66 protein-coding genes and 1 pseudogene (2 of these 67 only partly in view) are annotated in these 56,804 nt (G+C 43.7%); 43 read left to right on the forward strand and 24 right to left on the reverse strand.

Features of this window, described 5'->3' with window-relative positions:
- A protein-coding gene (locus AB1K91_RS00855; protein ID WP_413087443.1) for a ClbS/DfsB family four-helix bundle protein crosses the window boundary here: on the forward strand, positions 1–20 show its 3' portion. It extends 502 nt beyond the left edge of the window; the window shows 20 of its 522 coding nt (coding positions 503–522); its start codon lies off the left edge, out of view; its stop codon occupies positions 18–20.
- A gap of 224 nt (positions 21–244) precedes the next feature.
- Here the strand turns inward: AB1K91_RS00855 and AB1K91_RS00860 are convergent, their stop codons facing one another.
- Both AB1K91_RS00860 and AB1K91_RS00865 read right to left on the reverse strand, forming a co-directional pair.
- The gene (locus tag AB1K91_RS00860; protein ID WP_413087444.1) at positions 245–1,252 is read right to left on the reverse strand and encodes a FecCD family ABC transporter permease; all 1,008 of its coding nucleotides are present in this window, start codon (positions 1,250–1,252) and stop codon (positions 245–247) included.
- On the reverse strand, positions 1,249–2,250 hold the full coding sequence (locus AB1K91_RS00865) for a FecCD family ABC transporter permease (RefSeq protein ID WP_413087445.1): 1,002 nt from the start codon (positions 2,248–2,250) through the stop codon (positions 1,249–1,251). The genes AB1K91_RS00860 and AB1K91_RS00865 overlap by 4 nt, the downstream gene beginning before the upstream one ends.
- Positions 2,251–2,366: 116 nt before the next feature.
- On the opposite strand from AB1K91_RS00865, the gene AB1K91_RS00870 reads away from it, so the two are divergent.
- Complete coding sequence (locus tag AB1K91_RS00870; RefSeq protein ID WP_413087446.1) at positions 2,367–3,326, forward strand: iron-hydroxamate ABC transporter substrate-binding protein; 960 nt, start codon at positions 2,367–2,369, stop codon at positions 3,324–3,326.
- A 185-nt stretch (positions 3,327–3,511) separates the two neighbouring features.
- The gene (locus tag AB1K91_RS00875; RefSeq protein ID WP_413087447.1) at positions 3,512–4,093 is read left to right on the forward strand and encodes a YjgB family protein; all 582 of its coding nucleotides are present in this window, start codon (positions 3,512–3,514) and stop codon (positions 4,091–4,093) included.
- A 15-nt stretch (positions 4,094–4,108) separates the two neighbouring features.
- Here AB1K91_RS00875 and AB1K91_RS00880 read toward each other — a convergent pair whose 3' ends face one another.
- Positions 4,109–4,441 (reverse strand): hypothetical protein, encoded by a 333-nt coding sequence (locus AB1K91_RS00880; protein ID WP_413087448.1) that lies wholly within the window; start codon positions 4,439–4,441, stop codon positions 4,109–4,111.
- An 80-nt stretch (positions 4,442–4,521) separates the two neighbouring features.
- Here AB1K91_RS00880 and AB1K91_RS00885 point away from each other — a divergent pair, with 80 nt between their 5' ends.
- The gene (locus tag AB1K91_RS00885) at positions 4,522–5,268 is read left to right on the forward strand and encodes an SDR family oxidoreductase (protein ID WP_413087449.1); all 747 of its coding nucleotides are present in this window, start codon (positions 4,522–4,524) and stop codon (positions 5,266–5,268) included.
- Positions 5,269–5,361: 93 nt separating this feature from the next.
- Here AB1K91_RS00885 and AB1K91_RS00890 read toward each other — a convergent pair whose 3' ends face one another.
- Positions 5,362–5,985, reverse strand: a complete 624-nt coding sequence (locus AB1K91_RS00890) for a DedA family protein (protein ID WP_413087450.1) — start codon at positions 5,983–5,985, stop codon at positions 5,362–5,364.
- 17 nt (positions 5,986–6,002) lie between these two features.
- Positions 6,003–6,614, reverse strand: coding sequence for a helix-turn-helix domain-containing protein (locus tag AB1K91_RS00895; RefSeq protein ID WP_413087451.1), 612 nt, complete (start codon positions 6,612–6,614; stop codon positions 6,003–6,005).
- Positions 6,615–6,730: 116 nt separating this feature from the next.
- Between AB1K91_RS00895 and AB1K91_RS00900 the strand changes: the two genes are divergently transcribed.
- Positions 6,731–7,216 (forward strand): YoaK family protein, encoded by a 486-nt coding sequence (locus AB1K91_RS00900; RefSeq protein ID WP_413087452.1) that lies wholly within the window; start codon positions 6,731–6,733, stop codon positions 7,214–7,216.
- A gap of 269 nt (positions 7,217–7,485) precedes the next feature.
- Here AB1K91_RS00900 and AB1K91_RS00905 read toward each other — a convergent pair whose 3' ends face one another.
- The 3 genes from AB1K91_RS00905 to AB1K91_RS00915 form a co-directional block, all read right to left on the reverse strand.
- Complete coding sequence (locus AB1K91_RS00905; RefSeq protein ID WP_489686327.1) at positions 7,486–8,277, reverse strand: LCP family glycopolymer transferase; 792 nt, start codon at positions 8,275–8,277, stop codon at positions 7,486–7,488.
- Between the two features lie 484 nt (positions 8,278–8,761).
- Entirely contained in the window at positions 8,762–9,466 is a 705-nt protein-coding gene (locus tag AB1K91_RS00910) for a YqeB family protein (RefSeq protein WP_413087454.1), read from the reverse strand.
- 1 nt (position 9,467) lies between these two features.
- The gene (locus AB1K91_RS00915; protein ID WP_413087455.1) at positions 9,468–10,046 is read right to left on the reverse strand and encodes a TetR/AcrR family transcriptional regulator; all 579 of its coding nucleotides are present in this window, start codon (positions 10,044–10,046) and stop codon (positions 9,468–9,470) included.
- A gap of 125 nt (positions 10,047–10,171) precedes the next feature.
- Between AB1K91_RS00915 and AB1K91_RS00920 the strand changes: the two genes are divergently transcribed.
- The 14 genes from AB1K91_RS00920 to AB1K91_RS00985 all read left to right on the forward strand — a co-directional run bounded on the left by AB1K91_RS00920 (position 10,172) and on the right by AB1K91_RS00985 (position 22,914).
- Entirely contained in the window at positions 10,172–10,729 is a 558-nt protein-coding gene (locus tag AB1K91_RS00920) for a DEAD/DEAH box helicase family protein (protein WP_413087456.1), read from the forward strand.
- Between the two features lie 327 nt (positions 10,730–11,056).
- Positions 11,057–12,559, forward strand: coding sequence for a BglG family transcription antiterminator (locus AB1K91_RS00925; RefSeq protein ID WP_413087457.1), 1,503 nt, complete (start codon positions 11,057–11,059; stop codon positions 12,557–12,559).
- 29 nt (positions 12,560–12,588) lie between these two features.
- Entirely contained in the window at positions 12,589–13,059 is a 471-nt protein-coding gene (locus AB1K91_RS00930; protein ID WP_413087776.1) for a PTS sugar transporter subunit IIA, read from the forward strand.
- Positions 13,060–13,070: 11 nt separating this feature from the next.
- Positions 13,071–13,388 (forward strand): PTS fructose transporter subunit IIB, encoded by a 318-nt coding sequence (locus AB1K91_RS00935; RefSeq protein ID WP_413087458.1) that lies wholly within the window; start codon positions 13,071–13,073, stop codon positions 13,386–13,388.
- Between the two features lie 12 nt (positions 13,389–13,400).
- Complete coding sequence (locus AB1K91_RS00940; protein ID WP_413087459.1) at positions 13,401–14,489, forward strand: PTS fructose transporter subunit IIC; 1,089 nt, start codon at positions 13,401–13,403, stop codon at positions 14,487–14,489.
- Positions 14,490–14,508: 19 nt separating this feature from the next.
- A complete protein-coding gene (locus tag AB1K91_RS00945) occupies positions 14,509–15,363 on the forward strand; it encodes a class II fructose-bisphosphate aldolase (RefSeq protein WP_413087460.1) in 855 nt (284 codons plus the stop codon).
- Between the two features lie 20 nt (positions 15,364–15,383).
- A complete protein-coding gene (locus tag AB1K91_RS00950; RefSeq protein WP_413087461.1) occupies positions 15,384–16,283 on the forward strand; it encodes a ketose-bisphosphate aldolase in 900 nt (299 codons plus the stop codon).
- A gap of 245 nt (positions 16,284–16,528) precedes the next feature.
- Entirely contained in the window at positions 16,529–16,828 is a 300-nt protein-coding gene (locus AB1K91_RS00955) for a hypothetical protein (protein WP_413087462.1), read from the forward strand.
- Positions 16,825–17,604, forward strand: a complete 780-nt coding sequence (locus tag AB1K91_RS00960) for a hypothetical protein (protein ID WP_413087463.1) — start codon at positions 16,825–16,827, stop codon at positions 17,602–17,604. Before AB1K91_RS00955 ends, AB1K91_RS00960 begins: the two co-directional genes overlap by 4 nt.
- Positions 17,605–17,606: 2 nt before the next feature.
- Positions 17,607–18,002, forward strand: coding sequence for a thiol-disulfide oxidoreductase DCC family protein (locus AB1K91_RS00965; protein ID WP_413087464.1), 396 nt, complete (start codon positions 17,607–17,609; stop codon positions 18,000–18,002).
- Positions 18,003–18,114: 112 nt separating this feature from the next.
- Positions 18,115–19,524, forward strand: coding sequence for a right-handed parallel beta-helix repeat-containing protein (locus AB1K91_RS00970; RefSeq protein ID WP_413087465.1), 1,410 nt, complete (start codon positions 18,115–18,117; stop codon positions 19,522–19,524).
- Between the two features lie 202 nt (positions 19,525–19,726).
- On the forward strand, positions 19,727–21,991 hold the full coding sequence (locus AB1K91_RS00975) for an endonuclease (RefSeq protein ID WP_489686328.1): 2,265 nt from the start codon (positions 19,727–19,729) through the stop codon (positions 21,989–21,991).
- 276 nt (positions 21,992–22,267) lie between these two features.
- Positions 22,268–22,645, forward strand: coding sequence for a KGG domain-containing protein (locus tag AB1K91_RS00980; protein ID WP_413087466.1), 378 nt, complete (start codon positions 22,268–22,270; stop codon positions 22,643–22,645).
- A gap of 158 nt (positions 22,646–22,803) precedes the next feature.
- On the forward strand, positions 22,804–22,914 hold the full coding sequence (locus AB1K91_RS00985) for a YjcZ family sporulation protein (RefSeq protein WP_413087467.1): 111 nt from the start codon (positions 22,804–22,806) through the stop codon (positions 22,912–22,914).
- A gap of 22 nt (positions 22,915–22,936) precedes the next feature.
- Here the strand turns inward: AB1K91_RS00985 and AB1K91_RS00990 are convergent, their stop codons facing one another.
- Together AB1K91_RS00990 and AB1K91_RS00995 are read right to left on the reverse strand one after the other, a co-directional pair.
- Positions 22,937–23,395 (reverse strand): YrvL family regulatory protein, encoded by a 459-nt coding sequence (locus AB1K91_RS00990; protein WP_413087778.1) that lies wholly within the window; start codon positions 23,393–23,395, stop codon positions 22,937–22,939.
- A gap of 79 nt (positions 23,396–23,474) precedes the next feature.
- Entirely contained in the window at positions 23,475–23,783 is a 309-nt protein-coding gene (locus AB1K91_RS00995; RefSeq protein ID WP_413087468.1) for a GNAT family N-acetyltransferase, read from the reverse strand.
- A gap of 221 nt (positions 23,784–24,004) precedes the next feature.
- On the opposite strand from AB1K91_RS00995, the gene AB1K91_RS01000 reads away from it, so the two are divergent.
- The 10 genes from AB1K91_RS01000 (at position 24,005) to AB1K91_RS01045 (ending at position 30,509) form a co-directional block, all read left to right on the forward strand.
- Positions 24,005–24,631 (forward strand): LysE family translocator, encoded by a 627-nt coding sequence (locus AB1K91_RS01000; RefSeq protein ID WP_413087469.1) that lies wholly within the window; start codon positions 24,005–24,007, stop codon positions 24,629–24,631.
- Between the two features lie 69 nt (positions 24,632–24,700).
- A complete protein-coding gene (locus AB1K91_RS01005; protein ID WP_413087470.1) occupies positions 24,701–25,786 on the forward strand; it encodes a DNA alkylation repair protein in 1,086 nt (361 codons plus the stop codon).
- Between the two features lie 12 nt (positions 25,787–25,798).
- Positions 25,799–26,383: an LOG family protein gene (locus AB1K91_RS01010; protein ID WP_413087471.1), complete on the forward strand. Its 585-nt coding sequence runs from the start codon at positions 25,799–25,801 to the stop codon at positions 26,381–26,383.
- 123 nt (positions 26,384–26,506) lie between these two features.
- Entirely contained in the window at positions 26,507–27,394 is an 888-nt protein-coding gene (locus tag AB1K91_RS01015; protein WP_413087472.1) for a helix-turn-helix domain-containing protein, read from the forward strand.
- Position 27,395: 1 nt separating this feature from the next.
- Complete coding sequence (locus AB1K91_RS01020) at positions 27,396–27,965, forward strand: hypothetical protein (RefSeq protein ID WP_413087473.1); 570 nt, start codon at positions 27,396–27,398, stop codon at positions 27,963–27,965.
- 98 nt (positions 27,966–28,063) lie between these two features.
- A complete protein-coding gene (locus tag AB1K91_RS01025) occupies positions 28,064–28,417 on the forward strand; it encodes a VOC family protein (protein ID WP_413087474.1) in 354 nt (117 codons plus the stop codon).
- A complete protein-coding gene (locus tag AB1K91_RS01030; protein ID WP_413087475.1) occupies positions 28,414–28,992 on the forward strand; it encodes an AAA family ATPase in 579 nt (192 codons plus the stop codon). Before AB1K91_RS01025 ends, AB1K91_RS01030 begins: the two co-directional genes overlap by 4 nt.
- A 70-nt stretch (positions 28,993–29,062) precedes the next feature.
- Positions 29,063–29,551: a YbaK/EbsC family protein gene (locus AB1K91_RS01035; protein WP_413087476.1), complete on the forward strand. Its 489-nt coding sequence runs from the start codon at positions 29,063–29,065 to the stop codon at positions 29,549–29,551.
- 96 nt (positions 29,552–29,647) lie between these two features.
- Positions 29,648–30,175, forward strand: a complete 528-nt coding sequence (gene lepB / locus AB1K91_RS01040; RefSeq protein WP_413087477.1) for a signal peptidase I — start codon at positions 29,648–29,650, stop codon at positions 30,173–30,175.
- A 1-nt stretch (position 30,176) separates the two neighbouring features.
- Positions 30,177–30,509 (forward strand): CHY zinc finger protein, encoded by a 333-nt coding sequence (locus tag AB1K91_RS01045; protein WP_413087478.1) that lies wholly within the window; start codon positions 30,177–30,179, stop codon positions 30,507–30,509.
- On the opposite strand, the gene AB1K91_RS01050 is transcribed toward AB1K91_RS01045, so the two are convergent.
- The 3 genes from AB1K91_RS01050 to AB1K91_RS01060 are packed head-to-tail and all read right to left on the reverse strand — an operon-like array spanning position 30,474 to position 32,189.
- A complete protein-coding gene (locus tag AB1K91_RS01050; protein WP_413087479.1) occupies positions 30,474–30,764 on the reverse strand; it encodes a DUF2975 domain-containing protein in 291 nt (96 codons plus the stop codon). The two genes, AB1K91_RS01045 and AB1K91_RS01050, sit on opposite strands and share 36 nt — an antisense overlap.
- Before the next feature lie 28 nt (positions 30,765–30,792).
- Complete coding sequence (locus AB1K91_RS01055) at positions 30,793–30,963, reverse strand: hypothetical protein (protein WP_413087480.1); 171 nt, start codon at positions 30,961–30,963, stop codon at positions 30,793–30,795.
- A gap of 59 nt (positions 30,964–31,022) precedes the next feature.
- Positions 31,023–32,189 (reverse strand): cation:proton antiporter, encoded by a 1,167-nt coding sequence (locus tag AB1K91_RS01060; RefSeq protein WP_413087481.1) that lies wholly within the window; start codon positions 32,187–32,189, stop codon positions 31,023–31,025.
- A 255-nt stretch (positions 32,190–32,444) separates the two neighbouring features.
- Here AB1K91_RS01060 and AB1K91_RS01065 point away from each other — a divergent pair, with 255 nt between their 5' ends.
- Positions 32,445–32,699 carry a hypothetical protein gene (locus AB1K91_RS01065; protein ID WP_413087482.1) on the forward strand — a complete coding sequence of 85 codons (255 nt, stop codon included), beginning with the start codon at positions 32,445–32,447 and terminating at the stop codon, positions 32,697–32,699.
- A gap of 158 nt (positions 32,700–32,857) precedes the next feature.
- A complete protein-coding gene (locus tag AB1K91_RS01070; protein ID WP_413087483.1) occupies positions 32,858–33,409 on the forward strand; it encodes a GNAT family N-acetyltransferase in 552 nt (183 codons plus the stop codon).
- Between the two features lie 34 nt (positions 33,410–33,443).
- Here AB1K91_RS01070 and AB1K91_RS01075 read toward each other — a convergent pair whose 3' ends face one another.
- From AB1K91_RS01075 to AB1K91_RS01085, 3 genes are all read right to left on the reverse strand, one after another.
- The gene (locus tag AB1K91_RS01075) at positions 33,444–34,673 is read right to left on the reverse strand and encodes an L-lactate MFS transporter (protein WP_413087484.1); all 1,230 of its coding nucleotides are present in this window, start codon (positions 34,671–34,673) and stop codon (positions 33,444–33,446) included.
- Between the two features lie 110 nt (positions 34,674–34,783).
- Positions 34,784–35,509, reverse strand: a complete 726-nt coding sequence (locus AB1K91_RS01080; protein WP_413087485.1) for a LytR/AlgR family response regulator transcription factor — start codon at positions 35,507–35,509, stop codon at positions 34,784–34,786.
- Positions 35,510–35,511: 2 nt separating this feature from the next.
- Positions 35,512–37,176, reverse strand: a complete 1,665-nt coding sequence (locus AB1K91_RS01085; protein ID WP_413087486.1) for a LytS/YhcK type 5TM receptor domain-containing protein — start codon at positions 37,174–37,176, stop codon at positions 35,512–35,514.
- A 315-nt stretch (positions 37,177–37,491) separates the two neighbouring features.
- Here AB1K91_RS01085 and kduI point away from each other — a divergent pair, with 315 nt between their 5' ends.
- From kduI to AB1K91_RS01105, 4 genes are all read left to right on the forward strand, one after another.
- On the forward strand, positions 37,492–38,322 hold the full coding sequence (gene kduI, locus AB1K91_RS01090; RefSeq protein ID WP_413087780.1) for a 5-dehydro-4-deoxy-D-glucuronate isomerase: 831 nt from the start codon (positions 37,492–37,494) through the stop codon (positions 38,320–38,322).
- A 12-nt stretch (positions 38,323–38,334) separates the two neighbouring features.
- Positions 38,335–39,111 (forward strand): 2-dehydro-3-deoxy-D-gluconate 5-dehydrogenase KduD, encoded by a 777-nt coding sequence (kduD, locus tag AB1K91_RS01095; protein ID WP_413087487.1) that lies wholly within the window; start codon positions 38,335–38,337, stop codon positions 39,109–39,111.
- Between the two features lie 215 nt (positions 39,112–39,326).
- The gene (gene kdgT, locus AB1K91_RS01100; protein ID WP_413087488.1) at positions 39,327–40,337 is read left to right on the forward strand and encodes a 2-keto-3-deoxygluconate transporter; all 1,011 of its coding nucleotides are present in this window, start codon (positions 39,327–39,329) and stop codon (positions 40,335–40,337) included.
- A gap of 57 nt (positions 40,338–40,394) precedes the next feature.
- On the forward strand, positions 40,395–41,345 hold the full coding sequence (locus AB1K91_RS01105; protein ID WP_413087489.1) for a sugar kinase: 951 nt from the start codon (positions 40,395–40,397) through the stop codon (positions 41,343–41,345).
- Positions 41,346–41,380: 35 nt separating this feature from the next.
- Here AB1K91_RS01105 and AB1K91_RS01110 read toward each other — a convergent pair whose 3' ends face one another.
- Positions 41,381–42,142 carry an IclR family transcriptional regulator gene (locus AB1K91_RS01110; RefSeq protein ID WP_413087490.1) on the reverse strand — a complete coding sequence of 254 codons (762 nt, stop codon included), beginning with the start codon at positions 42,140–42,142 and terminating at the stop codon, positions 41,381–41,383.
- Between the two features lie 96 nt (positions 42,143–42,238).
- On the opposite strand from AB1K91_RS01110, the gene AB1K91_RS01115 reads away from it, so the two are divergent.
- The 3 genes and pseudogenes from AB1K91_RS01115 to AB1K91_RS01125 form a co-directional block, all read left to right on the forward strand.
- Entirely contained in the window at positions 42,239–42,898 is a 660-nt protein-coding gene (locus AB1K91_RS01115) for a bifunctional 4-hydroxy-2-oxoglutarate aldolase/2-dehydro-3-deoxy-phosphogluconate aldolase (protein WP_413087491.1), read from the forward strand.
- 56 nt (positions 42,899–42,954) lie between these two features.
- Entirely contained in the window at positions 42,955–43,176 is a 222-nt protein-coding gene (locus AB1K91_RS01120) for a hypothetical protein (protein ID WP_413087492.1), read from the forward strand.
- A 204-nt stretch (positions 43,177–43,380) separates the two neighbouring features.
- A pseudogene (locus AB1K91_RS01125) lies at positions 43,381–43,788 on the forward strand (GNAT family N-acetyltransferase); the annotation flags it as partial.
- Between the two features lie 214 nt (positions 43,789–44,002).
- Here AB1K91_RS01125 and AB1K91_RS01130 read toward each other — a convergent pair.
- The 3 genes from AB1K91_RS01130 to AB1K91_RS01140 all read right to left on the reverse strand — a co-directional run bounded on the left by AB1K91_RS01130 (position 44,003) and on the right by AB1K91_RS01140 (position 47,002).
- Positions 44,003–45,046 carry a hypothetical protein gene (locus AB1K91_RS01130; protein WP_413087493.1) on the reverse strand — a complete coding sequence of 348 codons (1,044 nt, stop codon included), beginning with the start codon at positions 45,044–45,046 and terminating at the stop codon, positions 44,003–44,005.
- Between the two features lie 275 nt (positions 45,047–45,321).
- Positions 45,322–45,765 (reverse strand): MarR family winged helix-turn-helix transcriptional regulator, encoded by a 444-nt coding sequence (locus tag AB1K91_RS01135; protein WP_413087494.1) that lies wholly within the window; start codon positions 45,763–45,765, stop codon positions 45,322–45,324.
- Between the two features lie 28 nt (positions 45,766–45,793).
- Entirely contained in the window at positions 45,794–47,002 is a 1,209-nt protein-coding gene (locus AB1K91_RS01140) for an MFS transporter (protein ID WP_413087495.1), read from the reverse strand.
- 117 nt (positions 47,003–47,119) lie between these two features.
- On the opposite strand from AB1K91_RS01140, the gene AB1K91_RS01145 reads away from it, so the two are divergent.
- The 3 genes from AB1K91_RS01145 (at position 47,120) to AB1K91_RS01155 (ending at position 49,434) form a co-directional block, all read left to right on the forward strand.
- Positions 47,120–47,542 carry an NUDIX hydrolase gene (locus tag AB1K91_RS01145; RefSeq protein ID WP_413087496.1) on the forward strand — a complete coding sequence of 141 codons (423 nt, stop codon included), beginning with the start codon at positions 47,120–47,122 and terminating at the stop codon, positions 47,540–47,542.
- Positions 47,543–47,959: 417 nt separating this feature from the next.
- Positions 47,960–48,409, forward strand: a complete 450-nt coding sequence (locus AB1K91_RS01150; protein WP_413087497.1) for a flavodoxin — start codon at positions 47,960–47,962, stop codon at positions 48,407–48,409.
- The gene (locus AB1K91_RS01155) at positions 48,397–49,434 is read left to right on the forward strand and encodes a ribonucleotide-diphosphate reductase subunit beta (RefSeq protein WP_413087498.1); all 1,038 of its coding nucleotides are present in this window, start codon (positions 48,397–48,399) and stop codon (positions 49,432–49,434) included. Before AB1K91_RS01150 ends, AB1K91_RS01155 begins: the two co-directional genes overlap by 13 nt.
- A gap of 33 nt (positions 49,435–49,467) precedes the next feature.
- On the opposite strand, the gene licT is transcribed toward AB1K91_RS01155, so the two are convergent.
- From licT to cudC, 3 genes are all read right to left on the reverse strand, one after another.
- On the reverse strand, positions 49,468–50,313 hold the full coding sequence (gene licT, locus AB1K91_RS01160) for a BglG family transcription antiterminator LicT (protein ID WP_413087499.1): 846 nt from the start codon (positions 50,311–50,313) through the stop codon (positions 49,468–49,470).
- A gap of 280 nt (positions 50,314–50,593) precedes the next feature.
- Entirely contained in the window at positions 50,594–51,463 is an 870-nt protein-coding gene (locus AB1K91_RS01165) for a glycine betaine ABC transporter substrate-binding protein (protein WP_413087500.1), read from the reverse strand.
- Between the two features lie 189 nt (positions 51,464–51,652).
- Entirely contained in the window at positions 51,653–52,204 is a 552-nt protein-coding gene (gene cudC / locus AB1K91_RS01170) for a choline uptake/conversion transcriptional regulator CudC (RefSeq protein ID WP_413087501.1), read from the reverse strand.
- A gap of 273 nt (positions 52,205–52,477) precedes the next feature.
- Here cudC and betB point away from each other — a divergent pair, with 273 nt between their 5' ends.
- The gene (gene betB / locus AB1K91_RS01175) at positions 52,478–53,950 is read left to right on the forward strand and encodes a betaine-aldehyde dehydrogenase (protein WP_413087502.1); all 1,473 of its coding nucleotides are present in this window, start codon (positions 52,478–52,480) and stop codon (positions 53,948–53,950) included.
- A gap of 181 nt (positions 53,951–54,131) precedes the next feature.
- Complete coding sequence (betA, locus tag AB1K91_RS01180) at positions 54,132–55,814, forward strand: choline dehydrogenase (protein ID WP_093726167.1); 1,683 nt, start codon at positions 54,132–54,134, stop codon at positions 55,812–55,814.
- Positions 55,815–55,988: 174 nt separating this feature from the next.
- Here the strand turns inward: betA and AB1K91_RS01185 are convergent, their stop codons facing one another.
- Positions 55,989–56,804, reverse strand: partial view of a DUF5068 domain-containing protein gene (locus AB1K91_RS01185; RefSeq protein ID WP_413087503.1) — the 3' portion only. 528 nt of this gene lie beyond the right edge of the window; only the last 816 of its 1,344 coding nucleotides appear in the window; its start codon lies beyond the right edge, outside the window — the gene reads right to left on this strand; the stop codon is at positions 55,989–55,991.

Here is a 56,804-nt window from a genome sequence, read left to right on the forward strand (position 1 = left end):
CGGAGCAAAAGGAAGTTTAATCTTTCAAATCCGCTTATAAGGAAATGAATATCTACATCCGTAAAGCAATCTGTAATAGAAAGAAAGGGAGATTGATGGGTTATGAAAGAAACTAAAGGGAAATATGTTCCGATCACTTTTTTGCGGCTTCAAGCGGAGCTGTACTAGGTTTACTTTCTTATGTGAAAGACTGGCTTTAATCAAGAAAAACAGCAAGCAAATGAACCTCTGTGTGAGCAGAGGTTCATTCTTTGATCAACAAATAGATAAAATATGGGGCACCTATCGCTGAAACAACCAATCCAATCGGAATCTCTGAAGGAGCCAGGATTGTCCGAGATAATGTATCAGCTACAAGCATGATCAGTGCACCGATAAGTGCACAAATCGGAAGCAGATACTTGTGATTCGGACCGACGATACGACGGGCCAGGTGAGGTGCAACAAGCCCAAGAAATGTGATGGCTCCTCCAGCTGCTACGCACGCTCCAGCCAGTGCGACAGCAAGGAGCAGCAGGATCGTCCGCTCTCTTTGGACAGGAGCCCCGACGCCGACGGCGAGTTGATCACCAAGCGTCAACACGTTCAATGCTTTTGCTTTGAAAATAGCAAATGGAACGAGCAAAATGATCCATGGTAAGAGTGCCAGTACATAATTCCAGCTTGTCTGCCAGATGCTGCCGTTGAGCCAGATGGTCGCCTGCGTGAAATCTTTCGGGTCCATCATGAGCTGGAAAACGATGATCAGCCCGCCGAAAGCAGCGTTGATACCGATACCTACAAGAATGAGCCGTACTGGCGTGACGCCTTTTCTCCAAGCTAATGCATAGATGAGACTGGCAGCCAGGAATGCACCAGCAAAGGCAAATAAGGGCATGATGAATACCTGGATGCTGCCTGTGCCTGCCAGCTTGTCCTGCAGGAAGAAAATATAAAGGACGACAGCAAAGCCAGCCCCGGCATTGATCCCGAGTATACCGGGATCAGCCAGCCCGTTTTGGGAGACGCCCTGCAGGATGGCACCGGCAATAGCCATCCCGATCCCGATTAGTAGGGCAATCACCATGCGCGGCAGACGGAAATCGAATAATATCACGTCATATGAGCCATCCCCTGTACCAAGAAAGGTCTTTATGACATCCGCTGGTCCAATGGGGATTGTCCCTGTATTCAAGCTGATGAAAAATATAATCAGAATGGCAGCAATGATTCCGACTGCTACCAGGCTTGTCTTTTTCGCAGAGTGTATCATATGTTCTTACCCTCCCGGCGAGCTAGATAAATGAAGAATGGTACGCCGATCAAAGCCGTGAGGGCGCCAACTGGTGTCTCGAAGGGCGGATTGATCATTCGGGAAGCAATATCGGCAAAGTTCAATAAAATGCCGCCGAGTACAGCCGAACACGGAATGATCCAGCGATAATCAGGTCCGACGAGGAACCGTGTGATATGCGGGATAACCAACCCGACAAAGCCGATCGTGCCGCCGACCGAGACAGCAGCACCAGTTAAGATGAGCACGACCAAGACACCGGCTGCTTTTACCAGACCGGTCTTCAAACCAAGACCTGTGGCAACATCTTCTCCCAAACTGAGTGTCGTAACTGATCCGCTGATGGAAAATGCCAGAATCAGACCGATTGCAGCTGCTGGAAATAGCAGCTTCACCGTATCCCACTGCACATTCGCAACACCGCCTGCATACCAGAAGCTTAGGTCTCGGGCTACATCGAAATGTAATGCCAGTGAATTGGAAAAAGCTCCAAGCAAAGCAGTGACAGCGGTACCCGCCAAAGCCAGCTTCACAGGCGTCAATCCAGTACGCGCCAACAGACCGATTCCGAAAACAAGGCCAAGGCCTAGTCCAGATCCGGCAAAGGCGAATAGAAGCAGATTCACATTGGAAATGCCAGGCAGGAAAACAAGCGCGATTGCAATCATGAAGGTCGCACCAGAGGTGACACCCATGATTTGCGGAGAAGCCAGCGGGTTACGTGTCATGCCTTGCATTATTGCACCGGATGCTGCTAGCATGGCCCCGATAAGAATTGCCGCCACTGCACGGGGCAGACGGAGCCGGTGAATGATTTGGTGAGATGTATTGGAAGCATCGTAATGGAAGATACTATTCCATACCGTGCCGAGTGAAATATCCGATACCCCGAATATGATGGATAGGCCTATGGAAAATAAAAGCAGGACGGTGCCTGCGATTAGTATGATTATGCCAATGAGTCTGCGTGCTTGCATCGTCAACCCGCTTTCTAAGCTCTATATATGTCAATATGATGATGATGCTTGTAATTGATAATGAGAATTGTTATCATCTATTGAGAGATTATAACATAAACCAAGAGGTGAGTCCCTTGTTCAAAAGAAAGAGCATGTTTTTACTCCTGGCAGTCTTCGCCAGTATTGTATTCATTATAACAGGTTGCGGCAATAACGATTCAAGTGAAAATAGCTCCTCTGATAAGGAAAGTAATGAGACACGTACAGTGACGGATGCAATGGGCCATGAAGTAGAGATTCCTGCTAATCCGAAAAACGTGCTTGCTTCCTATCTGGAGGATAACCTTGTAGCCCTTGATATTACACCAGTGGCACAATGGTCCGTTAATAATGGTGATCCTCAAGGATATTTACAAGATAGCCTAAAAGATGTACCGACGATCGACTCTACACTTCCGTTCGAAGCAGTAGCAAGCTTCAAGCCTGATTTGATCATCATGGATTCTGCTTCCATGGTGGAAGGCGATAAATACGAGCAGTATAACAAGATTGCTCCGACTTACGTAATGGGTACGGAAGAAAACGGTGACTGGCGCAAAGAACTGCAAACTGTCGGCAAAATCTTCGGTAAAGAAGATGAAGCACAAAAAGTACTTGATGATTATGATGCAAAAGCTGCAGAAGCAAAAGAACAAATTCAGGATGCAATTGGTGATGAATCCGCAGCAGCTATCTGGCTTGTCGGCGGACAGCTTTACATCGTCAGTGAAAACCTATCCAGCGGTGCAGTGCTTTATGGCGATTTAGGCATCACTGTTCCAGAAGGTGTCAAAGAAATCTCCGAAAGCGCAACAGCAAACTGGAACCCGGTTTCCCTTGAACAATTGGCTGAAATGGACGTCGACCATCTCTTCTTGATCAATAGTGACGAAGGCGATGGCTCTGAAATCCTTGACGATCCATTACTGGCAAACGTACCAGCAATCAAGAATGGCAATGTGTATAAATATGATAAAAACACAAGCTGGCTGTACACTGGACCAATCGCGAACGAACAAATCGTCGACGATGCAGTTGAAAGCTTAGTGAAGTAAGGACAAACTTCTCTCCTGTGAAAATGGGGAGAAGTTTTTTGTATGTCTATAGTTTGATGTCGAATAAATAGTGCATTTGCTAAACTCCGCAACCGTAAATGTCCAATCCAATATCGTCTACCTCCTCATGTTTAACAGTCACTCTATCGCGGAAAAGATAACTATACCAAAAGGAGGTATGCTTTATGATCAGACGGAATCCAGCACGAAAGGCAGCGATAAGCGTCGCTTGCGCAGGTGCTGTTCTAGGGGCTGGAAGCTTCGTGAATACGGGTGCGGTATCCGTAAACGCTGAAGCTGGTGAAGCAATCCATTCTTCCGAAACGAATGAAGCAGCTCTTGAAACACTACAGACCATTTATACACAGGCATATGAAGGGTCTTCCGTTGGATTGGCAGGTAATTTCACAATAGGTGAATCAACACGGACAGATGTTGTGGATAGGCTTGGAAAGCCTTTCTTATCCGATACTTTTGACACGTACCATGCAGAGATGGGGAATCCTGGGTTCAGTTTTGCATACAGTGAGGATGGCATATTAAGTGAAATTCGCTATCTTGGAACTAATGTGGAACGGCAGACGAATCTAGGCAGTATTACACCTGCTATACTAGAGGAGGAGCTTGGCAAGGCAGATGCCATTACTTCCATTTCGCAGACTGACCAGCATAAGTATCTATATGAAACTGGTGACTTTGAGCTGGAATTCATTGTGAATGATGAGACACTTCAAGTCGACCATGTAAATCTAGTACCAAATAGTTAAGTAAAGCAGGAGTACTCACTCCTGCTTTTTTGCTGCCCGGACCAGATATTCTGTTGGCAGGATGAGCGTTCCGATCAGTGTTGTTGCGAGAAGGAAAGTACTCGGGTGTGCATTCAAGAAGATATCCAGTGCGGTACAGATTGCCGCTGCCAAGAGGAAGAAATCATATGCAGAGAATCCGTGTTCTTTGCTGCTGGTCCAGCCGATGACATAAAGAGGGACAATGAGAGAAGTCCACATATCACTTTGGGTGAACTCGATCCCGTGGATAGCTTTATAAAGAAGCCGGCTATAAATAGGGAGTGCCAGTACGAGACTGCCAATTGTAAACAAGAGATGTTTTTTCAATAGAAGTCTCCTTTCTTACAGGATTTCCTTTAGTGTACACGAAATATGTAAAGCAATGGTAAAAAAAGGAGGGCTATTGTATGGCTAAGATAGCTATCGTTACAGGTGTTTCCTACCCACGTTCCATTGGGACAGCGGTGTGCCGCAGACTGGCTGAACAAGGTTTGGATATCTTTTTTACATATTGGCAGGCAGGCGAAACGTGGCCTGATCAGTTCAGGGATGAACTTGCAGAAAAAGGGGTTAGATGCGTTGGAATGGAAGCGGATCTGGAGGAATCAGATGCAGCCGAAGCCATTTTGCAGAAAGTACAACTGCAGCTAGGTGTGCCGGCTATTTTGATTAACTGTGCTGCTTTTTCCGAGAACGGTGATTATGAGGAATTCGATGCTTTTCAATTAGATCGCCATTATGCTGTCAATATGAGGAGTGTCTTTTTGCTTTGTACGGGATTTGCGAAAACGTTCAAACAGCTAAAACCTGACAGCAGGGGAAGTATCGTCAATTTGACTTCGGGTCAGAGCCGAGGACCAATGCCTGACGAATTGGCATACATCGCGACCAAAGGTGCCATTACCGCATTCACTCAATCATTGGCAGCTGACTTGGCATCGATTGGAATCAATGTGAATGCAGTCAATCCAGGGCCGACAGACAGTACATGGATGACGGATGAGACTAGGCGGCATCTGCTGCCAAAATTTCCGATGAATAGGATCGGCGAACCAGATGATGCAGCGAGGTTGATTTGCTTTTTAGTCGGAGAAGACGGTTATTGGGTGACGGGACAGGAGCTTCACTCGGAAGGCGGATTCATACGAAGATGACATTACTGGGAAAAACAGCAGGGATGCTCTCAGGGAATTCGAAGAGGCATCCATCTTTTGCTTCTCCGCTTGATAATAATAGATATGCTGATTTCAACTTAATTCCTCTGATTCTTTCTTTCGGCGCTGGCTTAATTTCCAAATTACAAATCCACTGCCAGCAGCAATAAATGCTAACATGCCATATTTATAATAATCGAGGTAAATTTCTATTCGAGTCCATGAAGCTCCGACCCATACCCCTAACATAACGACGATGGAATTCCAGATTAAAGTTCCAACAGCAGAGAAGAGAAGAAATATTCCAAAATGCATTCTGGCCATACCAGCCGGAATGGAAATCAAACTCCTTACTAGCGGGATAAAGCGGCAGAGAAAAACAGCCCATACATCGTACTTCTCGAACCAAGCTGCTGCTTGATGCAAATGAGCAGGATTAAGCCTCAGCCATTTGCGATTTTTTTCTATCCAATTCGAAAGCTTCTCTATATCAAATAGCGTGCCGATCCAATACAATATTGAGGTGCCAATTAACGCTCCGAGTGTAGCCGATAGTATTACTAAAATTGGATTCAAACTGGTGGAAGCCGCTAAAAATCCGCCAAACAGCAAGGTGACTTCAGATGGAAGCGGTGGTATCACAATCTCTATCATCATCAAAAGGGTAATGGCAGGGTAACCATAGGTTACCATCAATTCATTCATCCATGATTCCAAGCAGGCAACTCCCTTTGCTATTTATTTGCACTCATCATAGCGGTTTGGACAGCAAGTGTATCGTCTAGATAACCAAACGGAAAGATATAATCAGGCAGCACATCTATTGGGTTGATAAAATATAGTAAAGCTGCACCGAAAAGTACTAATTCTTTTTTAGTTCCAATGCCGGAACTGAATTTATAAAACATTTGCTTTAGGTCATTTACCAGTTTACCGGCGCTTCCGACGGATTTAATCTTATCATTGAATTTATCTTCGATGATCTGTTTTCCGCCGTCGGTAAGGGCGATTTCCTCATAATCAGCCAGCTGATTCAACATTCTTTCTGTTGTAAAGGATGGATCGGCTTGTTTACACAGAGCTTCCAAATGCCGTTCTGTCTTGAATGTTTTATTTTCTTCAAGAAAACCGGCAGCACGCATCAGATCCTCCTGTGATACATCCAGCACTTCACTGAACTTTTTTAAATGATTAACGGTCACTTTTCGTTTACCATTCAGTATCTTGGATATGATAGCTGCATCAATTGCAGTCTGCCTGCTCAATTCGCGGATGGATATTTTTTTTTCCTTAAGTAACATACGCAGAAGATTCTCTATACTAGAAATATCTTTATTCACGTCCATGAAGGCATCTCCTCTTTCCGGGATCTTATTTTATTACCCTACAAGGATGTTGACAATTTGTCAATAGATGGGGTAGAAAGGTATAGGGCAGAACAAAAAAGAAAGAAGGAATTAAGATGCATATTAAACGGGACCATATCATCATCCTGCTATTATGTGCTCTATCGGGTGTAATAGATGTACTAGGTTATATTGGTTTATCCCATGTGTTTACTGCCAACATGACAGGAAACATTGTATTGCTAGGTATTGGCATTGGTGATGCAAGGCAGGTAGTTTTAAGTAATGCTGCCATCGCGTTAGCTGGGTTTGTCATAGGGATTGCCGCTACTGTGCTTGTCCAAAAAAAGAACGGTACTTCAAGAAGTATTTTATTCTGGGAATTCATTTTGTTTTTATTTGTTGCAGCAATGATACTGCTGATGCCGATTAGCGAAGGCCTCTCATCAGTTATTCTCCTGCTGTTAAGTACAGCCATGGGCATGCAAACGATAGCCGGAAGGAATCTTAAGATAGCTGGCCTTTCCTCTACAGTACTGACGAGTACACTTGCTGCTTTTGTAGAGGGACTTATTGGGAAAAACCAGAAAACTATCGCTTGATACATGCCTTAGAGGAGGTGCCATTCTCCTTTACTTATTAGGTGCAGCAGCAGGCAGCTTTAGCGAAAGAATCATCGGCTTAAATACGATTTGGCTAGGTGTGGTGCTGCTGGCGGTTATACTTTTGATTCAAAGGAAACCAACTCATAATTAAGCAAGAGGCGGGGACATAAACTTAGCCAAACGCATTGAAAAAATATCTCCGTCACCGGTTTTGGGTGACGGAGATATTTTTTTTGTCGGTCTGGGTTTTGTCCCAGCCTCTTCTTTTAGTTGCTTATGCTGTCATGTATAGCAGTTATCTCATCCTCGGGTACTATCAAGTAATAGATTCCATCAATTTTTGTACCCTCACCTCTCATTTCATGCTCCTGAACAGAGTTGCGAACATTGCGATAATCTACAAGCAGATGACGCATGGATGCGAGGTTTATATTAGTTTGTACGTTTTTGCCGAGAACGTCCAGCAGGTCATCTATTTTGCTGACAGATTTGATGTTGGCCCCTTTATTGATAACGGCTTCAATTACTTGTCGCTGTCTGGCATTTCTTCCAAAATCCCCATCAGGGTCTAAATGGCGCATTCTGGTGTATCCTAATGCTTGCTGCCCATCCAAGTCAATCTGACCTTTTTTGAAATGGTAGTCTTTCTTATAGAAACCTTCATCGTACCAATCCAGGTCGTTTTCCACGGTCACGCCACCTACAGCATCGACCAGATCAGCTAAACCTTGCATATTAATCTCTACGAAATAATCGATATCAACGTCCAGCAAGTTTTCTACAGTTTCCACTGACATGTCAACCCCGCCAAAAGCATAAGCGTGATTTATCTTATCAACTGTACCGTGTCCAATGATCTCTGTCCGTGTATCGCGCGGAATACTAACCAGATCCATAGACTCGGAAGCCGGATCCAGTGACATAAGCAGTAAAGCATCTGACCGGCCAGAGTCAAATTCCCTTTCATCGATACCTAGTAAAAGGATATTGATTCTTTCTTTGTTCTTGATCTTCTTTGATGTTACACCCTCGTCGATTGCTGCGGAGTCTTTCTGAATGCCATCAACTGTTTGTTTTACACCCTTGCGGTTAGAAAGAGGAAGGAACCAGCTCCAATTACTACGACCAGGAGGATGAGTATTATATACCTGCCTATGCGTCGCTTCTTACGTTCTGTGTTTCGTTTTTTTTCCATTTTCGTACCTCCTGACCATTACAAGGTACGCTGTTGTTGACGATTTGTCAACAACATGTATAAATGAGACCGAATGGGAGATACTAAATTTATCCCACTAAATAACCGCTCATTACTTTTCAGCAACAAACCTGCCCGAGAAATCGAAGGGGGGAATGTCTGCGATGAAGGAATGTCCGACAAATCCGAAACAGCCGAAGGACAATTTGCCTCTTATACTTGCTATCCTCACCGTTATACCTACTGCTTGCAATCAACTACTCGATGCCACAGATAAATTGTTAAGGATATTGCAACTATTTTAAAAAGAAGAGCTGCAGGATGTGACCTGCAGCTCTTCTTTTTCCTTACACATGGGCTTCCATTGAATCTTTCAGCAGCGAATGGTTAAGGCGGATATATTGATCCTTTTTACGGTCTTTGATTGCCACGCCTATTTTTGCTAAATCCAATTGTACCTGTTTGGCTATCTTTTCTTGCTCGTTCTCCAAACAACTTTTTCGTGTCCGCAATAAAGCATGTACAGCTGCTGGTATTTGCAGGTCATTTTCATCCCAGCGGCAATAAGCTGCCAGGTAGGGGTCGGATTCAGACCATGGATATCCCAGTGAGAGAAACGCATCTGCCATCTTTTTTTTATTTCCATCGTATTCTTCTTTGAACATCTCGTTCTCTTGAAGTCCTACCAGCACAAGCGATTTGCCATCTAAGAAGATGGATTGTATCTCCCCTTTGCGGAATTGATCCTTAGTATCTTTTATCATGAGGGTAACTGAGTCTTTGTTGACAAGAATTTGTAAGGTTTCATGGAAAATGAACTGAGATAAAATTATTCCAGCGACAATACCTGCGATACATAAGATGATAGAGGGTGTCGTTCCGGAATAAGAAGCGATTTTTTCGATAATCCCTTCATAAGGAAGCCAAGGGAGATTCAGTATCCACCTGGCTAAAACAGGTAAATACCAGCCAGCGACAGCCCCAAGGAGAGGCAGTACAAAGTTTATTATGTATTTTTCATTTTTCGTTAATCCTAATTGGATATCTTTCATATCAGTCATCCTCCATCACATAGGAAACCGCCTGGCACCAAACAGCAGTACTTTCCACTTCGATACCCATCAGGAGGTAGCTGCTAATATTGTCCAGGACCAATCCAAGTATTTGAGCTTTTGCGGTTATCTCTCCTTTTTTTATGACTTCAAGCTGCTGTCCAAGGAGGAGCAATCTTTTAAAGCCATCAAGGAATTCTGTCAGTATTTGCTTGATTTTTTCATCATAGTCACGGTTCTGTCCGGAATAACTGATGAAATGGTTAATGATTTTCAGAGCCTCCGGGTTTTCTTCATACTCTTGCAACATCTTCAGCCCATTATCTGTAAGCAAGCGAGCGAAATTATCTTTAGTGTACGTATCCATAGGGAAATACTGCTCAAAGCGGTAATCTTTAAACAACAGCTCAAACAGATGATCGAGCAGACCTTCTTTAGAAGAGAAATAATGATATATCGCTGGTTTTGAAATGCCAGCGCGATTTGCGATCATGGATAAGCTAGTCTTCTCCAGCCCGTATTCTGCTATAAGAGAAAGTGCTGCATCGATGATGAGCTGATATGAATTTCCTTTAGCCATTTTTTCATCCTTAAAAGTTTTATATTTATTATTTTACTTACCGGTCGGTAATATGGCAATGCCATAACAGAAATTTACAAAAAAACCATTTAGTTTGCTACAATGAATGAAAAGAGGGGGATACCATGAACGTCATTTTATTGTTCGGACCGCAGGCTGTCGGGAAGATGACAGTCGGACAGGAACTGGAGAAACAGTTAGGGTATCGATTGCTGCATAATCATATGACAATTGATTTGCTAGTACCCTTCTTTGGTTTCAGTGAGGAAATGTGGCGTTTATCCACACTTTTCAGAGAAGAGATATTCCAGTCGGTAGCGAAGACAAATCTTCCTGGTTTCATTTTTACATTCGTATGGGATTTTTCCAGTCACGAAGACTGGGAAACAGTTGATAGAATGTGTGCCATATTCGAAGGGCAGCAAATACCAATCCTTTTCGTTGAACTCCAAGCAGATGTCGATATCAGGTTAAAACGGAATGTAACCGAAAACCGTTTGAAGCACAAACCGACGAAACGGAATATCGCTTTTTCGGAAGCGAATCTTCTCCGGACGATGGAGACGGGGCGTCTTCAATCGAGGGATGGGGAGATAAAAGAGAAGAATTATTTACGGATTAAGACAGATGAACTAGCTGCTCCTGAAACAGCCGAGCGGATTATCAGGCATTTCAACTTATAGAGGGGTTTCAGGCATGATTCCTGCTGGATGGATGGAAAAATGAACGCTGTTGTCTTTTTGACGAATTATTCACCTGCTCAACCTCGTAAATATTTAGAGACTAATTCTTTAGTCTCTTTTTTCTTATGAAGGAATCAGTAAAGAAAAATTGTATAAATCTCCACAGAATAACTTTCGTGTTTGGTTGAAATACTGCTGTTTTTCTTAGTATTTACTTCATTCCCACACTAATACGGACATAAAAACCAAACGATATTTGTAATTGTGTATGCGCTTTCACGTTGCTAAGATTAGAGCATAGCAAGGAAGAAATGAGGTGGGGATCTCTTGCATGATCGTGAGGAAAAAATCATTGAAATTCTTCGAAGGGAGAGACGGTATGTAACAGCTTCTGAGTTGGCGACGAAACTGTCGGTATCCCCAAAAACAATTTACAGGGATATTCACGATATATCAAAAAAGAATTCTTCCGAGTTTAGAATTAGAAAAAAAGAGAACTCTGGCTACTGCCTTGTTGCTGTAAGGGAAAGTAAGTGGAACGGAGGTGAACAATTTGAACATCTAGAGGAAAGACGGCTGAATCTATTGCTATTTCTCCTCTCGATTACACCATGTAAAACATCCATTCTAAAAATATCGGAACGATACTATATTAGCCAAAGTTCCATCATGAATGATTTTAAACACATCGAGAGCATAATCAAACCGTATGGCTTACATTTATCCAGGGAAAATGATGGCACTTGTTTGAAAGGAAACCAATTAGCTGTCTATCGAGTTATGTCCGTTATAATTGAAAGTTATCTTAAACAATCAGGAGATCCGTTTAGTCAATATGATATCCCTGATTCTGTCAAGGATATTAAAGTTGTAAATTCAAGCTTAAGTAAAATCAAAGAGCTTCTGCACGAAATACAAGTAGATCATGACTTAGTATTAGATCAACCCTACTATTTAACGCTTTATTGTTCGTTACTCTCCATTATCGAAAAACGTACAAATAATCTTCAATTATTAATGAAAGATGAGCGGATTTATGAAGAAATGGATGCTGAATCTGCCATTTATCAGATTACGATGCACATGGCAGATAAACTAGAAGCAGCTTATTCCATCACTTTACGGAAATCTGAAATTTATCATCTTTATTATATTTTGAAAGCCTACAAACTCAATTGTCGGTATTTAATAGATCCAAATACCGAAAAGGCAGACAAGAAAGTCGAGAGACTTGCACAGCAATTAATTTCAACTGCTACTGAAAATAGTGGCTATCAGTTTGTAGAAGATGAAGACCTCAAGCAACGTTTGACACTGCATCTGCACAGTATGGTGTATAGATTGAATCACCAAATTTACATTATCAACCCACTTTTGAAATCAATCAGACAGAATTTTTCTAGTATATTCAACTTAGTCAAGCGCAGTGCCGAAAAACTTACGGAAGATAGAATTTACGATAAACAACTGACCGACGAAGAAATAGGCTATATTACACTCTATTTCCAAATTTCTTATGATGAACGATTTGCGAATAAGATCCCAGTTCTAATTGAATGTACAAGTGGTATCGGTACTTCCCATTTGTTAAGCGGAAAAATCAAGAAGAATTTTCCGAATATTCTTGTAAAAAGGATTATTTCCCAACAGCGAATCAACCAGAGTGACTATGATGATGTAGAACTTGTGATATCCACAGTCAAAACGAAAAGTATAATCGATAAACCGACGATTCTTGTCAGTCCCATTCTTAATGATGAGGATAGATATAAGATTGATCAATTTATAAAAAACTACTATAAAAAACAAATGATTTTGCCACAAACATAGATAGTTAATAGGAGGTCTAAGCATTGAGCATGAGAATAGATGAGTTAGAGTTTAGTAAAGTCATTTCTGAAGATCTTATCCAATTAGATTTAAAGGCAACCTCAAAGATTGAAGTCATTGAAGAATTAACGAATCTATTGTATGTAAACGATTGCATAAGCGATGAAGAGGGTTTTATCAAGGATGTGATGTACCGTGAAAATGAAGGTGTGACAGGTCTAGAAAAAGGAATTGCCATTCCCCATGGAAAATCAGCATATGTTTTGAAAACTTCTATTGCCATTGGAAGGACCAAGAAGCAGATAGAGTGGGAATCGATGGACGGGAATCCAATTAATGTCATCATCTTATTTGCTGTGAAGGATACTGATAAAACGACGACACATATTAAGCTGCTCCAGAAAGTGGCTGTATTATTATCTGATGAAGAGAAGATAGAGCAGTTCCAAATACTTCAAACGAAGGAAGAAATCTTACACTTATTATCTCGAAACCTTTAGGAGGAATGAATATGAATATTGTTGGAATCTCTGCTTGTACTTCCGGTATCGCCCATACGTATATTGCGAAAGAAAAACTAATTAAGGCAGGGTTTGAATTCGGACATAAGGTTCGGATAGAAACGCAAGGGACGATAGGCATAGAAGATGAACTAACAAAAGAAGAAATCGAGGAGGCGGATTTGGTCATTATAGCTGCTGATATCAAAGTAAGTGGAAAAGAACGCTTTAAAGGAAAAAGAATTGTTGAAATCCCAACTAATATTGCTATAAAGGCACCGAAGCAATTATATAAAAAGATCGAGGCCGAGTTGAATTCAAAACCATAAGGGGGCCGCTATATGTTAAAAAAACTTCAGATTAAGAAGCATGCTTTAACCGCTATATCCTTTATGTTGCCTCTTGTTGTCGCATCAGGTCTGCTCATTGCGATAGGAAATTTAACTGGCGGAACAGTTATTGAGAATTATCAGGAGGCATATTCAATTCCATCAGCACTTGTTTCTTTAGGTGTACTTGGTATGGGGTTACTAGCTCCTGTTATTGCAGGTGCCATTGCCTATTCCATAGCTGATAGACCTGGAATAGCACCTGGACTTTTGATGGGTCTCATTGCGAATGCAATTGGAGCTGGTTTCTTAGGTGGTATGCTAGGTGGATTTATCGTGGGTTACTTTGTTTTATTCCTTAAAAAACATTTAAAGGTACCAAAATGGGCAGAGGGATTAATGCCGATGATGATTATTCCCCTCATTTCCAGTGTGGTCGTCGGTTTGTTGATGTTCTTTATCCTTGGAGTGCCGATTGTGTGGGCAACAGATGGATTAACTTCCTTTTTAACGAGCATGCAAGGATCGATGAGATTTGTCTTTGGGGCTATTTTAGGAGGCATGGCAGCATTTGATTTTGGTGGACCAGTCAATAAAGTGGCTTCCCTGTTTGCAGATGGACTTTTACTGGAAGGCATTTACGAACCTGAAGCGGTGAAGATTTTGGCGTCGATGGTACCTCCATTTGGGGTAGCGATTTCCTGGGTCTTGTCAAAAATGCTGCGTAAAAAGCGTTATACAAAATCGGAAGAAGACAATATCAAGATCGCATTCCCAATGGGGGTTTGTATGATTACGGAAGGTGTTATCCCGATTGCTGCCGTTGATATTGTGAGAGTTGTCGTCTCCTGTACTACTGGTGCAGCAATCGGTGGGGGATTCTCCATGATGTGGGGAGTGGGATCACCGGTTCCATCGGGCGGATTGTTTATCGTACCAGCCATGACCCATCCATTCCTTTTCTTATTGGCTTTGCTGATTGGATCAGTGATTACTGGTGTCATGCTGTTTCTTTGGAAGAAAGAACCTGCCAATGAATATGCAGAAGATACGACAGAGGAAGAAGAATTTGATCTATCGGATTTAAAAGTTAACATCTAAAGGATTGGAAGTGATCGATATGTATGTATCCATGAAGGGTATGCTTAATCGAGCAAATACCGGAAGATACGCAGTCATGGCGATTAATTGCTTTAATTTAGAAACTGCTAAAGCAGTCATCGATGCAGCACAGGAATTAAGGGCACCAATCATCATTGATTTACTTCAGGATCATTTGAAGGCTCACTTAGGCAGTAAATTGCTTACACAGCCAATTATCGAGATGGCAAATGCAGCAAGTATAGAGGTTGCGATAAATCTGGATCATGGCCAGGATATTGGTTTTGTCAAAAGGTGCTTAAATGATGGCTTCTCCAGTGTCATGATGGATGCTTCATTCCATCCAATAGAGAAAAATATAGAAATCACCCGCAATATGGTTGAATTTGCGCAAGCATATGATGCCAGTGTGGAAGGCGAAGTAGGAAGCATCGGCTCCATTTCCGGTGATTCTATGACCAAAGACAAAATGTATACAGATCCGGATGCAGCTATTGATTTTGCATTAAGAACAGGAATAGATGCGTTAGCCATCTCTTATGGATCAAGCCATGGAAACTATCCGGATCATTATGTCCCAGAATTCCGGTTTGATATTGTCGATAAGATTAAGCAAGCAACAAATATCCCTTTGGTCTTACATGGAGGATCAGGCTGCGGAGAGGAAAACATCAGAAAATCAATCGAGCTCGGAATCAATAAGATCAATGTTGGATCGGATTTTATGAATGCCCAAGTTCATTGTATAAAAGAAGATTTAAAAGAGAATCCAGAGCTTAGCTATTTTGATTTCATACACCGCACAGTATCTGCCGGTAAAGAACTAGTGAAGTATTATATCCGACTATCCCAATCTGAAAATAAGTCCATTTGAATAAGAGGAGAGATAAGATTATGTTAGTAAATATGAAACAGCTGTTAGAAGTAGCGAAAAAACATAAATTTGCAGTAGGTGCTTTCAATGTAGCAGATAGTAATTTTCTAAGAGTTGTAGTGGAAGAAGCTGAAAGAAATAACTCACCTGCTATTATCGCTGTACATCCAACAGAATTAGAGTTTACAAAGGATGACTTTTTCAGTTATGTACTAACCAGAATAAAAAATAGCCATGTACCATTTGTACTCCATATGGACCACGGAGGAAATGTGGCTGATATTATGAGGGCCATACGGGTTGGCTTTAGTTCCGTCATGATCGACGGTTCCCTATTACCACTCGAAGAAAATATCAAGGTAACAAAGGAAATCGTCGAAATAAGCCATCCATTAGGTGTATCAGTAGAAGGTGAATTAGGAACAATCGGAAACACTGGAACTTCCGTAGAGGGAGGAGTGTCGGAGGTCATCTACACAAGACCGGAAGATGCAAAGGAATTTGTAGAAAGCACGGGAGTGGATACGCTAGCTGTTGCGATTGGCACATGCCATGGCATCTATCCAAAAGATATGGAGCCAAAACTTCGCATGGATATTTTACAGGCCATTAAACAAGAGGTGGATATTCCACTTGTTCTCCATGGTGGATCTGCAAACCCAGATGAAGAAATTGCCGAAGCCGTTAGTATTGGAATTCAAAAAGTAAACATATCATCAGACTACAAATTTGCTTTCTATAAAAAATGCCGTGAAATACTAGCAGCAACTGAACTATGGGACCCAAACGTCATCTATCCGGAGTGCATCAAAGCTGCAAAAGAAGTAGTAAAATATAAAATGGGATTATTCAATTCGTTGGATAAAGCAGATTTGTATCGTAATGAGAATGTTCTAGCCTGGAGACATGAGTCGTTATAAGAACGATATGACTAATACTGGAGATCATGTGATTTACGACTATGGTTAGATTTGTTTTGCAGGAAAGGCATGGGATTACATCCCATGCTTTTTCGATTGTCCATCGTGCTGCTCCTAACCCGCAAAATCCATCCTTATCCTGGCTGCGATAATCAGCCTGATATGATTCCGAATTGGAGTAATTAATAACAGACATTTACATTTAATCAAACGTCTTTGCTACAATGAGGGGAAGGAGTGGTGTGATGAATGTCATCTTATTGTTCGGACCGCATGATGTCGGAAAAATGACAGCGGGACAGGAGTTGGAGAAACAATCAGGATATCGATTGCTGTATATGCCAATGGATCTGCTAGTACCATTTTTCAGGAAACAAATGCGTCGTTTATCCACACGCTTCAGAAATGAACTATTTCGGTCTGTAGTTACGACTGATGGAGGAATAAAAGAAGCAAAATGTATAGAAATAAAGACGGATGATCTGTCTGCCTCTGAGGCAGCAGAACGAATCATCCAGCGTTTCGGATGGGAGGGCGAACGATGAGATTAAAACATAAATTTGGAGCCGGTTTTTTGCTTATCAGTTTGTTTTCCCTGTTTGTAGGATTAAATGGATTTCTGGCAGAGAATCAGGGGATTGGTGTTGGAGGAGCACTGATCTTTGCAATGTATATGAGTCCTTTTGTATTGATCTATGGAATCTTTATTTCATGGCTGATCAGCACAAAAATAACGCCAGTGGACTTGGGTAGCTCAGGACTATATGTTGCGCTGCATGGCTTAGGCGGACTTCCTTTTTCAGCTGCAGCCTTACCTTCGCCGGTTCCAGCGACGCTGTTATTCACTGCAGGTCTAGGTGCATTTTTAGCTATACTCTTTGCACTGATAGAACTTGCTCTGATATATGTGACAGAGAAAGGGCGACTCGGATGGCTGGTTCTCTATGTGCCTTTACCGCTCTATCTGACAGTCTTCATCATCGGTCAGATCCAGTCGGTACCAGCACCGACAGATGAAGTGGTGCTCGATGATCCAGGCTATTCTGCCAGAGAAGCGGCTGTCTTAGTTACAGAGCGACATGGGCAAGGAGAGAATGGCGGATTTCCAGCTGAAACAGGCAAGGTGGAGCAATGGGATATGTTCGGAGAACGTTTTACGAGAGAAACGGTTATCGAAGCCGTTCCGGGGGAAAAAGAAACGTATTATGTGACATTGATGGAAAAGAATTTGGACCGCCGGGAAGTCTACAAGACAACCTATCTGACAAAAGAAAATGAATTGATACTGCATAATAGAGTGAGTGAAGAACAGGAGGGCTAGAAATGGACAACGAGGCGATCATTCTTTTTGATGGTGTATGCAATCTGTGCAATAGCAGTGTCCAATTCATCATTAAGCATGATAAAGGAGCCTATTTTAAATTTGCTTCCCTCCAAAGTGATTTCGGCAGTAAGCTGAAAGAAGCAAAACAGATTCCTGACGAAGTCGACAGCATCATATTTGTGGAGGGAAACAAAGTATATACGCAATCCAGTGCGGTTTTACGTATTGCCCGCCACCTGGACGGAGCCTGGAAACTAGCTGCTGCTGCTTTGATCATACCGAGGCCGATTCGAGATAGGATGTATCGGTATGTAGCCAGGAATCGTTATCGTTGGTTCGGCAAACAAAATCAATGTATGCTGCCATCCCCCGAATTAAAAGAGCGATTTTTGTGACAATAAAGATTTTATGAAGATTACGCTCTGCTCCTATACAAATTGGTCGATGACAGGTATCATACTAGCAGTAGCCAAGAACGGCAAATATTGCATAGAAAAGAGTCGGCAAATGAGATTATCGATCCTGATCGCAATCGTACTGTGCTTGATCAGTGCAGGCATCTATTCGATTGCAGCAAACAACAAGAAGGAAGTCGAAGCGATAACCGTTCCAAAACAGTTATTCGTCGCCACTGATGGAGATGACGGGAATGAAGGAACAAAGGAGAAGCCTCTTCGTACGATTCAAGCGGCAGTGGACCAGGCTTCAGCCGGTACAACCGTCTACATTCGCAAGGGAACGTATTCAGATGGATTTGATGTGACCAATAGCGGGACGAAGGAAGCGCCATTGGTGATTCGTAACTACGAAAATGAAGATGTGGTCATCAGCGGGAAAGGACAGACGATGGATGAAGATGCAGCGCTGGTCAACGTGGATAGCAAGCGCTACATTACGATTCAGGGACTGACCCTTCAGGACTTAACGACGGATTCGCCTGATTATGCTGTGATGGGTATTTCTGTATCGGGCAATAGCTCTTATATCAATATCATTCAAAATCACATCCATCATATAGGGAATACAGCAGATGAAGGGAATGCCCATGGTATTGCGGTATACGGCACTGGTAAGATGGAACAGATCCGAGTCATGGACAATATTGTGGAAGAATTGACTCTGGGAGCCAGTGAAGCGGTGGTATTGAATGGCAATATCGATGGTTTTGCTGTTACAGGCAATACAGTTCGCCATAATAACAACATCGGTATCGATCTGATCGGCTACGAAGGGGTAGCGGAAGATACAGAGGCTGATTATGTAAGAAATGGGACAGTTCAAGGTAATGTGGTCCATGATAACTCTTCCTATGGTAATCCGGCATACGGTGAGGATTATTCCGCAGGCGGCATTTATGTGGATGGTGCAAAACATATCAAAATCAAAGGCAATACTGTTTTCCGCAATGACTTAGGTATCGAGGCAACTTCCGAGCATAAAGGTCGGTACGCAGAGAACATTCTCATCACTGAAAATGAAGTGTATGAAAACAACTACACAGGTATTTCAATAGGTGGTTATGATGAGGAACGCGGCGGAACTAAAAATTCCTCCATCACCTATAACGTACTTTATCAAAACGATACCAAAGATCTTTATGGCGGTCAGCTGCTTTTACAGCATGATATCAGAGATAATGATATTTCACATAATGTATTTACATCCAGTAAAACAGGGCTGTTCATTTCCAACGATTTCCTGACGAACTACAATACAACGATGAATCGCAATGTGTATGATAAAGACACGGAAAACAGCTGGATTTGGAACCAACACGAATACAATGACTTTGGCAGTTATCAGCAAGCGACTGGACAGGAAGAAGATTCTGCATATTTGGAAGTGCATTACATGGATGCTTCCAGTAAAGATTTCACCTTGAAAGTAGGCACGACTGCTCAGGCAGTCATAGATTAAGTAAAACCTGCATGCGACAGCATGCAGGTTTTTTCGTGCAATGGTTGTGAAATGATAAGGAAACCATCTTTTAGATAGTAGGATTACAGCAACGTAAATATTCTCTATTCTTTGTAGGTTTTCTGTAAACGGACGCAAACCGGGTGGAGTATTTGCTATGCTTTGTCTATAAAAATAAGGGAGGAATCTGCTCGTGAAGAGAGTGGTGGATTGGAAAAGCTTTGTATTCGCTGTCTTACTTATCCCATTTACTGTATTTGGCTTTGGCGCGCATAGCGATGCTGAGACCGCAGCTGACCCAGCTCCGGAAATACAGCCGAAGGGAGAGGCGAATGGGAAAAGGGTATTATTTGATAATACGCATGGACAGACTGCCGGTGCAGCAGACTGGGTGATCGATGGTGCTTTTTCCGATTTTGGTGATGCATTGGCTGAAGAGGGCTATTTTGTTAAGGAGCTAAGGAAAACATCAGCTATTACTTATGAAGATCTGAGCGGGTATGATGTTTTCGTCATTCCAGAACCAAACATCGCATTTAAGAAATCCGAGCAGGATGCAATGCTTCGCTACACGCAGGAAGGCGGCAGTATCTTTTTCATCGGAGATCATTATAATGCAGACCGCAACTATGATCGGTGGGATTCTGGCGAAATCTTCAATGGTTACCGCCGAGGTGCATTTGACGATCCAACCAAAGGAATGTCGGAAGAAGAGGCAAATTCCGATCGGATGCAAGGGGTGGAGAGCTCCGACTGGCTTGGAGATAATTTTGGTATCCGCTTCCGGTTTAATGCTTTAGGTGATATAGAATCCGGTCAAACTGTAGTGGATCCATCTGACTCATTTGGTATTACGGAAGGTATTGAAGTGGTAGAATCCCATGCCGGATCTACATTGACAATCCTCGATCCGACAAAGGCAAAAGGATTGATATATTTCCCGGAAAATATCCCTGCATGGCCGAATGCTGTCGACCAGGGGGTATATGCTGGCGGCGGGATTGATGAAGGGGCTTTTGCGGCCATTTCGAAAGTGGAGCAAGGAAAAGCTGCATTCATCGGTGACTCTTCACCTGTAGAAGATGCGACACCGAAGTATCTCCGCGAAGACAACGGACGTACGAAGCGTACGTATGATGGCTTCACCGGGGAAGGAAATAACGGACAGTACATGCTGAATGTCATGGAATGGCTGAGTGAAAAGGAAAGCTATGCTAGCTTTGAGGAGACATCCATTACTTTGAGTGAGAAGACACCTTTGCTCGAAACGGATGCAATCAATGAAAATCCTGAACTGACTACGGAAACACAAGCAGAGCCATGGACCAATCCTCCAGCTGGTTATCGCTGGTATGATCCAAGTACGTTTGCCGCTGGTTCCTATGGATCGGATGAAGTCGCTTCCAATCCTACTTATGATGTAGTAGCACCGGCTACTTTGCCGACACAGCAGGAATTCACCGTACGGATTGTCGTAGAGGATTTGGAACCAGGTGAAACATTGACAGGTCTGCAGTTGGGTGCCTATCTGCCAGGAGGTCAGCAAATTGGGAAATTCAATACGACGGGAACTTGGCCGAGCAGCTATGGGTACAGCACCAGCTTTTCCGTTACTGCGGATGCGGCAGGAAGAGCTTCAGTGGACATACCTGCTCAATTGAATCCTGCCACTGCGGATGGAACGGCAAACCTGCGACTTCGGAAGGATGGCAGTAATCTATTGACGAAGTCCGTACAGGTCGGGAATGTGGATGCAGAGCCATTGCCGGATGATGAAACAGAACTGCCGCAGCAGGTAGCCATCCAAGAAGCGCGTAAGGCTACGGATGGTGAGGTAGTAACGGTTGAAGGCATTGTAACATCGACCCCAGGCAGCTTTGGCGGAAAAGGGTTTTATCTGCAAGATGAGACTGGCGGAATCTACGTTTTTCAAGATAGTGACAGCTTTAAAGCTGGAGATTTGGTCCAAATCAGTGCGGTAAAGACTACGTATAATGGAGAAGTGGAAGTCACGGATATCATCAAGTCCGAAGTTATTGGACAAGCAGATATTCCCGCACCAAAGACCGTGTCTGTTATTGATGACACGAATCAAGGCCAGCTCGTTAAACTTAAGGAAGTGACGATTAATAATATCGAGGCGTTTGGCACTTATGGTACATTTGAGTTTGATGCAGAAGCAGCTGACGGGAATGTAGTTCGTGTGCGGGTCGATAATAGAATCGGGTTGAATCATGATACCTTCGTCTCCCAGTTCCAGGTTGGAGAAAAAGTTGACATTACAGGCGTATCCTCAATCTTCAATGATACGTATCAGCTTAAACCTGTTTCGTCAAATAATATTGTCAAATCAGTGCAAACAGATCAGCCTGCACCTTGTAAAAATGACAACGGAAAACATAAAGGTGCCGAAAAAGGAAAAGGGAAAGGGAAAGGGCACGATAAGAGCTGGAAATGTGCATCTTAAAATATCTGGATTAGCAGGGAATACAGCATTTCCTGCTTCTTTTTTTGCATATCTTTCCTCACCCTCACTTGCATTCTTGCTGCCTATTTATAACTAAAGCACCCCCGAAACTGTGCACTTTTACCCGTTTTAAAAACGGAACTTTCCTATTGTTAGACTTTATTCCCAACTTCTCCTCCTTATGTTTATGCAGGTATGGTTCGGGAATACATTCACTAAGCGCGGCCGCGCAACGTTAAACTACTACGAAAGAGACATCTGGAGGAGGAGATTAACATGGCACAGAACAACAATAATAAGATGAGTTATGAAGAAGCAGGTAAAAAAGGCGGACAAGCAACATCCAATAGTCATAACAAAGAATTTTATCAAGATATTGGCTCGAAAGGCGGACAAGCGAATGCTGATGCGCATGACAAAGAGCATTTCCAGGATATCGGTTCTCAAGGCGGACAAGCGAATGCTGATGCACATGACAAAGAACATTTCCAGAATATAGGTTCTCAAGGCGGTAATGCGACAGCTGATAGTCACGGACAGGATTTCTATGAGGAAATCGGCTCCAAGGGCGGAAATGCAAATGCTGATGCTCATAATAAAAAGCATTTTCAGGAAATTGGCGCAAAAGGCGGCCGTTCCAACAAAAATAATTAAGAAAGCAGCGTGAACAATTGAGAAAGCAAAAGTGATCGCTTCCGAATTCACTGATTCGGAAGCGATTTTTGCTGTTTAAGGGATATTTCTTATGTGTTAATCGGTACCCATATGAAGACTCATACATAGAATGACTTGAATCAAAAAGGAGGGATATCGTGTCTGAAGGTTATGGCAAAGGTTACGGTGGCGGTTTCGCGCTTTTGGTAGTACTTTTCATCTTGTTGATCATCATCGGTGCTTCCTACGTTGGCGGCTACGGTTATTAATTAAAAGGAAAAGAAGCCGCGTTCATTCAGTGCGGCTTCCTTTCTTCTTTTTGGTTTCGAGATCTAAGGTCACCTCGGTCAGTGCGATGAAGGCGGCAAGGACAATCTCTGAAAACCAAGCTATTTTTACCGGATCATATAAGCCGTTCACGATGGAAATGATAAGCCAATTCATCACGAAATTCAAAGAAAAGGCAAACATAAATTCATGGAGTGTCTGTGTCTTGCGCTTCCTGATGAGTAGCTGATAGAAGGCTTTTGTGAATAACTCCCCGAATAAGCTTAGAACAAGATAAATGCCAACAAACATGGCTAGATGCTTAGGCGATTCGTAAGCAACCCCAAGGATACTGAATGCACCCAAGAAGCCGAAATAATAAATCACGGCCACAAAAGCAACCGCACATGCTACTAATATAGATAGAATGATTGTTATCAGTATCTTTGAATCTTTGTTTTGCTTCATCTTTGTCTGTCTCATTGCCACCGCTATCACCCCATATTTTCTCTCTGACTTTTCATACGTATAATACAGCTGGAAGTTTCATATAGATGGATAGTCAGCGCGAAGTAGGCTGTAATGGCCATATCCAGAAAAATACCATCAATCTTTCATATTGACGTAAAGTCCCTTCTTCATAAAAACCTGATTTCTCCAATAGGCTGCGAGAAGGCATATTTCCAGGCTCCAACTTTGCTTCAATCTTGTTAAGCCCTATAGTATGAAAGCCTTCTTCGAGCAAGATTTGCCACGCCTGACTCATAGATCCCCTTCGCCAGAATACCTTGTCTATCTCATAGCCGATTTCGCACGTTGGTTCATCGTGTCGATATAATTCCGATGATTGTGTAGCAATTAACGTTATCAAGTTGTCTCATATATAAGATCATTTCTTCTGCTTGCTTTACAGATTGCATAGGATTGTTATTCATAAAGGCAGTCACATCAGGATCGGACCAAAATTGGTGCATCGGAAACAGAAATTGGACATAGTCAGATTTGGTGTTTGGACAAGCTGCATAGACCCTTCGTTGTATAAATAATCAATTTTATGTATTTTTAATGTAATCTATTAGGCGGTGATAAACGATGTTATCTTTGTTTCTGACAAACTTGCTGTTAGGGCTCTCAATCGCTTTGCCTGTTGGAACAGTAACGATAGAAATGACGAAGCAGGGCTTGAAAAACGGTTTCTGGCATGGATGGATGGTCGGAGTCGGTGGTATGACAGTCGATTTTCTGCTGATGGTCGCCCTTTTTCTCGGTTTGGCCCCGATTTTGGCAGTCCCGGCAGTCCAAACGGGAATGTGGCTGCTTGGTGCTCTTTTCTTATTGTATATTGCATATGACAGCATCAAAAATGCGGACAAGCAGATTACGATCAACGGTGAAAAAACGACAAAAAAGCTGTTGTCATCTTACAAAAATGGACTACTTGTAGCAGTTTCCCCTAGTAATCTCGTATTTTGGATAAGCGTTTTCGGAACCTTCTTATCCAGCAGTTTTTCTGAAGGGAGCGAGCTATCATTCATTGTCGCCGGACTCGGTATCCTGGCAGGTATACAGGTGCATGATATCGGCCTGATGAGTATCGTCGCAGGTACGAGGAAGGTAGTCAATGAGACATTCGTCAAATGGGTTTCCATTGGCGCCGGAATAATTCTCAGCTATTTTGCCATCCTTTTCTTCGTTCAATTTTTCAAGCGTATTTTCTGACAACTCCATTTGTAGTTTACCGCTTTTTTCCTGTAGAATATAGACAAAGATATCCTGGAGGCGGTAAAGGTGGCAGAACCTCTGAAAGCTATGTATACGAGAGAATTCCTGGAAGGTTTCGCTTCCAAGGTGAAACAAGCCTATCATGACTTCGATCACAGAGCCTTCGTGGAAGGAGTGATGGATGAGAGCTGGGAATATCTCGAACTAAAAGGTCGGATACGGAAGATCAGCCAGGTACTCGGATCTTTCCTTCCAGGGAATTATCCGGACGCTGTAGGTATACTGCTGGCTATCCAGGACCAATGTGAAGGGTTTCCTTATTTATTCTTCCCGGACTTTGTAGAAGTTTTCGGACAGGAGCCTAAGCATGAGGAACTATCGCTTCACGCTTTAGAGCAATTCACGAAGCGATCGACTGCAGAATTTGCCATCAGGCCATTCCTGATCAATTCACCGGAGCGGATTATGAAAAGAATGTTGCAATGGGCACAATCAGATGATCATCATGTACGCCGTTTGGCAAGCGAAGGCTGTCGCCCAAGGCTACCGTGGGGACAGGCACTCAAGCAGTTCAAAGCAGATCCTAGTCCTATTTTTGAGGTACTGGAATTATTGAAAGTTGATGCATCCCTCTATGTACGGAAAAGTGTCGCCAATAATTTGAATGATATTGCCAAGGACCATCCCGAGAAGGTCATTAAGACGGCCAAACGCTGGAGCGGATTTTCCCCAGAGACAGACTGGATCATCAGGCATGGATGCCGCACCTTGCTGCGGAACGGGGAACCGGAAGTAATGGCTTTATTCGGGTATGAAGAAACAGTTGGAAATCTGAAAGACGCCATGATAGCTGCGGATCGCCATCGCATAAACATTGGAGAATCAGCTAGTCTGACGTATTCCTTTAAAGTGGGGAAGCAGACAAAGTTACGATTGGAGTATGCCATTGATTTTATTAAAAAGCGCGGGGCGTCGAGGAAAAAATTCCTTCTCTCGGATCGGATTTTTACAGAAGGAGAAATCGTGATGAAAGAACGGGCCCATAACTGGAAAGACTTGACCACCAGGATTCATTATCCAGGCGTGCACCGGATTGTCTTGCTGGCTAATGGTATAGAAATAGCGCACACTGATATCGAACTGATTAAGTAAAGGAGTGGAACGATGAAACGGATTGCAGTATTCTGCGGCTCAAGCGAGGGTGCAACGCCTGCATACATCGCTGCGGCTAAGGAATTAGGGAAAACATTGGCAGACCAAAATCTGACACTTGTGTATGGCGGTGCGAGTGTAGGATTGATGGGAGCTGTGGCGAATGGTGCGATGCAAGCAGGGGGGCATGTCATCGGTGTGATGCCTGATTTCCTGGAGAAGCGGGAAATCGCGCATTCCCATGTGTCTGAACTGATCGTCGTTTCTTCCATGCATGAACGTAAAGCGAAAATGGCTGACCTGGCTGACGGCTTCGTGGTACTTCCTGGCGGTCCGGGAACACTTGAGGAGTTTTTCGAAATCTTCACATGGGCCCAGCTCGGATTGCACCAGAAGCCACTCGGTATCTTGAATATAGAGGGTTATTATGATTTGCTGGTGAACTTATTCGACCACATGGCGGATGAACGTTTCATGCATGAGAAATATCGGGCAATGGCGTTGGTAGATGCCGACCCGGCAAGTCTCCTTGATAAATTTCGTCAATATGAGGCACCCGAAGTTAAAACATACATCAAAAGGACAGAGCAGACGTGACAGCGTCTGTTTTTTATTTTTCTCTCTTGGGATCATACCTTCAAATCCGATTTTTCAATTAGCAAAATTTATCAAAAAAAGATCATGTTCTTACGATAAGCTGTAGTCATAGGAGGTGAATGAATGCTAGCTCATGAATCGGCCATACAAACTGCAATTTCTTTCATAGAAAATAACTTGCATGAGTCTCTCACAGCGGATCAAGTTGCCAGTCAAGCTGGCTTCTCCAAATACCATTTCCATCGATTGTTCCAGTCTTCTGTTGGGCTGTCGTTCACAGATTATATCCGTCGGAGAAGACTGGCAGGGGCATCGGCTGCGCTGCTGCATTCTGAATTGGGAATTCTCGATATCGCGTTCATGTATCAATTTGAGTCTCAAGAGGCATTTACCAGGGCTTTTAAAAAGCATTACAACCTTCCGCCAGGAAAATATCGTCGCATGATGCGGGGAGCACTGCATCAAAAGGAGGAAAAGATGGAAGCAAATCAAGTAAGGGGATGGGTATTAAGCGGATCCGATCCCCACAATTATGAAATGGGTATTGACTATAAGCGGGTACATCAGGGTAAGGCGTCGGGCTACCTAAAGTCAAAGACGGTCATGGGGGCAGAAGAGTTTGCAACCATGATGCAGCAGTTCAAGGCGAAAAAATATTTGGGTAAAAGACTGCAGCTTACTTGCTTCATCAAAACCGAAGATGTCCAAAGCTTTGCCAGCATGTGGATGAGAGTGGATAATACATCCGACGATATAATCCAATTTGATAATATGAGCAACCGTCCGATTAAGGGTTCGACCAATTGGACCCGATATCGTATCGTACTCGATGTCCCGGATAATAGTGCGGTCATTTCGTTCGGAGTGATTTTATCCGGTAGAGGCAAAGTCTGGGCGGATGGCTTCCGGTTTGATGAAGTAGATGAATCGGTTCAGACAACGAATTTGGATATGACATATGATTTGCAAGATGAACCAATCAATCTAGCTTTCGAGGAAGAGTTGGACTGATATGCTTGATATGTTGATCAACGTCATCCAGCTCATCTTATTGTATTGGAAACAAGGCGTTCCGGGTGAGGTGTTATTCGTATGGATGCCAATGCCATTTTTGCTTATGGTATCTGAATTGATCACCCGTCGCGTTCTCAAACAGCCCTTGCATAGAGCTTCTGCTTACGTAAAACTCTTAGGTACATGTATTGTATTGAGTGGAGCATGGATTGCGCTGCTTCCCGGCTTGCTTCATATTGCGGGGAAGCTGCAGTTGATCTCCATCACCTTTTTTCTCGATGAAGCTGTGTTATTGGCAGGTATATCCTTGGCGATTGCAGCTTGTCTGCTTCCGCTATCCGTCATATGGATTAAGATAAAGCATCGTGTGATGAAATACTTCTATGTTGTTATGTGCGGCTTAATCTATACGATGTCATTGCATTTTGCAGCGGTAACGGAAACGGAAGTGCCACTGGTGATTAATATACTATTAGGACTAGCGTTCTGCATGCTGGCAGTCGCCGTACCGAACTTGGATTATACAGATGAACAAACGACACATCGCCTCAAAGGACAGCATACGTAAATGCCGGTCCTTTTTTTATGCTCTCATTCTAACCTATTACCTATATTGCCAGCATCCTCACTATGGTAAAATATTCAAAAAAGAGGAGGCGTTGCAGTGTGTCAGATTTCCAAATTGGCAGTGTATTCGTGCATGTGAAGGATGCGAACAAAGCAGCGAATTGGTATGCAAATCTTTTAGGTAAGCCAGAGCCAGAGCCTGCAGCAGGTCCAGTGCAATTCATGGAAACAGCCGACGGAAGGGGACTCGTCATTGATGATAACCGGAACAATGCACCAGATATCCGGCCGGCGTTCATGCTCGAGACAGCAGATATCCGTTCGGCATATGAACGTGTCACTTCCCAAGGGGGCAGGATCGTTAGGGGCTTGGAAGAAGATGAAGCTGTCGCATTCTTCAATTTCCAAGATCCTGATGGCAATATCGTCATGGTATGTGAGCAGCGTAAATGATCGTATGGATTAACGGGGCATTCGGCTCGGGCAAGACACAAACTGCAATTTCTCTTAAGAATCGCCTCCCAAATGCTTACATATACGATCCGGAAAGAGCAGGCTTTTACATAAGGAAAAATATTCCGGAATCGATGCAGAAACCTGATTTTCAGGAACATTCACTCTGGCGTTCCATCGTACATGATCATCTCGCCTATTTAGCTGCAAATACAGATGACATCATCATCGTTCCAATGACCCTTACTGATCCGCTCTACTACAAAGAAACCATCGGCCGATTGCGAAAACAAGACCACCAAGTCTATCATTTTGTGTTGGATGCTTCAGAAGAAACATTGCGCCAGCGTCTTGCCAAGCGGGGCAATGGACAGAGTTCCTGGGCTGCTCAGCAGATATTGCGCTGTGTACGAGGCTTATCGGATCCGTTATTTGAAAATAAGCTGATAACAGATAACATGACTATAAATGAGGTAGTCGAGGCTGTCGGCAGACATGCCGGTCTTCGCCTGCAGAAGGATCGACGCTCATGGCTGTCGATCCACTGGTTTCGATTCACATCGAGGTGGAGATAGTCTTATAATCCAATGTGACTTGTACTGTGATGTACTATTAATAATGCTTGAAGAGTAGGTGAATTATGAAATGAGTATCGAAAGCGTTAAAAAATATTTAGCGAATTACAACCGTAGCAGTGATATCATAGAGCTCGACCTGTCCAGTGCTACGGTGGAGCTTGCAGCAACTGCTCTCGGAGTGAAGCCTGCACGCATTGCTAAAACATTGGCATTCAGAGGGAAAGAAGCGGCAGATTCTGTTTTGATTGTTGCGGCAGGAGATGCAAAAATTGATAATAAAAAATTCAAGCAGTTCTTCGGTGTAAAAGCACGGATGCTTTCGGCTGATGAAACATTGGAACAAACAGGTCATGCTGTTGGGGGGGTTTGTCCGTTTGGGTTGAAAAACGATCTGCCGGTCTATATGGATGTATCCTTAAAACGTTTCTCCACTGTGTTTCCTGCCTGTGGAAGCAGTAATTCAGCTATAGAATTGACTTGTGAAGAACTTACTGAATATGGCAAAGGGAAAGAATGGGTAGATGTATGCAAGAGCTGGGCTGGCGATACGGAATGATGTGTGTCAGAGCTCCTGCTTTGCTTCTAGCTCTGACACTGCTAAACTAAGCAAGTACCCTATACTTCACAAAAAGATAGGTTAGGAGAAAGAATCATGTCAGATAATAATACAAAAAAAGAGATATTTTCCTGGTTGAAAGCAATCGGGATCGCTGTTGTCATTGCTTTTGGCTGCCGGTATTTCTTATTTACACCGTCAACGGTCCATGGAGAGTCGATGCTGCCGACGTACCATGATAGTGATCACGTCATTGTCAGCAAAGTTTCGAAGATAGAGCGGAATGATATCATTGTGTTCAACGCTCCCGATGCGGATGCCCATTATATCAAGCGGGTAATCGGTCTTCCTGGGGATACAATCGAAGTGATGGATAACGTGCTGTATGTGAATGGTGAGGCCCAGGATCAATCTTATCTGCCGGAGGATATGGTAACGGGCGATTTCAAACTCAAAGAATTGACTGGCGAGGAGAAGGTGCCGGAAGGTGAAGTGTTCGTGATGGGAGATAACCGCACGAACAGTAAAGACAGCCGCATGTTCGGTTTCATTTCAGATGAAGAAGTAATCGGAGAAGTGAAGATGACTTTCTATCCATTCTCTGATTTTCATATTGGAGCCTGATATGTGTCAGGTACACGGAAAGACAGTTGATGGGGAAACGAGATGTGAGCATTACCACTCCCCATTGGATGTCATAGCAATCAAGTTCGCCTGCTGCAATAAATTCTATCCTTGTCACCAATGCCATGAAGAGACGGCCGGTCATCAAGCCGAAGTCTGGTCAAAAGACCAATTCGATGAACATGCCATACTTTGCGGTGTGTGTAAAACGACACTTAGCATCGACCAATATAGGCATACAAATCAATGTCCAAACTGCAAAGCAGCATTCAACCCAGGTTGTAATCTGCATCATCATCTATATTTCGAACAAATGGAAAGAGGCTGCCGTTAATTTGGCAGCCTCTTTCTCTATTCTGCTTTCCAGCTCAAGGCTTGAAAGGAAAAGGCGATGTAAAAGCACTGCAAATGCTGCAATCCCAAGACAAATCAGCAAGATGGATATCCCGATGACAGCCAGGCCAGGATATAAAGCTTGATGGAGCAGCAGGAAGATGATACCCGCTCCGTAGATGCTGGTAATTAGGAATGCACTGATTTTTATTCGTGTCAGCGATTTGCAGGCGGGCCAGCCCTGATGATTCTCCAAGCCTCAAAGCGCGCAAGCAGGAAGGGAATCAACGTAACATACGTATCGAATAGAAGTGGTTCCTGTAAAAAGCAAACGTTGGATTCTGCTGTGTCAAGGCGTTTGCCATCGAAGGCAACCAAAAGATCGATAACGGAATGACAACAGCATCGATCAGAATCAGCATACTGTATAACGTGACAGAAACTAGATGTCGCATGTTAGTCACATCCTTTTCCTTCCATTATACGGTATTGCCAATTTAATTCGGATATTATTCTAAGACACGGAACGCTGCTCAGCAGTGTCTCCCGTCCGAGAAAAGATGAACTTCAGCATGGATGGTGTAACAAGTGTTGTCACGATGACCATAATGATGATGCTTGTATAATATTCCGGATCAAGTAAGCCAGAGCTTAATCCAGTACCTGCAATGATCAATGCCACCTCTCCGCGTGAAACCATACCGGTTCCGATTGCCAAGGAGGATTTGCCATTGAACCCAGTCAATCTTGCTCCAAGCGCTCCGCCGAACAGCTTCGTCACAATCGCCATGATACTGATGAGCACGATGAATAGAAGCTGTGATCCAACCCCTTCAAAACTGATATTCAACCCGATGCTGACGAAGAAAACAGGCACAAAGACGCCATAGGCAATCGGCTCTAATTTGTGTTCGACGACTTCCTTATGCTTGGTCTGGGAAATTGCAATACCAGCTGCAAATGCGCCGATGATACCTGCAACGCCCATATACTCGGCAAAGTAACTGAACACAAGTGCCAGGATGATGCCAGCAGAGACAATGGTCTCACTTACTTGGAAGCGAGCGAACAGCCTCATTACCATTGGGATCAGCCAAATGCAGGCAGCGATGATGACACCGAAGAAGAGTACTTTTTTCCCGATCAACGCACCAAGACTGACTGATTCGCCTGTACCTAGCACACTCATCAATACGGCAAGCAATACTACAACGAGAATATCGTCAACGACAGCTGCGCCTAAGATTGTCGTGCCTTCCCTGGAATTCAGTTTGTTCATTTCTTTCAAGGCCTGAACGGAAATACTGACACTGGTCGCGCAGAAGAGTAAGGCCAGGAATAATGCATGCCCTTGACTCATACCGAATAGGAGTGCAAGGCTGTAACCGCCGATGAATGGGAAAAGCACACCGAGAACGGCAACGGTAAAAGCAGATTTCCAGTTTGCTTTCAGCTGTTCCAAATCTGTCTCCAAGCCGGCGATGAACATGAGGACAAGTACACCAATTTCGGAGAATTCATGAATGAAGGATGTCTGCTGTATCCATCCGAGCACTGCGGGTCCGAGGATGACACCAGCAAGAAGCTCCCCCAGGACGGATGGCTGCCCGATTTTCAAAGCTAGCTGTCCAGCGATCTTTGTGAACACAAGTATTAAAGCTAAGTGTAAGATGAATTCCATATCTGACTCCTTTGAATTTTATTTATGCATTTCAAGACACAAAAAAGGCATATCCGACAGTTTCACTGTGGATATGCCTAAAATGGACACAGAGGAACCTGGGGTGGCAGGCTCCTCCGTAGAAATGCATATGTAATTGATTATAGTTACTCATTATAGAGCAGGATTAAAACGAAAACAACCACTTTTTCATCTGTTTCTTGCAGGCGGAAACGGGAAAACAGGTGAGGTAACCTGTACCAAGGAGTGGTGGATGTGAAAAACACATTTGATTTTCATACAAAACAGGGGCGTTATCAGCATACCCAAGAAACTCTCGCATTCTATTATCCTCAAGCAATTAATGACATTTACGAAGACGATCATGAAGGGTACCATATGGATGAGACGCTGACAGCATCCGCCCAGATGCATGGACCAAACGGGAAATGTGTCTATAGTGATCATTATGAAGAACTATTCCATCGATTCGGTGCATGGCGCTTGGTATCAATGGCTGACAGCAAATAATGAAGTCGAGGATGAAGTGAAAAGACCTTCATCAAAGACGAATTATCACCCAATCAGTGCAAGCTATTTGATTGCGTCCTATCACGGAGAGAGTCTGTAGCATGTGCGCAGATTCCTCTTCTTATTGCTATAATGATATTGGAAGGGGGAGGACAAGTATGTATGAAAGTGAAAGACTGCAAATCAAGCCGCTTGAGGGAAAGCATGCCAGTGAGCTTTTGGATTTGAACTTGCGGAACAGGGAACTTTTCGAATCCATTTCACCCGTGGAACGCAGTGATTCGGATTATGACTTGGAGAAATATCGAAAAAATATCGAAGCTGCCAAGAAGGATTGGAAGGAAGGCATAAGATACGAATTCGGAATATTCCTGAAACCAGATGACTCTCTGATAGGAACCGTTTCTTTATTTTTCATTGAGCGAAAAACAGCGGAAAAATGCATGATCGGCTATTCGCTGGATGAAGCACATAATGGAAAGGGCTATATGACAGAAGCTGTACAGCTCGCGCTGGATTTTGCTTTTGGGGAAGCAAAGTTCCATAGAGTCGAAGCAGGTGTCATGCCCCGAAATCTTGGGTCGATTGCAGTCCTTGAGAAATGTGGTTTTCAAAGGGAAGGTCTGGAGCGGGACTTGCTGCGGATCAGTGGCCAGTTCGAAGACCATTATAAGTATTCCATATTGGCGACAGATGCACGTACAAAGTAAAACCAGGAGCAATCTTTGCCCCTGGTTTTACTTATTAATGCTGCTGGGATGGAATAGGGCGTGAATGCCGTCGCCGCTCGCGGTCTTCTTTAGCAGCCGGCTGCTGCGGACTGCGAACTGTAACTGCAAGTAAGAAAGAAATGATGCAAAGGGCGCCGATGGCTATGAATGTCGGCTGAAAACCGCCAAGCAGTGATGCAATGAATGAGCCACCCAGTGCCCCGATTCCAAAACCTTGATAAATCACGCCGTAGTTTTTGCTTTGATTTTTCAATCCGAAATAATCAGCAATGATAGTCGGGAAGACAGTGATGTTCCCCCCGAAGAAGAAAGCAACGGCGGCCACACAGACGAAGAACAAAGTTGTAGACAGTTCCACCATACTTAGTACTGCTACTGCTCCTGCGGTGACAAGCAAACCTGCTGCAACCAAGTATAGTCGTTCCACTTTATCGGATAATGCGCCCAGCACGACCCTGCCGGTTGTATTACAGATGGCCACGACTGCGACGGCATTAGCTGCTGTTGCGGCAGAGAGACCGGCAAGTTCCATGCCGGCATCTTTGACGATACCGATTAAATACAAACCGCTCATACATGCTGTCAGGAAGATGACGAATAGAATGTATGCTTGTTTTGTATGAAGCATTTCCTTTATTGTGTAGTTTTTATTTACAGCCCCGACATTTGTTTCCTGCCCAAGGATGGCATCTTTAAGGAAGAATGCCCCGCCGCTGATCAAGAGGAGGGCTGCAATTCCCCAGATGAGGAAGGTGCCTTGCACACCTAGAGAGGAGAGCAATGCTTGGTTGATATATTTAAAGACAAAACTGCCTGTCCCGAATGCCCCTACCGAAATACCGGATATGAGACCTTTCTTTTCTGGGAACCATTTGATGACATTGGATAATGTCGTGATATAAGCAATACCGTTGGCAAAACCGACAACGACACCTGCCAATAGATAGATGAGCCAGAGTGATGTAGCAAAAGAACTTAGAATCAGTCCCGCACCAAGCAAGATACCAGCAAGGATGACCAGTTTCTTGATACCTAGTTTATCTTGCAGCTTTCCTCCGAAAAGAGTCGATACTGCCAAAGCAAAGCTCGTAATCGAGAAGGTGATGGCCACAGAAGAGACGCTCCATCCATATGCATCAGCCAATGGCTGGTTAAATAGACTCCATGTATAGATAGTACCTAGACCAATTTGTGTGATAATCGTACCGAGAACGATAAGCCAGCGATTTGTTTCCGTTTTCATGAGAAATCCCTCATTTCATCTACGTTGTCTTGATGGTTATATCATAACCGCTGCAGACGTTTGTGAAAGCGGTTTCTCATGAATTGCACGTATGTAGGAATGAATGGTCTTTAAAGGCGCATGATCTGTCTGAATGATTTTGCTTTACTCCGGCTTACCGGAATCTGCTCGTTCAATCCCTTCATTTTGACAAGATACGTATTATGGAACCAAGGCAGGATTTCATGTATCTTTTCCGTGTTTACAATATAGGAACGATGACAACGGAAAAACGTATCTGTAGGAAGCTGCTGTTCAAATGTACTGATGGAACCAGGATAGGTATATACTTCGTCTTTTGTATGAACATTCGTCTGTTTTTCATCGGCTTCGGCATATGCGATATCTTTTAAATTGATTACATAAATCTTTTCATCTTTCCAGACATTCAGTCGTGCCGATGCAGTTTCCATCCTCTCTGTCTCGACCGGGGCATTCAGTGTTTCAAGCTTCTTAAGCATTGTTGCAACTCGTTCCTCGCTGTAAGGCTTTAATATATAGTCGAATGCTTCCAGCTCGAATGCCTTGGCAGCATGTTCTTTATAGGCGGTTGTAAAAACGATGATTGGCTTATGCTTGAATTTGGCTAGACTCCCCGCTAGCATCATGCCATCGAGGGAGGGCAGATTGATGTCGAGGAACAGGACATCCGTCGTGTGTTCCTGAAAATATTTCAGCACATCCAATCCATCATCGAAGCATTCTGTCACCTCGATGGAACTGTATGTATCAATCAGATACTGCAGTTCTTCTTGTGCTGGGAATTCATCTTCTGCAATGATTGCGCGTAACGTCATGTTCATTTCCCTTCCTTTACTGGTATATCAAAGTAAATCTCGGTACCGGGATCAAGCAGATTGATGGTCAGCCCTTTGCCGTAAATAAGACGGACACGCTGATGCACATTTGCCAGCCCGATATTCTTCACACTTGCTTCATTCCGATATAGTTTGTCGACAATTTCTGGATCGATGCCGACTCCTGTGTCCCGTATGCTGATACGGATATCACGTTCTCGTGCTTTGACGGAGAGATAGACAACGCCTTTCCACTTCCGTTTCCGTACTCCGTGATGGATGGCATTCTCCACCAATGGCTGCAGCAGCAGACTTGGCACTTTTATTTGGACGGGATCGATATCGTACACAATCTGCAATTTGTCACCGAAACGGGATTTTTCAATTTCTACATAATCGCGCACTTGTTTGAGCTCCTCTTCAATGGCGATCATTTCATCATGAAGCTCTAAGTTATAGCGCAGATAGCCAGATAAGTTATGGATCAGCTCCCGTGCCCGGTTCGGATCGCGCCTCGTCGTAGAGGCAATCGCATTCAAGGAGTTGAACAGGAAATGCGGATTGATTTTTGACTGGAGCGCCTTCAGTTCAGCTTTATTGGCAGTTTCTTTAATCTGTTCGATTCGGGAGATTTCCATCAGGTTCGAAATGATTTGTGCCAATCCTATTCCAAGTGTCTGCAGTGAATCGGTGATGCGGTTTTTCTTTTCATAATAAATCTTCAAAGCACCTGTCACCTCGTCGCCTTCCTTGAAAGGCACAATCAGCAAACAGTGCATCTGCGGCAGGTGATGATCATCCACTTCATTTCGGATGACAATTTGCCCGCTGGACAAGGCTTGCCTTGTCATGTCGCTGACGATGGATGTCGTATCCCGATAGCGCTCTTCTCCGAGACCGTAATAAGCCACGACTGTTTCGGTGTCGGTTATGGCCACTGCGTCCGCACCGATTTCCTCCTTGATGATCTGACAGATTCGCTGTAAGGAAGCTGGCGTGATGGAACGGAAATAAGGAAGTGTCTTATTGGCGATATCCAAGGCGAGTTTCGCTTGTGCAGCAGCAATCTGTTTCTTTTCTCCTTCGATATTATGGACGAGCAAGATGAGTAAGCCGATGCTGATTTCGCCGACCATCATGGGAACGGCAATCTGTTCGACGATGGAAATTCCTTGGGATCTCGGTTCTCCGAGTGCAATGATCAAAAGCATGGTCAATGCCTGACTCAGAACACCTGCAATGATTCCTACATACCACCATCGATGCTTTTTGATCCTTTGGTTGATGAAGCCGGAGGCAAAACCGGCGGTCACACTGGTGATCAAGCATGGCAGGGAGGTGATGCCATCGATATCGATCAGATAACGGTGAAGCCCGGAAACAATGCCTGTAATGATGCCAACCCATGGTCCGAATAATATCCCGCCTGACAGGATGGCCACGGTCCTGATATTGACAAGGGAACCTTCCACTTCGATTCCGGAATATGTTCCGAATATGGCAAAGCTGCAAAAGACAACTGTCAGCACGGTGATCTCACTAATCGAATGATTTTCCTTCTGGAGGATTTCCTTGAAGCCTTTGATTTTAGTCAAGAAAAACAAGATGATCAACAGCAAGGCAGCACGTTCAAAAATCGATATGATCATTTCCAAAGTTGAATGCATAGGTGTAATCCCTTTCATCTGTATTGATAATAGTTTATCAGAAATTTAAACTGGAAGGGAATGGATGTGATAATGATTGGTGAGAAGAATGATAGATTCATTTGGTTAGAATTCCGGCATGTAAATAATATGTCATAATGCATAATGAGGCTGGATTTATCCTAATGAAAGCGCTATAATTAATATAATGAAACAATGTTCCGTATTGCGGAACGAAGTGAATCTATCGATCCCGTTGGTATCATTATTTTAAATGCGAATGTAAGGGGTTACATTGGGTGTTGGGAACCACAAAAAAGTAAGGAGATGAAGATGATGGAATTACGATATTCGACTCACCCGGAGCATGCAAAGACATTCACCACCGAGGAACTGCGCAATCATTATTTAGTTGAGGAACTTTTTGTGTCAGGGGAAGTCAAGCTTGTGTACAGCATGGAGGACAGGACAATCATCGGTGGTATCCAGCCAGCCGGAAGTGCAGTTGCTTTGGAAGGTTATGATGAAATCAAAGCAGATTACTTCCTGGAAAGACGGGAAGTCGGCATTTTCAATATTGGTGGCAATGGAACAATAACCGTTGATGGAGAATCTTACGAGATGGCGAATAAAGATTGTCTGTATATCGGTAAGGGGAAACAGGAGCTGCTTTTTGCAAGCAATGATGAAACAAATCCTGCTAAGTTCTATCTGTTTTCTGCGCCAGCTCACACTTCCTACCCGACGAAACACGCATCATTCCGTGATATTCCAGGAAATGCAATGGGGGCAAAAGAAAGTGCAAATGAGCGTGTCATTCGCCGCATCATTCATCTGGAAGGCATTCAAAGCTGTCAAATCGCCATGGGCATTACGATTCTCGAGAGTGGAAGCGTCTGGAACAGCATGCCGACCCATACGCACAATCGCCGGATGGAGGCCTATCTGTATATCGACTTGGATGAAGATGCACGTATGTTCCATTTGATGGGTGAACCGAATGAAACACGTCATCTTGTCATGAAAAATGAACAAGCTGTCATCTCACCACCTTGGTCCATCCACTGCGGCAGTGCTACAAGCAATTATGCATTCATTTGGGCAATGGCTGGTGAAAACAAAACGTACACCGACATGGACCAGGTGTCGATGGATGAGCTTCGCTAAAGGGGGATAACAATGAGTTTGATGGACTTTTCCATGGATTATTTCAGTTTGACCGGCAAGGTGGCAATCGTGACAGGAGGCAGCAAAGGGCTTGGGCAAGGTTATGCAGTAGCTTTGGCGAAGGCGGGTGCAGATGTCTTTGTTGTCACGCACCAAAATGATTGGGAGGAAACGAAGGCGCTGATCGAAGAGACGGGTGGCAAGGTACACTTCCATCAGGCTGATCTGACAGACAGGGAAAAAGTGAAGCAGGTTGTGGCAAGCTGTGTGGATGTGTTCGGCAAGGTCGATATTCTCGTGAACAACGCAGGTACAATCATCCGGACACCGCTGCTGGAGTACAAGGAAGAAGATTGGGATAAAGTCATGGACGTCAATCTGCATGCGGTTTATCTGCTGGGACAGGAAGCCGCGAAAGTGATGGCCGAGCAAGGCGGCGGGAAGATCATCAATGTTGCATCCATGCTATCTTTCCAAGGCGGCAAATTCGTACCGTCTTACACAGCCAGCAAACATGCTGTCGCAGGATTGACTAAAGCCTTCGCCAATGAACTGGGAGCTTACAATATCCAAACGAATGCAATTGCACCGGGGTATGTGGCGACTGCTAATACGGCGCCGATCCGTGCTGATGAAAAACGGAATGCTGAGATTCTGTCCCGTATACCGAGCGGGCGCTGGGCAGATCCGTCTGATTTGATGGGGGTGGTCGTGTTCCTGGCAAGCCGTGCGTCCGATTATATGAATGGTCATATCCTGGCGGTGGATGGAGGCTGGCTGGCGAGATAAATAAGCTTTGAATGCATGCATCGGAGTTGTTTGACGGGAAAGAGAGATTGAGAGGACTGGGAAGGTGACCAAAGATCTGGAGAATCTTTGTGTATGCCACCCTCTCATTCCAATGATCTGGTCGATCATTATAAAAATAGCATATCACGTAAAGTGATTCAAACATCTCAATTTCTTTTGCTCGATTACCTATAAGGAAAGGTAAGGGATGCAAAATGAAAATAATGAAAACGATGGAGAGGATTCCTGGCGGGCTCATGCTCGTACCGTTATTTTTAGGAGCAATCATCAACACCTTCGCGCCTAATTCGGCGGAATATTTCGGTTCATTCACTGGCGGACTCATGACGGGTACCATTCCGATCCTTGCTGTGTGGTTCTTCTGTATGGGGGCAGGCATCCAGTTGAAATCGACTGGTACGATTCTGCGGAAGTCCGGAACGCTCGTCATTACAAAAATTGCCGTTGCATGGGTCGTAGCGATCATTGCAGCTCAGTTTCTGCCTGAAGGCGGTATTCAGACTGGTCTATTTGCCGGATTCTCCGTCCTGACACTTGTTGCTGCCATGGATATGACGAATGGTGGCTTGTATGCATCGATCATGCAGCAGTACGGATCAAAAGAAGAAGCTGGGGCATTCGTCCTCATGTCGTTGGAATCCGGTCCGCTTATGACGATGATCATTCTTGGTTCGACAGGTCTGGCTGCGTTTGAACCGCAAGTATTCGTCGGAGCGGTACTTCCATTCCTGGTCGGCTTCCTGCTTGGAAACCTGGATAGTGATCTTCGGGCCTTCTTCAGCAGAGCAACACAGACCATGATTCCATTCTTCGGATTTGCACTGGGTAATTCCATCGATCTGGGCGTCATCCTGGATACTGGGCTTGCAGGTATCATCCTTGGTGTACTTGTCATCGTTGTTACAGGAATTCCGCTTATGATCGCAGATAAATATATCGGCGGAGGAAACGGAACAGCAGGCATCGCAGCTTCCAGTACAGCAGGCGCAGCAGTTGCCAATCCGATGATCATCGCCACGATGATTCCGGAATTCATGCCGGTTGCAGAAGCAGCTACTGCGCTTGTGGCAGCATCTGTAGTTGTTACGTCCATACTCGTGCCGATCATTACGGCTTATTGGGCGCAGTATATGAAAAAGAAGGAAAACGGGAATTCGGATGATGCGGATATCGATCCGAATAATATCAATTCAAATACTGTATAAAACAAACGGAGAGGCATATACAGTATGTCTCTCTTTGCATAAAGGAGACGTTGACAGATGAGCAGGATCTTAACAATCGGGGAACCAATGGCGCTATTTGTTGCGGAACAGGAAGGTCTGCTGGATGATGCCGAACGCTTTTCCCGTTTCATCGCGGGGGCAGAAGTGAATTTCTCCATCGGAATGGCACGCCTTGGACATCAGGTGACGTATATCACGCAGCTGGGCTTGGATCCCTTCGGCAGGAACATTCATAAATTTTTACGGAAAAATAAGATTGATACCTCCTATATTGGCTATGAATCCGAATTTGTGACAGGGATGCAATGGAAGCAGAAAGTCAAGATTGGTGATCCGGAAGTTTTCTCGGCGAGAAAGAATTCCGCAGCTTCACATATGGACAAAAAGCTGATCAAGAAAATAAAATGGGCTGATTATGACCTTCTCCATCTCACAGGAATTCCGCCGGCTTTGTCGGATAGCTGTCGGGAACTCGTTTTTCAAATGATGAAGGAAGCCAAGGAGAATGGGCTGCAAGTATCATTCGATCCGAATATTCGGCCGGGACTATGGCCTGATAAGCAGGAGATGGCACAAGTCATCAATGATCTTGCCAGCCAAGCGGATATCATCTTTCCAGGTGTAGCGGAGGGAAGGCAATTGACTGGCAAAAAAGATGTGCTTGATATTGCTGCGCATTACCATGCAGCTGGCGTGCCGACGGTTGTATTGAAGCTTGGTGCAGAAGGTGCCTTCACGAGCTGTGCGGATGGTACGCAATTTTATACAGAAGGGTTTCCGGTCGAAGAAGTTGTCGATACGGTTGGAGCGGGAGATGGCTTTGCGGTCGGCGTTGTGAGCGGAATGCTGGAAGGATTGGAGCTGCCGCACAGCATTGCAAGGGGCGCTGCCATTGGTGCAATGGCGGTCATGTCCCCAGGGGATAATGACGGTCTGCCAAATCGGGATGAGCTGCTGCATTTCATGAAACGGGAGCCGATCGGATAAAAGAAGAAGGCCTTCCGCTTGGGGGGCCTTCTCCTCTACTTGGTATAGCCTAATGCATGGGAAATCTCCCCGCTGCAGGCTTTTACCTTACTAATCAATTCGTCATTCACCCTGTCCATTGTCACTCGATTGCTTGGCCCGGATATGCTGAAGCTTGCCACGATCCGATGCTCATGGCTGAAAATCGGACCCGCAATACAGCGGATACCTTCTTCATTTTCAATATTATCGAGAGCATATTCTTGCTGCCGGACTCTGTTTACTTCGGCGTACAGCTCTTCCTTGGAAGTAATCGTACGTGATGTGCGCGGTGTAAAAGTAGTAAGATCAGCTATTTCATCGAGCCTTCCTGTCGACATGCCGGATAAAAGAACTTTGCCGACAGCAGTGCAGTACATTGGTGCTCTGTTACCAATCCGGGAATACATGCGAATCGTTTGATTGCTTTCGAGCTTATCGATGTAGACGATCTCTCCTTTATCCTCGATGCATAAGTGAACAGTCTCATTGACATCTGCACAAAGCTGTTTCAGATAAGGTTTGGCCACATTGGCGATATTGTTATTATTCAAGACGCTGCGCGCAACATAAAGTGTTTGTAACCCGACCTTATACTTGTCTGACTCCGGATCCTTTGCGACATAATTCATGTCGACAAGCGTTGCCAGAAGCCGATGCGTCGTACTCTTCGACAGGTCGACCAGCTTGGTCAGCTTCGCAATCGGCAGACCATCGGGATAATCGGAAAGCGTATTCAAAATAGTCAAGGCACGTTCGAGTGATTGTACATTGGACATAGATATTACTCCGTTTCTATTGCATTCATTGCTTACTTCTATGATACGGGAACGGTTGGAGTTTGTAAATTCAGTACACATATGGAGGGAAAGCAAATGAGAAAAGCAGAAGTATTAGCCAAGCTTACCGGCCAAGCAATTGTAGCTGTAGTCCGTGCCGATTCGAAGGAGCAGGCAATCCGGATTTCCGATGCTTGTATAGAGGGCGGTCTTACAGGAATTGAAGTGACATTCACTGTTAAGGACGCTGAACTCGTGATCAAGCAGCTTACTGCCCAGTATAGGGAAAACACAGATGTGGTCATAGGGGCAGGGACAGTGCTGGATAGTACAACAGCCCGCCTAGCCATACTCGCAGGTGCCAGTTTCATTGTCAGTCCGACATTTGATGCGGAAACTGCCAAGCTATGCAATCTGTATCAGGTTCCTTATTTGCCGGGTTGTATGACGATCGGAGAAATAAAGCAGGCGATGGAAGCGGGAGCTGATATTATCAAGCTCTTCCCGGGAAGTGCTTTTGGTCCAAGTTTTATCAAAGCGGTAAAAGCTCCGCTTCCGCAGGCGAATATCATGCCAACAGGCGGAGTGGACTTGGAAAATGTCGGCGATTGGCTGAAGAATGGGGCGGTAGCTGTCGGGGTTGGCGGCAATCTTGTGGCGCCTGCCGCAACAGGAGACTATGACAAAATTACTTCGATTGCCCAGCAGTATATCCAAAAGGTAAAAGAAGCAAGAACTGATCGTGTGAATATTTGAACATGAGTCAAGCTGCCTCGCACATAAACTGAACACGGAGGAGGGGTGCTTGCTTCGTGTCAGCAAATAAACGTGAAATTGTGATTGTAGTTGTGAAAGCGACAGCCATTTATTCATTTGTCATGATTGATATTGCAGCGGGTACAGGCTTGTATATGACAGCGAAGTTTTTAGGTGCGGGATTGATTATTGCTTCTCTCTGTAGTATGGCGGGGGTAGAAAGTCTAAAGAGAGGGCCTGCATTAGTTCGTAATTTAACAAGAAAAGGATATCCATAATCTAAAAAGAAGAAATACATGCTAGAATCAGGGTAATTCAACTAGTTTCGGAAGTCAGGAGTCTTCCACAGCTTTTAAGGAGGCGTTCAGAATGAAAAGGTTCAATCCAGTATATAGCACAAAGCAGAAGAAAGAGGTAACGCGCTACTAAAAAGATGTTTGGAAGGGGAATGACCATCAACGAATTAGATGTAAAACTCATTAGTAAACGGTGATAACTGGTATGAATGCTGTCAGTTAAGCGTATCGGAAGATCAAGAATCATTTATTGAGCCTAATAGCATTTCTATAGCTCAATCAAAATTTGAAAAGACATTGACGATTTTTTTAGACGATTTTATCGTAGGCTTCTTAATGTTCAATACTGTAAAAGAAGAACTTGATAGCTACTGGATATATAGAATTATGGTAAACAAAGACCATCAAGGTAAGTGTATAGCCAAATAAGCTGTACAAATGATGATCTCAAAAATAGCGGATTTACCAGAGGCTGATAAGATAGTGGCCGGATATCAACCAGATAACAAGGAGGCACATCATTTATATGCCAGCCTTGGACTTGTAGATAATGGGGGCCACTTTGGAAAAGAAAAGGCTGGGATCAAATATTAATAACGATTAATAAGTGACCTGAAAAAGACGACAGTTACGCTGTCGTCTTTTAGTTTCGATGAAAAGGTATTGCCAAGCCTATGGCTGACTATCATAAGTCCCCCATACTGTGCTATATCACTGCAAGTCTCAATTGCAGAATGGAATAAGCCAACAGAAAGCAAATGATGCGCGTTTTCTTCTTAAAAAAGAAGAGCTATTTTGCTCTTCTCTTTTAAGTAACTTTGTTCAAACGCATATTGCCGACCGTAAAATAGAATGGTGCAGGATATGGGGGTTTCTTTCCTCTTTTAAGTCGATGGCTCGCTTCATTAAGCCAATAGATAGATTTATTGATAGCTGAAAAGAAAACGATAAGTTCCCCGTTATCATCAACACATAGACAGGAACCGAATATGCCATTTTGGTACCAGGCTTCCCCATTGTCTGCTTTAAGAACAAGCTTCGGCTCTTCCGACCAATCCGCTCTTGTAAAGCTGGCGGTCTTACTTTTGAATAGCCAGAGATCTTGCGGTTTATACGTGTCTTCACCAAAAGCATTGCCACAGCGGCTGACGATCAGGTAGTACATATCATGAATCCGCTTCGGCCTTGCATGCGTGAAAGCATCCTCCCGGGTGAAAAACAAACGGGGCTTTGACCATGTGTCCAAGCCGTTCTCGCTTTCGGCTGCATATACCTCATGCATTGGAATATCCCCTTTGGCTGGTTCGTGGGGCGTAGCGGCGAACCACATCTTCCATTTGCCCTCATCATAGATCACTTTGGGGGCTAGTACACTGTCATTTCGTACAGTTCCTACCATAACTGGCTTTGGATAACGGAACCATCTGCCATACCTCATTTCCAGACAGCCGATGGAAAAAGGAGATTCATTTCCCAAGACATTGCTTGCGCTCCGACCCGTATAGTAGATACGGCGTACAGCCTTCCCATTTACCTTCCCTTCGACATAACAGGGCTCATGCAGCCCATACCGATCCCAAGCAGCCTCCTTTGGCTGAGGAAGCAAAGGTTTTGCTTTGTGTGGTTTTCCAGGGTAAGTTGTGATCTGCCAGGCATTAGCTGTCGTCAGCGGGGCTCCTTTGGGGAGGCTTGCGCTGAACAGATTATTTTTGAAATTGCGCTGGAACCCTCCGAAGAACATCCACCATTGGTCATCTATTTTTTGTACACTCGGATCACCTAAACCTAGTAGATTACGAATTGGTTTGTACCCGTCCAGCATCGAATATAGTAGATTTGGTTTTGCATCCATCCTTACCACCTCACTAGTGAGCAGTATGGACGGATGATTTGATTATCATACTCCGAATGGGTTTCCTTAGCTGATCGCTTACCGGTTTTTTAACCCATCGGATAATGATTATTTGCCGACCAATCTCGCTGCATGAACTGGCACTTTGGGAAATTGCAGAAGTGGACGAAAAATTAGAGAGACGAAGCTCTCAATGGTGGCGGCTCGACTGGAGCATCTCTTACAATTATCCGCTTGAGCTAAAAAAGAAGAGGTGTCACCAAATGGTGTCACCTCTATTGCTTCTGTTTACGTATGACTTCATTAATCCGCACCATTGTTTCTGTCATTTGGTGCAATTCATCAAGGTCGATTTTGGAATAATACTTATCGATGAGTATCTCATCCAATTGCTTGAGACTATCCATATACTCCTGGCCTTTGTTTCCAAGAGCCAAAAAGTACTCTCGCTTATTTGTGGGATTGACTTGCTTCGTGATCATTTCCCTTTTTTCCAATTTAGATAGCACTTGGCTCACAGCACTTTTGGAGATGCTGAAGTCTGCTGCGATATCATTGGCAGTAGTTTGCTCATTTTTTTGGATATAAGACAGCATGTATTCCTGTTGAACTGTTAAATCCAATTCATCCAGTTTCTTTGTTTCCTGGGAGATCAGAATGCCGAACTCCTCATACGCTTCATTCATTCTTCGGATAATTTCCTTATATGAATGATTCATTTGCATCGTTCCTTCCAAAACAGCTTCTTTATTGCATATTACGCCATTTCTTAGCTTTTGCAAATACTAAGACTGCCATTAGTAACCCAGTACCAGCGAATGCTGCAAGCAGTATTCGTGTAGAGAAGCCGATGCTCATCAAGGAACTGAACAAGGTTTGAGAAATCGGATCGAATGCTGTGGATGCCAAGAATACGATACTCATGACCCTCCCCATCATGGCAGGATCTGTTTTCTCCTGAATGATGACATCAGTAGGAATGTACGTAATGAAACCGAAAAATCCGATCATCGTTGCTACTGGAATCAGCCAATATAAATTTGGAATCTGACTGAAAATCCCAAGTGCTAAGACGCTTGCAATCAGGAAGAAAAGTACCATTCTTCCTCGATTCTTTTTTAGTGTAAAGAAAAGCAGGAAGACAGTGGCTGCAAGGGAGCCGACAGAGAAACCGGCCTCTAAAAAGCTAAGATCCAGTGCACTGCCGCCGAGTTCTTCGACAAGTATGGGCAGGCTGAGAAACATCGGACCGAATACAAAGAAATTCACAATGATGATGATGCTGATAGCAGATACATAGATGGAAGAAGATCGTAAGTAGCGATATCCTTCTTTGAATTCCGTAATAAAGGATGTTTTTTCTTTGTATTTATCTGGCTTGGAATCCTTGATGAATGCTGGGAATACGAAGCATGTGCCTATGGCAGTAGCAGCGATGCTGACCGCAAAAGTAGCACTGAAATCATAATAGTGCAGGATGGCGCCTGCGGCAATTGGACCGACCAGATAGAACAGTTCCTGGGAACTGTGAATCAGTGTGTTAGCAGGCTGCAGCTCTTTTTGGGTAACAATGCTGGGAATCAAAGACGAAAGAGCAGGAAAGAAAAATCCATCCAAGCAGCCGATGAAAAATGAAACAACCAGCAATAACGCTATCGTTAGAGAATCATGGGCAAGCCCCCAAAGCAGGATACTGATCAACAGCCCCTGCAGTAATTGGGTGCTGAACAGGATTTTAGATTTCTGGATGCGATCAGCGAGTACACCGCCAATAATCATCGTGATCATACGCGGTATAGAAGCTGCCGCCATGACCAACCCAAGATATTGTGGATGATGTAAAACATCGACGACATACCAGGATACGGTAATCATATACATGGAAAAACTCAAAACCGAGAAAAGTTCCGAGAAAAGGAGACAGCTGAATTGCTTATTTGTGAATAAAGCCTTCATTATAAACACCTCGTTAATTAAGTTAACTAAACTAAACTGTATATACTTCTTCTACTATTGTCAACAGAGTATTATTTATCTGGTATATACTGGAGATGATGGATAAGGGGGATGAAAATGAAGGAAGTACGAGTGGCCTACGCGTTGACTCATAATGAAGAAACTCAGCAAGTTCTTATGGTGCATAACAAAAAGAATGGCAGCTGGACATTACCGGGTGGCTTGGTTGAACAAGGTGAATCGCTTGCTGAAGCTGCGGTGCGGGAGGCAAAGGAAGAAACAGGGTTGGACGTAGAAGTAACGACAATCCTTGCAGTGAATGAGGCAAAGATGCAAGCGAATAACGAGCATGCTACCTTTGTCACATTTAAAGCCAAGCAGATCAGCGAAGAAATTCGGATACAGGATTCGGAAAAAATAGCCGAAGCTGTGTGGATGTCTTACGACGAAGTGGATAAAGTGATGATGTACCATCCAGGGGGAATTAAAAGTCTGCTTGGGGACGGCGTTCCTTATGTGGATGAAGGTGTCGTTATCTGAGTAAACGTGATTTATACGATGAATAAAAGAAAACTGGGAAAATACTTGCTGAAACGATATATATTGTTATTTGCAGTCCTTTTGTGTAATTGGTTCTATGAATATTTTGTGCGTGGAGGGGATATAAGTATTGGTTTTGTTGGCAGTTCTCATAAAGTGGGAATTGAAGAGAATGATCGAAAAATAAAGAGCAGGTTTCTTTTAATCGGCTTTTTCGTGTACCTATCCAGATTCGGACACATAAAGTTAACAGAATAATACTACATATGCATTTTTTCTAATGTTGTATATCCATATATAGTTTTCTCTGATAAGATAGAGGGAAGAGAACATAGTATCGAATTGACATGCTTTATGATAAAATGATGAACAGACTGGACTGATACGATGGTACTTTCTGATAAAGGAACAGCCACGATGCGAAAATCCCTCCAAACAAAAACATTACTCATTGCATATGCTTCCGTCAGCGGCAACACAGAGGAAGTTGCTGAGATGATTGCGGAAGAACTGACACGTAAGCAGCAGGATGTCACACTCTATTGCATCAATGGCAGTGAACCGTTTCCGCATGTGCCGGATTATGATGCGATGCTGATCGGCACGTATACATGGGGTTCCGGCGACACGCCATTTGATGTGAAGGATTTTGTAGCAGATGTAGGGTATAAGCCGAAGAATGTATTTGTCTTTGGTACAGGTGATACGCAGTTCGGTGGTGATGATATGTTTTGTATGGCAGCGGATAAGCTGGCGAAATTCTATCATTCACCGTTTGCCCCGCTCAAGATAGAGCAGTCACCAAGGGGATCTCAAGAAGAAGAAGTATTGGAATGGACGAGAGGAGTATTGGAATGGCTAAATTGATGAAGGCTACGGTGCTTGAGCCGAAGCATCCAAATAAATCTACTGCATTATTCAACGGGGAAGCAAGCGGAATCCTGCATTGGGATAATGTTGCATACCCGCATTTCTATGAATTGCGCAAGACGATTCGCGGTCTGTTCTGGACTGCGAATGAAGTGAATATGGTGGCGGATACGAAGCAATTTGCAAATCTATCTGAACAGGAGCGTACAGCATTCCTGAAAATCATTGGTTTGCTTGCGACATTGGACGGTCCGCAAACGGACATCGCCTCCAAAATCGCTGCGTATTCGACAGATCCTAGTGTAAAATCGATCCTGGCAACGATCGCTGACCAGGAAAGCGAGCATAACCACAGCTATACGTATGTATTGGCTTCTGTTACTAATTATGATAACCAGATTGCTTCTTTCAATGAAGGACGCACGGATAAAGTATTGCTTGAGCGCAATGAGCGGATTGCGGCTGTTTACAATGAATTTGCACAAAATCCGACAATTGAGACGGTTCTTAAGGCAATGGTATATTCTACACTATTGGAAGGGTTATTCTTCTACAGCGGATTTGCGTTCTTCTACAATTTGGCGCGCAACCAAAAGATGGTCGGAACATCCACCATGATTTCTTACATCAATCGTGATGAACTGCATCATGGCCGTTTCATCAGTGAATTGTTCCGTGCGACGCTAGCGGAAAATCCGGAATACAACAATGAGCAATTCATTGAATGGGTATACGATCAATTCCGTCATTCTGTTGAGCAAGAGACTAGATGGAGCCGTTACGTACTGGAAGGTATTGATGGAATCAACCTGGATGATATGGAAGGCTACGTAAAATATCGTGCCAATAAGATGCTGCGTATGCTTGGGCTAAGTGAAATTTATGAGGGTTATGAAAAGAATCCGATGAAGTGGATCCGTGCTTACACAGATAACTTCAACGGTACAAAATCCGATTTCTTTGAGCAAAAATCTCGTCAGTACACGAAAACTAGTGATTTGAACGGATTTGATGATCTATAAGAACAGCAAAGAGCCAGCCAGACACGGCTGGCTCTAGCTGTATTCCACTTTTTTCTGGACAATCCTGTGAATATGGATTGTCAGATAAAGCAGATCTTCATTCGTAAGCTGCTCCTGGTACATCTTCTGGATATAGGACTGGATTTTTTGGGCACAGGCAAAGGCTCTGCTATAATTGTTCTTCACCATCTCAAATAAACTATTATCTTCTTCCTTCTGATTGCGATGGTTCAAAATCCGCTGGGCAAAGAACTTCAGATGCGTGACAAAACGGTAATAGGCCAGCGACTCCTCATCATATTCAATACCAAAATGGAATTTGACGATATGAAGGACATCCTGGATGAACTTCGTAATATTGATCATTACCGGCATGTCTTCGTTCATTTGAGCATTGACGATATGAAGGGCGATAAAGCCTGCTTCATCCTCCGGCAGAATGATGCCGACTTTCTCCGCAATTATCGAGAGGGCATGTTGTCCGATCCGGTATTCATCCGGATAAAACCGTTTTGTTTCCCAAAGCAATGCATTCTTTATATCGATACCTTGCTGGAATCGCTCCACAGCGTAGTAGATATGATCAGTCAGGCTAACGTAAATATTGTCATGGATCTTTTTACTTGTATGCTGTTTGGCATAACGGATGATCTCCTCGGATACTTCAACGAAGGAAAGCGGGATTTCAGCTAACAGCTCCATCAGCCGTTTGTTCATTTCCTTATCATCGAGCTTAAATATCTTCTCGATTTTTGAGTCATCCACTTCATCGCCAGCTTTACGGCCAAAGGCAATGCCCCGCCCCATGATGACAAGCTCATGTTCCTGCTCGTCCAAGACGGTGATGACGTTATTATTCAACACTTGCTTGATCTGCATCAGGACCACCTATTCCTTATGAAGGATAAACTATCTAGGTCTATAGTATAGGAAATTGATAACGATTACAATAAACGAAAGCGAGATAAAGTGAAAGTTATATGAGCAAAAAAGTTACTTCCATCGAATCCCCCCGAAGCTTTTCATCTTAAATGACAACCCGCGCATGATAAGCTGCTGTGCTAGTACAGCAAACTGCCGATGTGCCAATAATAAAAAAGAGGCGGATCTCTCTATGATAAACGAGAGATCCGCCTCTTTATTTCTTGCATTTATACTTTTATTTTACCCATTCATTAATCAATTCTTGATTCTCTTCAACCCATTTTTCAGCTCCATCAAGAGGGTCTGCAGAACTTTCTACATAGTCAATAAGCTCGCCAATTTGCTGTTCATCCATCTTCCAATTTTTGAACCACTGACTCACTTCTGGATAATCTTCTTCAAAATCCTGTCTCGTAGCATGATGAATTTTTTCTGCGCCACCGAATGTATTTTTTGGATCTTTCAAGAACTTCAAGTCATATTTGGAGAATGCCCAGTGCGGGCTCCAAAGTGGTGCTACAATCGGTTCTTCCTCTTTTATTGCTTCACCGATTTCGGCCAGCATCGCAGATTCAGAGCTTTTTAGTAATTCAAAATCAAGATTATAATCATTAATCAATTGTTCCGTAACTTCCATTGTACCTGCGCCCGGATCAAAACCAACAATTTGACTATCGAAAAGTTCTTTATGCTCATTTAAGTCTTCTACACTATTAATTTCTTTTAAATAGCTTGGAACAACAAGTCCTACTTTCGCATTGTCATACCAAGTAGCATCCGAGAAATTCACCGTATCTTGATATTGCTTTAAATAATTTGCATCCTGGACTGGCAGCCATACTTCTAAACTAGCATCTAAGTCGCCGCTTTTTAATGCTTTCATCGTAACGCCCATGTTCAAATTTTTTAAATCAACTTTATAACCTTTGTCTTCCAAGATTACTTTCCACATATTTGTTACAGCAATATTTTCTGCCCAGTTAACTTGGCCAATCGTTAATTCATTTTCACTGTTTGATTTTCCACTAGGGCTTCCGCATGCAGTCAGTGCGACAATCATTAGAATTGCTGCAAGAAGGCTAAGCCTTTTTTTCCACTCATTCATGTTGCAAAACTCCCTTTTGGTATTTTTGTATATTAATTAAAATATAACCATGGTTAAAAGTGTTAAAAATTTTTTTAACGAAAAGAGTGAAGTAAAACTATCTTTTTATTGAGAAAAGTGAAATATTTATGTAACTGGCAGTCTATAGCTGCTGTTCTTCCTATAGACTGCCTGAAAGCTTCTTGTCAATTACTTTTGTTGATCTTTTGGTAAGAAATCAAATATCTGCTCGCTTCTTATACTAGTAACCAAACTTTCCAACCAGTTATAGTACGTCTTGGATTCTTCTAATTGGTCATAGTATTTCTTTGCTTCGGAAACAATTTCTGGGGTGCTGGTGGGATCTTTGATGATATCTATGAATTCTTTTTGAGATTCCTCAATTGCTTCCATATTCATATTCACTTCTCGTTCCCACATCTGACAATAAAACCCCATAAAGGAACGGAAAAAATTCTTCTCCGCAATATAAGTATGTTTCCTGGAACCGCGGGTAAATGTTTTTTTCACCATTTTTATTTCTTGGAGCCTGCGAACGCCAGTACTCATACTTGGTTTGCTCATTTCAAGTTCCGTACGCATCTCATCTAGCGTCATCTGTTCTTTAAAGTACATCATTGCATATAAATTTGCAGTAGCTGGTGTTACTCCATATAAATCCATCGTCTCTGCAATGGCGCCAATGACTTTATCTTTCGCTTCTTCTATTTTGGTTTTGGATCTATCAGTAGATTCACTCATAATGCCGCTCCTTCAAGATATAAAGTAAATCACGTTAAATATTTTTCAAATTTTATTTACGGATTATATGTTAACGTACTCAGATTAAATGTCAAATGAAGGTTGTGATCAAATGTTCACTATTCCGATCATTATAACCATTCTCCCCCAGCCTCATTCTGTCAAAAAGCTGTTCTGAATTATTTTGACAGTCCTAAAAAGACATGTTATCGTTTTAAACGTTAAATAAATTTTTAATAAAGTTAATTTTCTTCGGAATTGGAGTTGATAGATATGAATCTTAAACTGCAACAATACATTAATGGCAATTGGGTGAACGCAATCTCGGGAAATACGCGTGAGATCATCAATCCATTTAACCAGGAAATCATTGCTACTGTTCCAGAAGGGGATGAATCGGATACGAGAGCAGCCATCGCTGCAGCAAGAAAAGCATTCGATAGCGGAGAATGGGCATCTGTCCCAGCAACCGAGCGTGGGACTGTCGTAAGGAAAATTGCTGAATTGATTGAAAGAGACAAACAAGAACTTGCTCATTTAGAATCGTTGGATACTGGAAAAACGTTACAAGAGAGTCTTGGAGATATGGATGATATCGCTGATGTGTTTCGCTATTATGGTGAACTTGCCGATAAAGATGGCGGAGAGCTGGTGAATTCTCCAGTCTCCAACTCTATCAGTAAAGTGGTTCACGAACCCGTTGGAGTTTGTGGGCAAATAACACCTTGGAACTATCCTTTACTTCAAGCGTCTTGGAAACTGGCTCCAGCGCTTGCGACTGGAAATACGTTGATCATGAAGCCGAGTGAAATCACACCGCTTACTACTATCAAAGTATTCGAATTAATGGAAGAAGCTGGGTTTCCCGCTGGTGTTGTTAACCTAGTACTTGGGGCAGGCGATACAGTTGGTGCAGAGCTCGCTAATAACACGGACGTGGACCTGATTTCTTTTACAGGCGGTGTGGCTACCGGGAAGAAAATTATGCAAGCAGCAAGCGTTAATGTGAAGAAACTCGCGCTTGAGCTTGGGGGGAAAAATCCGAATATCGTTTTTGCTGATGCAGATTTTGAGATAGCTGTCGATCAAGCATTAAACGGAGTATTCTTCCATGCAGGACAGATTTGTTCTGCGGGTACAAGATTGATCGTGGAAGAAAGCATTCATGATGAGTTTGTCAAAGCGCTAGTGGAACGAGTGAAAAAATTCAAGCTGGGTAGCGGATTTGACGATGATACCCAAATGGGGCCGCTCATTTCAGCAGAACACCTTGCGAAAGTAGAAAAGTATGTAGAGGCAGGAATGGAAGAAGGAGCTACCATAGCAGCTGGCGGTAAGCGTCCAGAAGATCCGGAATTGAAAAAAGGATTTTTCTATTTGCCTACTATTTTCACAGACTGCACTACAGACATGAGGATTGTTCAAGAAGAAGCTTTTGGTCCAATTATCACAGTGGAGAAATTCCGTACCGAAGAAGAAGCGGTTAAGCTTGCCAATGACTCAATTTATGGGCTTGCTGGCGGCGTTTGGACGACAGATAGTGCCAAAGCGGAACGCTGTGTAGCGAAAATGCGCATGGGGACTGTTTGGATCAATGATTTCAACCTTTATTTCCCCCATGCTCCGTGGGGTGGATTTAAGCAGTCTGGGATTGGGCGCGAACTTGGCAGACTGGGGATGGAAGAATATACGGAAACAAAGCATATTTTCCAAAACCTTAATCCTAAACCTATTAACTGGTTCTAAGCCGCCGCCATTCCTGATTTTCAAGAATCGTCAGCAAACATCAATCGAAAGCTCGAGCTTGGGCTACCGCGTTGTTATGAGTGATTTTATACAAACCTAGATCTGATAAATGAAGAAGGGGATCGAACAAAGCTGTTTATTATTGACCCTTCCAAATTTAAAATTCAAGGGGGAACAGAAGATGAGTGAAACATATGATATCGTCATCGTTGGAGGCGGTAGTGCGGGTTCTGTACTCGGCGACCGTCTCAGTGAGGATGGGAAAAAAAGTGTTCTTATTTTAGAGGCGGGACGCAGTGATTATTCATGGGACCTGTTGATTCAAATGCCGGCAGCTTTGCCATTTCCCGCAGGTAAAAGCCTCTATGATTGGAAATACGAATCGGATCCTGAGCCTTATATGAATGGTCGGCGTATCAAGCATGCCCGAGGAAAGGTGCTCGGCGGCTCTAGTTCAATCAACGGTATGATTTATCAACGAGGAAATCCGATGGACTATGAACGCTGGGGAGCCGATGAGGGAATGGAATCATGGGATTTTGCACATTGTCTTCCGTATTTTAAACGCTTAGAAAATGCTTTGGGATCACCAGATGATGATCTACGCGGTCACGATGGGCCTATAAAATTAGAACGCGGACCCGCGAAGAACCCATTATTCCAAGCCTTCTTTGACGCAGGTGTACAGGCTGGTTATTCAAGAACGCCTGATGTGAACGGCTTTCGCCAGGAGGGGTTCGGACCGTTTGATAAGCATGTATACAAAGGGAGGCGGTTGTCAGCTTCACGCGCTTATCTGCATCCGGCGATGAAGCGTGATAACCTGACGGTGAAGACTCGTGCTTTCGTGAAGCACATCAATTTCGAAGGTACTCGGGCCACTGGGTTGACATATCAACGAAACGGGAAGACGCATCACGTTAAAGCAGGGGAAGTCATCCTCTCAGGAGGTGCCATCAACACGCCGCAGCTTCTTCAACTATCAGGTGTTGGTGATGCGGAACACCTTCGCTCACTTGGTATTAAACCGGTAGTCAATCTTCCAGGAGTAGGAGAAAATCTTCAGGATCACCTTGAAGTATATATCCAACACGCATGTCCGCTTCCTGTTTCCGAACAGCCTAGTTTACATAAAGCACGCATGCCTTGGATTGGGTTACAGTGGTTGCTGGCACGAACTGGGCCTGCAGCGACCAATCATTTCGAAGGCGGAGGTTTCGTTCGTTCCAACGAGGATGTTGACTATCCGAATTTGATGTACCACTTCCTTCCTTTAGCGGTACGGTACGATGGACAAAAAGCGCCAACGGATCACGGTTTCCAAGTACATGTGGGACCTATGTACTCTGATGCCCGAGGATCATTGAAGATTCGCTCGAAAGATCCGAAAGAGCATCCAAGCATGGTTTACAACTACCTTTCAACTGAACAAGATCGTCGCGAGTGGGTGGAAGCGATAAGAGTCACTCGGAAGATTATGTCCCAACCTGCTATGAAATCCTACAATGCAGGAGAAATTTCTCCCGGTCCAACTGTTCAAACAGACGAGGAAATCTTGGAATGGGTGAAAGAAGATGCTGAAACGGCACTTCATCCGTCTTGTACGGCCAAAATGGGACCAGCTTCAGACCCGATGGCTGTCGTTGATCCGCAAACAATGAAAGTCCATGGGCTGGAGAATGTACGAGTGGTAGATGCATCTGCCATGCCTTATGTTACGAATGGCAATATCCATGCACCTGTATTGATGTTGGCGGAAAAGGCTGCAGACCTCATCCTTGGACGAAAACCACTGGAGCCAATTTATGCCGATTTCTATCGCCATGGAGTTCATCCAGCGGATGCAGGAACTGTAACCAAATAAAGTTTTCCAAGAGAAGGAAGCTGTCAAAATGTAATTGCTCGTGAAGCAGTGCATTAGGATAGTGTTCCTTCTCTTTTTTTTATCCGAGGCGATAAAACACGAAAAACCCGAATGAGGGCACGTATTTTACGTGTCAATCATTCGGGATATAGTTTTAAATCGGTTAGTAGATATTTACTTAAGCTGGAATACTGCTTCTTTTCCTTTGGAAATATCCTCTGCGTCTTCGTTTCTAATCGGACCAAGCTCTATCTCGAAGGATTTATCTTTCCAGAGTTTATCGTATTCTTCTTTATCCAGCACATATACTTGGAGCAATTCACCTGATTCGCCGCTTTTAATTATTTCTGAAACCCTATAGTTGGTCAGCATGCCTTCGTTTAACTGCCACCAGGAGTCATCGACTGTCAACGTCGACCCTAAGCCGCTTAACCCAATATTGTCGTCGGTTTGATTATCCAGCGTGTACTTGACTGTCAGCAAGACTACCCCGTTAAAATCTTCAAAACGTGGCGCTTGCTCCATATTCGGAGTGAACTCAGTAAATTGATACCCTTCTAGCGTTACGGTAGTGTCTCCAAGCTGCTGGCTCTCTCCGATACCTTCCTTTTGATCCAGCATCTTTTTGTCGCCCATATTTTCAAGGGTAGCGGAATCCTCGTAGAAGCCTTCATTGATATCTGTTGAGCTGGTTGTCTCTGATTCAGAGCCAGTGGTTTCGGTTTCTTCTGCACCTATACTGCTGAAATCGATTGAGAACGAACCTTTTCGCCCGATAGCTGTTTTGATATCATCAGGATCGGTTTGCGCTGTTGGCACTTCTATAGTACCTTCACCAGCCTCGATGGCTGCGTATAGATGTGATTCACCGATTGGATACGCATAAGTACCAGTCACAGACTCTCCGGCTTTAAGTGAATACTCATTATCCGGACTTAGTTTTGTAGGCAGTTGATCTTCTTCCGGAAGGATATTTCTGTAGTTGTTGTA

The organism is Terribacillus jepli (assembly GCF_047228925.1).
GTDB lineage: Bacteria > Bacillota > Bacilli > Bacillales > Amphibacillaceae > Terribacillus.

Coding starts and splice junctions, on each gene's coding strand:
- AB1K91_RS00860 (WP_413087444.1), bottom strand. CDS start 1,252: ATGATACACTCTGCGAAAAAGACAAGCCTGGTAGCAGTCGGAATCATT.
- AB1K91_RS00865 (WP_413087445.1), bottom strand. CDS start 2,250: ATGCAAGCACGCAGACTCATTGGCATAATCATACTAATCGCAGGCACC.
- AB1K91_RS00875 (WP_413087447.1), top strand. CDS start 3,512: ATGATCAGACGGAATCCAGCACGAAAGGCAGCGATAAGCGTCGCTTGC.
- AB1K91_RS00885 (WP_413087449.1), top strand. CDS start 4,522: ATGGCTAAGATAGCTATCGTTACAGGTGTTTCCTACCCACGTTCCATT.
- AB1K91_RS00895 (WP_413087451.1), bottom strand. CDS start 6,614: ATGGACGTGAATAAAGATATTTCTAGTATAGAGAATCTTCTGCGTATG.
- AB1K91_RS00900 (WP_413087452.1), top strand. CDS start 6,731: ATGCATATTAAACGGGACCATATCATCATCCTGCTATTATGTGCTCTA.
- AB1K91_RS00910 (WP_413087454.1), bottom strand. CDS start 9,466: ATGAAAGATATCCAATTAGGATTAACGAAAAATGAAAAATACATAATA.
- AB1K91_RS00915 (WP_413087455.1), bottom strand. CDS start 10,046: ATGGCTAAAGGAAATTCATATCAGCTCATCATCGATGCAGCACTTTCT.
- AB1K91_RS00920 (WP_413087456.1), top strand. CDS start 10,172: ATGAACGTCATTTTATTGTTCGGACCGCAGGCTGTCGGGAAGATGACA.
- AB1K91_RS00930 (WP_413087776.1), top strand. CDS start 12,589: ATGAGAATAGATGAGTTAGAGTTTAGTAAAGTCATTTCTGAAGATCTT.
- AB1K91_RS00935 (WP_413087458.1), top strand. CDS start 13,071: ATGAATATTGTTGGAATCTCTGCTTGTACTTCCGGTATCGCCCATACG.
- AB1K91_RS00940 (WP_413087459.1), top strand. CDS start 13,401: ATGTTAAAAAAACTTCAGATTAAGAAGCATGCTTTAACCGCTATATCC.
- AB1K91_RS00945 (WP_413087460.1), top strand. CDS start 14,509: ATGTATGTATCCATGAAGGGTATGCTTAATCGAGCAAATACCGGAAGA.
- AB1K91_RS00950 (WP_413087461.1), top strand. CDS start 15,384: ATGTTAGTAAATATGAAACAGCTGTTAGAAGTAGCGAAAAAACATAAA.
- AB1K91_RS00955 (WP_413087462.1), top strand. CDS start 16,529: ATGAATGTCATCTTATTGTTCGGACCGCATGATGTCGGAAAAATGACA.
- AB1K91_RS00960 (WP_413087463.1), top strand. CDS start 16,825: ATGAGATTAAAACATAAATTTGGAGCCGGTTTTTTGCTTATCAGTTTG.
- AB1K91_RS00965 (WP_413087464.1), top strand. CDS start 17,607: ATGGACAACGAGGCGATCATTCTTTTTGATGGTGTATGCAATCTGTGC.
- AB1K91_RS00970 (WP_413087465.1), top strand. CDS start 18,115: ATGAGATTATCGATCCTGATCGCAATCGTACTGTGCTTGATCAGTGCA.
- AB1K91_RS00980 (WP_413087466.1), top strand. CDS start 22,268: ATGGCACAGAACAACAATAATAAGATGAGTTATGAAGAAGCAGGTAAA.
- AB1K91_RS00990 (WP_413087778.1), bottom strand. CDS start 23,395: ATGAGACAGACAAAGATGAAGCAAAACAAAGATTCAAAGATACTGATA.
- AB1K91_RS01000 (WP_413087469.1), top strand. CDS start 24,005: ATGTTATCTTTGTTTCTGACAAACTTGCTGTTAGGGCTCTCAATCGCT.
- AB1K91_RS01010 (WP_413087471.1), top strand. CDS start 25,799: ATGAAACGGATTGCAGTATTCTGCGGCTCAAGCGAGGGTGCAACGCCT.
- AB1K91_RS01015 (WP_413087472.1), top strand. CDS start 26,507: ATGCTAGCTCATGAATCGGCCATACAAACTGCAATTTCTTTCATAGAA.
- AB1K91_RS01020 (WP_413087473.1), top strand. CDS start 27,396: ATGCTTGATATGTTGATCAACGTCATCCAGCTCATCTTATTGTATTGG.
- AB1K91_RS01030 (WP_413087475.1), top strand. CDS start 28,414: ATGATCGTATGGATTAACGGGGCATTCGGCTCGGGCAAGACACAAACT.
- AB1K91_RS01035 (WP_413087476.1), top strand. CDS start 29,063: ATGAGTATCGAAAGCGTTAAAAAATATTTAGCGAATTACAACCGTAGC.
- lepB (WP_413087477.1), top strand. CDS start 29,648: ATGTCAGATAATAATACAAAAAAAGAGATATTTTCCTGGTTGAAAGCA.
- AB1K91_RS01045 (WP_413087478.1), top strand. CDS start 30,177: ATGTGTCAGGTACACGGAAAGACAGTTGATGGGGAAACGAGATGTGAG.
- AB1K91_RS01055 (WP_413087480.1), bottom strand. CDS start 30,963: ATGCGACATCTAGTTTCTGTCACGTTATACAGTATGCTGATTCTGATC.
- AB1K91_RS01060 (WP_413087481.1), bottom strand. CDS start 32,189: ATGGAATTCATCTTACACTTAGCTTTAATACTTGTGTTCACAAAGATC.
- AB1K91_RS01070 (WP_413087483.1), top strand. CDS start 32,858: ATGTATGAAAGTGAAAGACTGCAAATCAAGCCGCTTGAGGGAAAGCAT.
- AB1K91_RS01075 (WP_413087484.1), bottom strand. CDS start 34,673: ATGAAAACGGAAACAAATCGCTGGCTTATCGTTCTCGGTACGATTATC.
- AB1K91_RS01080 (WP_413087485.1), bottom strand. CDS start 35,509: ATGACGTTACGCGCAATCATTGCAGAAGATGAATTCCCAGCACAAGAA.
- AB1K91_RS01085 (WP_413087486.1), bottom strand. CDS start 37,176: ATGCATTCAACTTTGGAAATGATCATATCGATTTTTGAACGTGCTGCC.
- kduI (WP_413087780.1), top strand. CDS start 37,492: ATGGAATTACGATATTCGACTCACCCGGAGCATGCAAAGACATTCACC.
- kduD (WP_413087487.1), top strand. CDS start 38,335: ATGAGTTTGATGGACTTTTCCATGGATTATTTCAGTTTGACCGGCAAG.
- kdgT (WP_413087488.1), top strand. CDS start 39,327: ATGAAAATAATGAAAACGATGGAGAGGATTCCTGGCGGGCTCATGCTC.
- AB1K91_RS01105 (WP_413087489.1), top strand. CDS start 40,395: ATGAGCAGGATCTTAACAATCGGGGAACCAATGGCGCTATTTGTTGCG.
- AB1K91_RS01110 (WP_413087490.1), bottom strand. CDS start 42,142: ATGTCCAATGTACAATCACTCGAACGTGCCTTGACTATTTTGAATACG.
- AB1K91_RS01115 (WP_413087491.1), top strand. CDS start 42,239: ATGAGAAAAGCAGAAGTATTAGCCAAGCTTACCGGCCAAGCAATTGTA.
- AB1K91_RS01130 (WP_413087493.1), bottom strand. CDS start 45,046: ATGGATGCAAAACCAAATCTACTATATTCGATGCTGGACGGGTACAAA.
- AB1K91_RS01135 (WP_413087494.1), bottom strand. CDS start 45,765: ATGAATCATTCATATAAGGAAATTATCCGAAGAATGAATGAAGCGTAT.
- AB1K91_RS01140 (WP_413087495.1), bottom strand. CDS start 47,002: ATGAAGGCTTTATTCACAAATAAGCAATTCAGCTGTCTCCTTTTCTCG.
- AB1K91_RS01145 (WP_413087496.1), top strand. CDS start 47,120: ATGAAGGAAGTACGAGTGGCCTACGCGTTGACTCATAATGAAGAAACT.
- AB1K91_RS01150 (WP_413087497.1), top strand. CDS start 47,960: ATGCGAAAATCCCTCCAAACAAAAACATTACTCATTGCATATGCTTCC.
- AB1K91_RS01155 (WP_413087498.1), top strand. CDS start 48,397: ATGGCTAAATTGATGAAGGCTACGGTGCTTGAGCCGAAGCATCCAAAT.
- licT (WP_413087499.1), bottom strand. CDS start 50,313: ATGCAGATCAAGCAAGTGTTGAATAATAACGTCATCACCGTCTTGGAC.
- AB1K91_RS01165 (WP_413087500.1), bottom strand. CDS start 51,463: ATGAATGAGTGGAAAAAAAGGCTTAGCCTTCTTGCAGCAATTCTAATG.
- cudC (WP_413087501.1), bottom strand. CDS start 52,204: ATGAGTGAATCTACTGATAGATCCAAAACCAAAATAGAAGAAGCGAAA.
- betB (WP_413087502.1), top strand. CDS start 52,478: ATGAATCTTAAACTGCAACAATACATTAATGGCAATTGGGTGAACGCA.
- betA (WP_093726167.1), top strand. CDS start 54,132: ATGAGTGAAACATATGATATCGTCATCGTTGGAGGCGGTAGTGCGGGT.